This window comes from Janthinobacterium sp. GL_088 (genome assembly GCF_057837845.1).
In genome coordinates this window covers 4,390,974-4,445,988 of sequence record NZ_CM174453.1, presented here as the reverse complement: position 1 = coordinate 4,445,988, position 55,015 = coordinate 4,390,974, and the positions used below count along the sequence as shown (strand labels likewise).

The 55,015-nt window shown below is 62.7% G+C and carries 55 protein-coding genes and 2 tRNA genes (2 of these 57 only partly in view); 39 read left to right on the top strand and 18 right to left on the bottom strand.

Going from position 1 to position 55,015, the window contains the following annotated elements:
* The 6 genes from AC3IQ7_RS19820 to AC3IQ7_RS19795 form a co-directional block, all read left to right on the top strand.
* Nucleotides 1–70, top strand: the 3' portion of a protein-coding gene (locus AC3IQ7_RS19820) for a hypothetical protein (RefSeq protein ID WP_158301236.1). It extends 143 nt beyond the left edge of the window; the window shows 70 of its 213 coding nt (coding positions 144–213); its start codon lies off the left edge, out of view; it ends in the stop codon at nucleotides 68–70.
* Nucleotides 67–927, top strand: a complete 861-nt coding sequence (locus AC3IQ7_RS19815; RefSeq protein WP_099378703.1) for an alpha/beta hydrolase — start codon at nucleotides 67–69, stop codon at nucleotides 925–927. The genes AC3IQ7_RS19820 and AC3IQ7_RS19815 overlap by 4 nt, the downstream gene beginning before the upstream one ends.
* Before the next feature lie 270 nt (nucleotides 928–1,197).
* Complete coding sequence (locus tag AC3IQ7_RS19810; RefSeq protein ID WP_489207109.1) at nucleotides 1,198–2,442, top strand: efflux RND transporter periplasmic adaptor subunit; 1,245 nt, start codon at nucleotides 1,198–1,200, stop codon at nucleotides 2,440–2,442.
* 2 nt (nucleotides 2,443–2,444) lie between these two features.
* Nucleotides 2,445–5,645, top strand: a complete 3,201-nt coding sequence (locus tag AC3IQ7_RS19805) for an efflux RND transporter permease subunit (RefSeq protein WP_322427741.1) — start codon at nucleotides 2,445–2,447, stop codon at nucleotides 5,643–5,645.
* Between the two features lie 44 nt (nucleotides 5,646–5,689).
* A complete protein-coding gene (locus AC3IQ7_RS19800) occupies nucleotides 5,690–7,135 on the top strand; it encodes an efflux transporter outer membrane subunit (protein WP_489210489.1) in 1,446 nt (481 codons plus the stop codon).
* Nucleotides 7,136–7,309: 174 nt separating this feature from the next.
* Nucleotides 7,310–7,867: a fasciclin domain-containing protein gene (locus AC3IQ7_RS19795; protein WP_099400581.1), complete on the top strand. Its 558-nt coding sequence runs from the start codon at nucleotides 7,310–7,312 to the stop codon at nucleotides 7,865–7,867.
* Nucleotides 7,868–7,933: 66 nt separating this feature from the next.
* On the opposite strand, the gene AC3IQ7_RS19790 is transcribed toward AC3IQ7_RS19795, so the two are convergent.
* The 6 genes from AC3IQ7_RS19790 to AC3IQ7_RS19765 form a co-directional block, all read right to left on the bottom strand.
* The gene (locus AC3IQ7_RS19790; protein ID WP_099378707.1) at nucleotides 7,934–8,197 is read right to left on the bottom strand and encodes a hypothetical protein; all 264 of its coding nucleotides are present in this window, start codon (nucleotides 8,195–8,197) and stop codon (nucleotides 7,934–7,936) included.
* Between the two features lie 43 nt (nucleotides 8,198–8,240).
* Entirely contained in the window at nucleotides 8,241–8,585 is a 345-nt protein-coding gene (locus tag AC3IQ7_RS19785; protein ID WP_099378708.1) for a hypothetical protein, read from the bottom strand.
* Nucleotides 8,586–8,700: 115 nt separating this feature from the next.
* On the bottom strand, nucleotides 8,701–9,720 hold the full coding sequence (locus AC3IQ7_RS19780) for a serine hydrolase domain-containing protein (RefSeq protein ID WP_489207108.1): 1,020 nt from the start codon (nucleotides 9,718–9,720) through the stop codon (nucleotides 8,701–8,703).
* A gap of 207 nt (nucleotides 9,721–9,927) precedes the next feature.
* Nucleotides 9,928–10,254, bottom strand: coding sequence for a hypothetical protein (locus AC3IQ7_RS19775; RefSeq protein WP_099378710.1), 327 nt, complete (start codon nucleotides 10,252–10,254; stop codon nucleotides 9,928–9,930).
* Nucleotides 10,255–10,295: 41 nt separating this feature from the next.
* The gene (locus tag AC3IQ7_RS19770) at nucleotides 10,296–10,661 is read right to left on the bottom strand and encodes a hypothetical protein (RefSeq protein WP_489207107.1); all 366 of its coding nucleotides are present in this window, start codon (nucleotides 10,659–10,661) and stop codon (nucleotides 10,296–10,298) included.
* Between the two features lie 222 nt (nucleotides 10,662–10,883).
* Nucleotides 10,884–11,195, bottom strand: a complete 312-nt coding sequence (locus AC3IQ7_RS19765) for a hypothetical protein (protein ID WP_099378712.1) — start codon at nucleotides 11,193–11,195, stop codon at nucleotides 10,884–10,886.
* Between the two features lie 213 nt (nucleotides 11,196–11,408).
* On the opposite strand from AC3IQ7_RS19765, the gene ligD reads away from it, so the two are divergent.
* Nucleotides 11,409–13,907, top strand: a complete 2,499-nt coding sequence (gene ligD / locus AC3IQ7_RS19760) for a DNA ligase D (RefSeq protein ID WP_489207106.1) — start codon at nucleotides 11,409–11,411, stop codon at nucleotides 13,905–13,907.
* On the opposite strand, the gene AC3IQ7_RS19755 is transcribed toward ligD, so the two are convergent.
* From AC3IQ7_RS19755 to AC3IQ7_RS19745, 3 genes are all read right to left on the bottom strand, one after another.
* Nucleotides 13,891–16,215, bottom strand: coding sequence for a PAS domain S-box protein (locus tag AC3IQ7_RS19755; RefSeq protein WP_489207104.1), 2,325 nt, complete (start codon nucleotides 16,213–16,215; stop codon nucleotides 13,891–13,893). The two genes, ligD and AC3IQ7_RS19755, sit on opposite strands and share 17 nt — an antisense overlap.
* Before the next feature lie 105 nt (nucleotides 16,216–16,320).
* A complete protein-coding gene (gene ku, locus AC3IQ7_RS19750; protein ID WP_489207103.1) occupies nucleotides 16,321–17,196 on the bottom strand; it encodes a non-homologous end joining protein Ku in 876 nt (291 codons plus the stop codon).
* A 3-nt stretch (nucleotides 17,197–17,199) separates the two neighbouring features.
* Nucleotides 17,200–18,177 carry an SDR family oxidoreductase gene (locus tag AC3IQ7_RS19745; protein WP_489207102.1) on the bottom strand — a complete coding sequence of 326 codons (978 nt, stop codon included), beginning with the start codon at nucleotides 18,175–18,177 and terminating at the stop codon, nucleotides 17,200–17,202.
* 126 nt (nucleotides 18,178–18,303) lie between these two features.
* Between AC3IQ7_RS19745 and AC3IQ7_RS19740 the strand changes: the two genes are divergently transcribed.
* The 5 genes from AC3IQ7_RS19740 (at nucleotide 18,304) to AC3IQ7_RS19720 (ending at nucleotide 21,596) form a co-directional block, all read left to right on the top strand.
* Nucleotides 18,304–18,873: a TetR/AcrR family transcriptional regulator gene (locus tag AC3IQ7_RS19740; protein WP_489207101.1), complete on the top strand. Its 570-nt coding sequence runs from the start codon at nucleotides 18,304–18,306 to the stop codon at nucleotides 18,871–18,873.
* Between the two features lie 67 nt (nucleotides 18,874–18,940).
* Nucleotides 18,941–20,581, top strand: a complete 1,641-nt coding sequence (locus AC3IQ7_RS19735; RefSeq protein WP_489207100.1) for a SulP family inorganic anion transporter — start codon at nucleotides 18,941–18,943, stop codon at nucleotides 20,579–20,581.
* A gap of 2 nt (nucleotides 20,582–20,583) precedes the next feature.
* The gene (locus AC3IQ7_RS19730) at nucleotides 20,584–20,967 is read left to right on the top strand and encodes an Imm1 family immunity protein (protein WP_099378719.1); all 384 of its coding nucleotides are present in this window, start codon (nucleotides 20,584–20,586) and stop codon (nucleotides 20,965–20,967) included.
* 85 nt (nucleotides 20,968–21,052) lie between these two features.
* Nucleotides 21,053–21,430 carry a DUF2750 domain-containing protein gene (locus AC3IQ7_RS19725; RefSeq protein ID WP_489207099.1) on the top strand — a complete coding sequence of 126 codons (378 nt, stop codon included), beginning with the start codon at nucleotides 21,053–21,055 and terminating at the stop codon, nucleotides 21,428–21,430.
* Nucleotides 21,408–21,596 carry a hypothetical protein gene (locus AC3IQ7_RS19720; protein ID WP_489207098.1) on the top strand — a complete coding sequence of 63 codons (189 nt, stop codon included), beginning with the start codon at nucleotides 21,408–21,410 and terminating at the stop codon, nucleotides 21,594–21,596. The genes AC3IQ7_RS19725 and AC3IQ7_RS19720 overlap by 23 nt, the downstream gene beginning before the upstream one ends.
* 4 nt (nucleotides 21,597–21,600) lie before the next feature.
* Here AC3IQ7_RS19720 and AC3IQ7_RS19715 read toward each other — a convergent pair whose 3' ends face one another.
* A complete protein-coding gene (locus tag AC3IQ7_RS19715; protein ID WP_489207097.1) occupies nucleotides 21,601–22,077 on the bottom strand; it encodes a GNAT family N-acetyltransferase in 477 nt (158 codons plus the stop codon).
* 287 nt (nucleotides 22,078–22,364) lie between these two features.
* Between AC3IQ7_RS19715 and AC3IQ7_RS19710 the strand changes: the two genes are divergently transcribed.
* The 11 genes from AC3IQ7_RS19710 (at nucleotide 22,365) to AC3IQ7_RS19660 (ending at nucleotide 35,826) form a co-directional block, all read left to right on the top strand.
* Nucleotides 22,365–25,463: a sensor histidine kinase gene (locus AC3IQ7_RS19710; RefSeq protein WP_489207096.1), complete on the top strand. Its 3,099-nt coding sequence runs from the start codon at nucleotides 22,365–22,367 to the stop codon at nucleotides 25,461–25,463.
* Nucleotides 25,460–27,625, top strand: coding sequence for a sensor histidine kinase (locus tag AC3IQ7_RS19705; protein WP_489207095.1), 2,166 nt, complete (start codon nucleotides 25,460–25,462; stop codon nucleotides 27,623–27,625). The genes AC3IQ7_RS19710 and AC3IQ7_RS19705 overlap by 4 nt, the downstream gene beginning before the upstream one ends.
* Before the next feature lie 175 nt (nucleotides 27,626–27,800).
* Nucleotides 27,801–30,005: a two-component system response regulator gene (locus tag AC3IQ7_RS19700; RefSeq protein ID WP_489207094.1), complete on the top strand. Its 2,205-nt coding sequence runs from the start codon at nucleotides 27,801–27,803 to the stop codon at nucleotides 30,003–30,005.
* Nucleotides 30,006–30,142: 137 nt separating this feature from the next.
* Nucleotides 30,143–31,009, top strand: a complete 867-nt coding sequence (locus AC3IQ7_RS19695; RefSeq protein ID WP_099378730.1) for an urease accessory protein UreD — start codon at nucleotides 30,143–30,145, stop codon at nucleotides 31,007–31,009.
* 25 nt (nucleotides 31,010–31,034) lie between these two features.
* Nucleotides 31,035–31,337: an urease subunit gamma gene (locus AC3IQ7_RS19690; protein ID WP_034751936.1), complete on the top strand. Its 303-nt coding sequence runs from the start codon at nucleotides 31,035–31,037 to the stop codon at nucleotides 31,335–31,337.
* A gap of 21 nt (nucleotides 31,338–31,358) precedes the next feature.
* Nucleotides 31,359–31,688: an urease subunit beta gene (locus AC3IQ7_RS19685; RefSeq protein ID WP_035819980.1), complete on the top strand. Its 330-nt coding sequence runs from the start codon at nucleotides 31,359–31,361 to the stop codon at nucleotides 31,686–31,688.
* Nucleotide 31,689: 1 nt separating this feature from the next.
* Nucleotides 31,690–33,390: an urease subunit alpha gene (gene ureC, locus AC3IQ7_RS19680; RefSeq protein ID WP_489207093.1), complete on the top strand. Its 1,701-nt coding sequence runs from the start codon at nucleotides 31,690–31,692 to the stop codon at nucleotides 33,388–33,390.
* 12 nt (nucleotides 33,391–33,402) lie between these two features.
* Complete coding sequence (gene ureE / locus AC3IQ7_RS19675) at nucleotides 33,403–33,927, top strand: urease accessory protein UreE (RefSeq protein ID WP_322427761.1); 525 nt, start codon at nucleotides 33,403–33,405, stop codon at nucleotides 33,925–33,927.
* A complete protein-coding gene (locus tag AC3IQ7_RS19670; RefSeq protein ID WP_099378830.1) occupies nucleotides 33,927–34,607 on the top strand; it encodes an urease accessory protein UreF in 681 nt (226 codons plus the stop codon). The genes ureE and AC3IQ7_RS19670 overlap by 1 nt, the downstream gene beginning before the upstream one ends.
* A 23-nt stretch (nucleotides 34,608–34,630) precedes the next feature.
* Entirely contained in the window at nucleotides 34,631–35,269 is a 639-nt protein-coding gene (gene ureG, locus AC3IQ7_RS19665; RefSeq protein WP_070258073.1) for an urease accessory protein UreG, read from the top strand.
* On the top strand, nucleotides 35,266–35,826 hold the full coding sequence (locus AC3IQ7_RS19660; protein WP_233516194.1) for a HupE/UreJ family protein: 561 nt from the start codon (nucleotides 35,266–35,268) through the stop codon (nucleotides 35,824–35,826). The genes ureG and AC3IQ7_RS19660 overlap by 4 nt, the downstream gene beginning before the upstream one ends.
* A gap of 4 nt (nucleotides 35,827–35,830) precedes the next feature.
* Here the strand turns inward: AC3IQ7_RS19660 and AC3IQ7_RS19655 are convergent, their stop codons facing one another.
* A complete protein-coding gene (locus AC3IQ7_RS19655) occupies nucleotides 35,831–36,442 on the bottom strand; it encodes a 1-acyl-sn-glycerol-3-phosphate acyltransferase (RefSeq protein ID WP_099378735.1) in 612 nt (203 codons plus the stop codon).
* A 249-nt stretch (nucleotides 36,443–36,691) separates the two neighbouring features.
* Here AC3IQ7_RS19655 and AC3IQ7_RS19650 point away from each other — a divergent pair, with 249 nt between their 5' ends.
* Nucleotides 36,692–36,913 (top strand): hypothetical protein, encoded by a 222-nt coding sequence (locus AC3IQ7_RS19650; RefSeq protein WP_099378736.1) that lies wholly within the window; start codon nucleotides 36,692–36,694, stop codon nucleotides 36,911–36,913.
* Between the two features lie 169 nt (nucleotides 36,914–37,082).
* On the opposite strand, the gene AC3IQ7_RS19645 is transcribed toward AC3IQ7_RS19650, so the two are convergent.
* The 5 genes from AC3IQ7_RS19645 to AC3IQ7_RS19625 all read right to left on the bottom strand — a co-directional run bounded on the left by AC3IQ7_RS19645 (nucleotide 37,083) and on the right by AC3IQ7_RS19625 (nucleotide 40,962).
* Nucleotides 37,083–38,147, bottom strand: coding sequence for an alkene reductase (locus tag AC3IQ7_RS19645; RefSeq protein WP_489207092.1), 1,065 nt, complete (start codon nucleotides 38,145–38,147; stop codon nucleotides 37,083–37,085).
* Between the two features lie 50 nt (nucleotides 38,148–38,197).
* Nucleotides 38,198–38,494 (bottom strand): ArsR/SmtB family transcription factor, encoded by a 297-nt coding sequence (locus AC3IQ7_RS19640; protein WP_034751927.1) that lies wholly within the window; start codon nucleotides 38,492–38,494, stop codon nucleotides 38,198–38,200.
* A gap of 124 nt (nucleotides 38,495–38,618) precedes the next feature.
* On the bottom strand, nucleotides 38,619–39,791 hold the full coding sequence (locus AC3IQ7_RS19635) for a helix-turn-helix transcriptional regulator (protein ID WP_489207091.1): 1,173 nt from the start codon (nucleotides 39,789–39,791) through the stop codon (nucleotides 38,619–38,621).
* 68 nt (nucleotides 39,792–39,859) lie between these two features.
* Nucleotides 39,860–40,435 carry a hypothetical protein gene (locus AC3IQ7_RS19630; RefSeq protein WP_158301240.1) on the bottom strand — a complete coding sequence of 192 codons (576 nt, stop codon included), beginning with the start codon at nucleotides 40,433–40,435 and terminating at the stop codon, nucleotides 39,860–39,862.
* A 164-nt stretch (nucleotides 40,436–40,599) separates the two neighbouring features.
* Nucleotides 40,600–40,962: a DUF1304 domain-containing protein gene (locus tag AC3IQ7_RS19625; protein ID WP_416208752.1), complete on the bottom strand. Its 363-nt coding sequence runs from the start codon at nucleotides 40,960–40,962 to the stop codon at nucleotides 40,600–40,602.
* 208 nt (nucleotides 40,963–41,170) lie between these two features.
* Here AC3IQ7_RS19625 and sugE point away from each other — a divergent pair, with 208 nt between their 5' ends.
* Both sugE and AC3IQ7_RS19615 read left to right on the top strand, forming a co-directional pair.
* Nucleotides 41,171–41,491: a quaternary ammonium compound efflux SMR transporter SugE gene (gene sugE, locus AC3IQ7_RS19620; RefSeq protein ID WP_034783172.1), complete on the top strand. Its 321-nt coding sequence runs from the start codon at nucleotides 41,171–41,173 to the stop codon at nucleotides 41,489–41,491.
* Between the two features lie 23 nt (nucleotides 41,492–41,514).
* A complete protein-coding gene (locus AC3IQ7_RS19615; protein ID WP_070280339.1) occupies nucleotides 41,515–41,844 on the top strand; it encodes an SMR family transporter in 330 nt (109 codons plus the stop codon).
* Here AC3IQ7_RS19615 and AC3IQ7_RS19610 read toward each other — a convergent pair whose 3' ends face one another.
* The gene (locus AC3IQ7_RS19610; RefSeq protein WP_489207090.1) at nucleotides 41,845–42,807 is read right to left on the bottom strand and encodes a M14 family metallopeptidase; all 963 of its coding nucleotides are present in this window, start codon (nucleotides 42,805–42,807) and stop codon (nucleotides 41,845–41,847) included.
* A gap of 137 nt (nucleotides 42,808–42,944) precedes the next feature.
* On the opposite strand from AC3IQ7_RS19610, the gene AC3IQ7_RS19605 reads away from it, so the two are divergent.
* A complete protein-coding gene (locus AC3IQ7_RS19605) occupies nucleotides 42,945–44,057 on the top strand; it encodes an acyltransferase family protein (RefSeq protein WP_489207089.1) in 1,113 nt (370 codons plus the stop codon).
* A 1-nt stretch (nucleotide 44,058) separates the two neighbouring features.
* Here the strand turns inward: AC3IQ7_RS19605 and AC3IQ7_RS19600 are convergent, their stop codons facing one another.
* Nucleotides 44,059–44,523, bottom strand: a complete 465-nt coding sequence (locus AC3IQ7_RS19600; protein WP_489207088.1) for a hypothetical protein — start codon at nucleotides 44,521–44,523, stop codon at nucleotides 44,059–44,061.
* 137 nt (nucleotides 44,524–44,660) lie between these two features.
* Between AC3IQ7_RS19600 and AC3IQ7_RS19595 the strand changes: the two genes are divergently transcribed.
* The 12 genes from AC3IQ7_RS19595 to AC3IQ7_RS19540 all read left to right on the top strand — a co-directional run.
* A tRNA-Val gene (locus AC3IQ7_RS19595) sits at nucleotides 44,661–44,737 on the top strand.
* A 62-nt stretch (nucleotides 44,738–44,799) separates the two neighbouring features.
* A tRNA-Val gene (locus AC3IQ7_RS19590) sits at nucleotides 44,800–44,876 on the top strand.
* 211 nt (nucleotides 44,877–45,087) lie between these two features.
* Nucleotides 45,088–46,995: a threonine--tRNA ligase gene (thrS, locus tag AC3IQ7_RS19585; RefSeq protein ID WP_426055235.1), complete on the top strand. Its 1,908-nt coding sequence runs from the start codon at nucleotides 45,088–45,090 to the stop codon at nucleotides 46,993–46,995.
* 12 nt (nucleotides 46,996–47,007) lie between these two features.
* On the top strand, nucleotides 47,008–47,568 hold the full coding sequence (infC, locus tag AC3IQ7_RS19580) for a translation initiation factor IF-3 (protein WP_205711303.1): 561 nt from the start codon (nucleotides 47,008–47,010) through the stop codon (nucleotides 47,566–47,568).
* Between the two features lie 228 nt (nucleotides 47,569–47,796).
* Complete coding sequence (gene rpmI, locus AC3IQ7_RS19575; RefSeq protein WP_010399216.1) at nucleotides 47,797–47,994, top strand: 50S ribosomal protein L35; 198 nt, start codon at nucleotides 47,797–47,799, stop codon at nucleotides 47,992–47,994.
* Between the two features lie 26 nt (nucleotides 47,995–48,020).
* A complete protein-coding gene (rplT, locus tag AC3IQ7_RS19570) occupies nucleotides 48,021–48,380 on the top strand; it encodes a 50S ribosomal protein L20 (RefSeq protein ID WP_010399214.1) in 360 nt (119 codons plus the stop codon).
* Nucleotides 48,381–48,527: 147 nt separating this feature from the next.
* Nucleotides 48,528–49,544 (top strand): phenylalanine--tRNA ligase subunit alpha, encoded by a 1,017-nt coding sequence (gene pheS / locus AC3IQ7_RS19565; protein ID WP_034751917.1) that lies wholly within the window; start codon nucleotides 48,528–48,530, stop codon nucleotides 49,542–49,544.
* Nucleotides 49,545–49,622: 78 nt separating this feature from the next.
* Nucleotides 49,623–52,049 (top strand): phenylalanine--tRNA ligase subunit beta, encoded by a 2,427-nt coding sequence (gene pheT, locus AC3IQ7_RS19560; RefSeq protein WP_489207087.1) that lies wholly within the window; start codon nucleotides 49,623–49,625, stop codon nucleotides 52,047–52,049.
* A gap of 170 nt (nucleotides 52,050–52,219) precedes the next feature.
* Nucleotides 52,220–52,567 (top strand): integration host factor subunit alpha, encoded by a 348-nt coding sequence (locus AC3IQ7_RS19555; RefSeq protein ID WP_010399205.1) that lies wholly within the window; start codon nucleotides 52,220–52,222, stop codon nucleotides 52,565–52,567.
* A 10-nt stretch (nucleotides 52,568–52,577) separates the two neighbouring features.
* The gene (locus tag AC3IQ7_RS19550; protein ID WP_099378745.1) at nucleotides 52,578–52,982 is read left to right on the top strand and encodes a MerR family transcriptional regulator; all 405 of its coding nucleotides are present in this window, start codon (nucleotides 52,578–52,580) and stop codon (nucleotides 52,980–52,982) included.
* A gap of 200 nt (nucleotides 52,983–53,182) precedes the next feature.
* Entirely contained in the window at nucleotides 53,183–53,815 is a 633-nt protein-coding gene (locus AC3IQ7_RS19545) for a response regulator (RefSeq protein WP_034783185.1), read from the top strand.
* A gap of 144 nt (nucleotides 53,816–53,959) precedes the next feature.
* A protein-coding gene (locus tag AC3IQ7_RS19540; protein WP_099378746.1) for a sensor histidine kinase crosses the window boundary here: on the top strand, nucleotides 53,960–55,015 show its 5' portion. Its footprint extends 360 nt past the window's final position; 1,056 of the gene's 1,416 nt are visible here — the first part of the coding sequence; it begins with the start codon at nucleotides 53,960–53,962; the stop codon falls past the right edge of the window.

Below are 55,015 nucleotides of genomic sequence, written 5' to 3'. Positions count from 1 at the left end.
TGGCGTCGCCCTGTTGTGCCTGAACGACACGGTGCTCGATGTTGCGGTGCAGCCGGTGGTGGCGCAATGAGCTTTGCCGACACCGCGGCCGAGCTGGCTCCTGGCCAGGCGCTGAAGATACGCGACATCGAGGTGCAGGGCGCGCAGGATGCGCTCGCCGCGCGCGTCTACACGGCCGGCGTGCCGGGCGCCAGGCAATCGAGCCTGATCGTCTTCTTCCATGGCGGCGGCTTTGTCGACGGCGACCTGGACGATGCGGACGACTTCCTGCGCTGTCTCGTGCTGAGCAACCCCGACCATGTGGTGCTGGCCGCGAACTACACCTTGGCGAAGGTGCGTCCATTCCCCGCCGCCGTGGAAGACGCGCATGCCGTGCTGCTGTGGGCGAAAAAGAACAAGTCCAAGCTGGGCTGGACGGGCAAGCAGATGGTGGTGTCGGGCATCGAAGCGGGCGCCAACCTGGCCGCCGTGTGCGCCATGATGTCGCGCGACCGGGGCGGACCGCCCCTCGCGGGCCAGGTGCTGATCATGCCCATGCTCGATCCCGGCCTGTCGACCTGCTCGATGCGCCACTTGCCGAGCTGTCCCGACCTGGCGGAAGTGGCGGACCAGTGCGCCGCCGCCTACCGTGGCTATCTGCCGAATGCCGCTGACCGTACCCATCCGTACGCGTCGCCATTGCAGTCGAGCCGCCTGAAGAATCTGCCGCCAGCCTTGATATTGTCCAGCGAAGACGACCCATTGCGCGACGAGGCTGAACAATACGGCAGCAAACTGATCGCCTGCGGCATCAAGACCACCGTGCGGCGCATGGCCGCCGCGCCGCTGCAAGACGCGACCGCCCGTAATGAGTGCGCCTGCAAGGTGCAGGTATTGAGCGAAATCGCCAGCTTTGTCGCTGGACTGGGGCAGGAGCCCGAGTCATAAAGCCGCCGTGCGCGGCGCAGCAAATAAATTACACTAATCAGTTTACTTTTTGAGTTTCGGTTGCTACACTATGCAGTGTAGTTCCCATCTTGCCTGAGTTGTGCGTTCGCACAGCCAGCTTCGTCGTCCCCGTCCGCTTTTAAGCAGCTGGCGGCCTGTTTACCTTTGATCGAGCGCCGTCGGGCGCCATGGCACCACCATTCACTTTTTCAGTTGGGTTGCTTCCTGCCGCCCATACCATTAGAAATTTTCATAAAACAGGGAAATAAAATGAAAAACGTTCAACAATTTTCCACTCTGCTGAAGCCCCTGGCTGCCTCGCTCGCGCTGGCAGGACTGGTGGCCGTGAGCCTGGCGGGCTGCGATTCGGCCAACAGCAAGGTGCCCGACGCGCCAGCGGCCGGCGGCCCGCCCATTTCGGCCGCCGCCGTCGTTGAAAAACAGATCACGGAAACGCAGGAATTTTCGGGCCGCCTGGAAGCGATCGAGCGCGTGGAAATCCGCTCGCGTGTGGGTGGCTTCATCACCGCCGTCAACTTCAAGCCGGGCAGCGAAGTGAAGAAGGGCGATGTGCTGTTCGTCATCGATCCGCGCCCATTCCAGGCTGAAGTGTCGCGCGCCGAAGGCACGGCTGCCTCGGCCCGCGCCAAGGCGGAACTGGCCAAGCTGGAACTGTCGCGCGCTGAAAAGCTGCTGGCTGAAAAAGCCATCGCCCAGCGCGAATTCGACGAAAAAGCGTCGGGCTTGAAAGAGCTGGACGCGAATGCACGCTCGGCGCAAGCCGCGTATGAAGCGGCCAAACTGAACCTGTCGTACACGCAGGTGCAGGCGCCGATCAGCGGCCGCGTCAGCAAGGCGGAAATCACCGTCGGCAACCTGATTGACGCTTCCGCCATTTTGACCTCGGTGGTGTCGACGGACCGCATCTACGCCAGCTTCGACGGCGATGAAGATACCTATCTGCGCGTGGCCGGCACGGCGCAAAAGGGCACGCCCGTCACCGTCAAGGTCGGTCTGGCCAACGAAACGGGCTTCCCGCACGAAGGCAAGCTGGAATTCGTCGACAACCAGCTCGATCCGGCCACGGGCAGCGTGCGCATGCGCGCCACCTTCGCCAACGCCGAGCGCCAGCTGGTGCCGGGCCTGTTCGCGCGCATCCAGCTCGACGGCGGCAACGGCCCGCAGGCGCAAAGCACGGCGCTGCTGATCAGCGACCGCGCCGTCGGCACGGATCAGAGCCGCAAATACGTCTACGTGGTGGGCGCTGACAACAAGGCCGAATACCGCGCCGTCAAGCTGGGCCCGACCTCGGACGGCTTGCGCGTGGTGCGCGAAGGCTTGAAGGCGGGTGAGAAGATCGTCGTCAACGGCTTGCAGCGCGTGCGCCCCGGCGCGCCCGTGACGCCGCAGATGGTGGCCATGGATTTCGATCCGACCGCGCCTGTCGCCCCCGCGAAACCTGAAGTAAAAGACGCCAAGATCGCCGCGAAAGCAGCATCGACTTCCAAGGAATAAACATGAACTTTTCCCGCTTTTTCATCGACAAGCCGATTTTCGCGGCGGTGCTGTCGATCGTCATATTCGTGGCCGGGCTGCTGTCGATTTTCGGCCTGCCCATCTCCGAATATCCCGACGTCGTGCCGCCATCCGTGGTGGTGCGCGCGCAGTACCCGGGCGCCAACCCGAAAGTGATCGCCGAAACCGTGGCCGCGCCGCTCGAAGAGCAGATCAACGGCGTCGAGAACATGCTCTACATGTCCTCGCAAAACACGTCCGATGGCGCGATGATGCTGACCGTGACCTTCAAGATCGGCACCAACGTCGAGCAGGCTGAAACGCAGGTGCAGAACCGCGTGCAGCGCGCCTTGCCGCGCCTGCCCGAGGAAGTGCGCCAGATCGGCGTGACGACCGTCAAGTCCTCGCCCAACCTGACCATGGTGGTGCACCTGGTTTCGCCAAACAAGCGCTATGACGACATGTATTTGCGTAACTACGCGGTGCTGAACGTCAAGGACCAGCTGGCCCGTTTGCCCGGCATGGGCGACATCCAGATCTTCGGCGCCGGCGACTACGCCATGCGCATCTGGCTCGATCCGCAAAAGGTGGCGGCGCGCGGCATGACGGCCAATGACGTCGTCGACGCGATCCGCGAGCAGAACGTGCAGGTCGCCGCCGGTGTGATCGGCGCCTCGCCAGCGAAGAACTCGGACTTCCAGCTGACCGTCAATACCCAGGGCCGTCTGCAGACGCCCGAGGAATTCGGCGCCATCATCGTGCGCACGAATGCCGACGGCGCCGTGACGCACCTCAAAGACGTGGCGCGCGTGGAAATGGGCGCCAACAGCTACTCGCTGCGTTCGCTGCTGAACAATAATCCGGCCGTCGGCATGGGTATTTTCGAAGCGCCGAACGCCAACGCGCTGCAACTGTCTTCCGACGTGCGCTCCAAGATGGACGAACTGAAAAAAGACTTCCCGCAAGGCGTGGAATACCGCATCGAGTACGACCCCACGCAGTTCGTGCGCTCGTCCATCGAAGCCGTGATCCATACCCTGCTTGAAGCCATTGCCCTGGTGGTGCTGGTGGTGATCATCTTCCTGCAAACCTGGCGCGCCTCGATCATTCCGCTGCTGGCCGTTCCCGTCTCCATCGTCGGCACCTTTGCAGTGATGCTGGGCTTTGGCTTTTCGATCAACACCTTGTCGCTGTTCGGCCTCGTGCTGGCCATCGGTATCGTCGTCGATGACGCCATCGTGGTGGTGGAAAACGTCGAGCGCAATATCGAGGAAGGCTTGTCGCCGCGCGACGCCACCATCCAGGCCATGAAAGAGGTCAGCGGTCCTATCGTCGCCATCGCCCTGGTGCTGTGCGCCGTGTTCGTGCCGATCGCCTTCGTGCCCGGCCTGTCGGGCGAGTTCTATCGCCAGTTTGCGCTGACCATCGCCATTTCGACCGTGATCTCCGCTTTCAGCTCGCTGACCCTGGCGCCAGCCCTGTCTGCCGCGCTGTTGAAACCGCACGATGCGCCGAAAGATGCGCTGACGCGCGGCATGGACATGGTCTTCGGCCGCTTCTTTGCCTGGTTCAACCGCTTCTTCGGCCGCGCTTCGCACCGCTATGAAGCGGGTGTAAAAGGCGTGCTGGGCCGCAAGAGCGCCTCGCTGGGCGTGTATGCGCTGCTGGTCGTTGCCGCCATCTTCACCTTCAAGTCCGTGCCGGCCGGTTTCGTGCCAGCGCAGGACAAGCAATACCTGGTGGGCTTTGCGCAATTACCTGACGCCGCTTCGCTGGACCGCACGGAAGATGTCGTGCGCCGCATGTCCGACGTCATCAAGTCGGTGCCTGGCGTCGAATCGACCATCGCCTTCCCCGGCCTGTCGATCAACGATTTCACCAATGCGCCGAATGCCGGTATCGTGTTCGCCACGCTGAAGCCGTTCGACGAGCGTACCACCAAGGAATTGTCGGGCGGCGCCATCGCGGCCGAGATCAACAAGCGCCTGGGCGGTATCCAGGACGCCTTCATCATGGTCTTCCCGCCACCGCCGGTCAACGGCCTCGGTACCATCGGCGGCTTCAAGATGATGATCGAAGACCGTGGCAACCTCGGTTACGACGCGCTGTACAACGCCACCCAGGCACTGGCCGCGAAAGCGTACCAGACGCCGGAACTGGCAGGCGTGTTCTCGGGCTACCAGATCAACGTGCCGCAGCTCTTCGCCGACGTCGACCGCGTGAAAGCCAAGCAGATGGGCGTGCAGCTGCAAACGATTTACCAGACCTTGCAGATCAACCTCGGTTCGCTGTACGTGAATGACTTCAATCAGTTTGGCCGCACCTACCAGGTGCGCGTGCAGGCCGATGCGGCGTTCCGTTCGCATGCGCAGGATATCGCGCAGCTGAAAGTACGCAATGACAAGGGCGAAATGATCCCACTGTCGTCGTTGATGCGCGTCAAGGACAGCTATGGTCCTGACCGCGTGCAGCGCTACAACGCGTATGCCGCAGCCGACTTCAATGGCGGTGCCGCACCTGGCGTATCGAGCGGCCAGGCGCAAGCCGCGCTGGAACGCATCGCCAAGGAAGTGCTGCCGCAGGGGATTGCGTATGAATGGACGGAGCTGACCTACCAGGACATTTTGTCTGGCAATACGATGATCTATGTCTTCCCGCTGTGCGTGCTGCTGGTATTCCTGGTGCTGGCCGCCCAGTACGAAAGCTGGACCCTGCCGCTGGCGGTGATCCTGATCGTGCCGATGTCGATCCTGTGCGCCTTGTTGGGCGTCAAATTGACCGGTGGCGACAACAACGTGTTTACCCAGATCGCGCTGTTCGTGCTGGTGGGGCTGGCGTCGAAGAATGCGATCCTGATCGTGGAATTTGCCCGTGAACTGGAAGAGCATGGCCGCACCGTCGTGCAAGCGGCGTTGGAAGCGTGCCGTCTGCGTCTGCGTCCGATTCTGATGACGTCGATCGCCTTCATCATGGGCGTGGTGCCCCTCGTGTTCTCGCACGGCGCCGGTTCGGAAATGCGCCATGCGATGGGCGTGGCGGTCTTCGCCGGCATGCTGGGCGTGACCTTCTTCGGCCTGTTCCTGACGCCCGTGTTCTACGTACTGCTGCGCACCCTGGCGCAGCGTTTTGAGAAAAAACCAGCCGCCGCTGCCGCCAAGCCTGTCGCCGCGCCAGCGCTGGACCTGGAAGGAGATATATATTGAAAACCAAGGAAATCATCTGGCGCGTCAAGCCTGTGCTGACCGCCATGGCAGCTGCCGTGCTGCTGGCGGCCTGCGCGGCGCCGGAGTTCAAGCAGCCGCAGATCGAGACGCCTGCCGCGTTCAAGGAAGCGCAAAGCTTGCCCGCCGTGCAGACGGCAGCCGATGGCACGCGCTGGAAACAGGGCGTGCCCGCCGAGCGCCAGGCGCGCGGAGAATGGTGGCTGGCCTTCAATGATCCGGCCCTCACGAGCCTGATCAACGAAGCCACGCAAGCCAACGCCAACCTGGCCATCGCTGCCGCCCGCGTCAAGCAGGCGAGGGCGATTGCCGGCATCGCCGAAGCGGACCGCATTCCGCAAGTGGGCGTGAACGTGGGCGGCCAGCGCAACCGCGCTTCTGCCGTGTCGCTCGGCTTGCCGAATGGCGCGCCGGTGGCGGCCACCAACGTCTACCAGGCCAACCTGACGGCCAGCTATGAAGTCGATCTGTTCGGCAGAGTGGCAGCTAACGTCAGCGCCTCGCGCAGCGATGCGCTGGCCGTGGAAGCGACTTACCGCTCGGTGCTGCTGTCCTTGCAGGCGGACGTGGCGCAGACCTACTTCCAGCTGCGCGCCACGGATGCCGAATTGGCGACCCTGGAACAGACGGTGCGCCTGCGCGAGGAAAGCGTGCATGTGAACCAGCGCCGCTATGACCTGGGCGACATCGGCGAGTTCGATCTGTCCCGTGCCCGCACGGAGCTGTCGACCACGCGCGCCGAAGCCATCGGCCTGCAGCGCCAGCGCGCCACCAGCGAGCATGCGCTGGCTGTCTTGCTGGGTAAACCTGCCGCCAGCTTCACGGCGACCGTCAACCCGCTGCAGGATAGCGGTTTCCTGCCCGTGATCCCGGCCGGCATGCCGTCGTCCCTGCTGGAGCGCCGTCCCGACATCGCGTCGGCGCAGCGCACCATGGAAGCGTCGAATGCGCGCATCGGCGTGGCGAAATCGGCCATGTTCCCGGCCTTGAGCCTGAACGCTTCCGGTGGCGGCGCGTCCGATACCTTCTCGGATATTTTCAAGTGGAGCAGCCGCTCCTGGCTGCTGGGCGCCCTGATGTCGATGCCGATCATCGACGGTGGCCGCAACAAGGCAGCCGTGAGCCGCAGCGAAGCGCAGCTGGAAGAGTCGGTGGCGACGTATCGCCAGAGCGTGCTGGTGGCCTTCGCCGAGGTGGAAGACAACCTGGCCGGCCTGCGCATCCTGTCGGGCCAGACGCAGCAGATCGACGAAGCCGTCGTCTCGGCGCGCCGCTCGGCCGACCTGGCGCAAAAGCTGTACGACGCGGGCCGTTCCAGCTATCTCGATCTGCTGGACGCCCAGCGCAACCTGGCGGCCATCGAGCGCAACGCCGTGCAATTGCGCGGCAACCGTGCCGTCACCACGGTGGCGCTGGTCCGCGCCCTGGGCGGCGGCTGGGGCGAGACGGAGCCGCAGGTCGCGGCCAACTAGTTTCCGGCACCGCGGGCTGGCATTCCCGGCCCGCGGCGAGGAAAACATCGCGAAACGGCGTCGTGCGCTTGCACGGCGCCGTTTTTTTGTTTTCAGCCAGTTGAATCCGTTTGCGGCCAGGCCGCGTAAGTACTCCTGCAATCATGCAAACGCAGTCATCCAGGAGATATCATCATGCGCACCTTCGTTCCCGCAGCACTGTTCATTACGTCCATGCTGGCCGCCAGCGCCCCGTTTGCCGCCGACATGACGACCATGGTGGGTGGCCAGAGCATGTATCCGTCCAAGGATATCGTCGACAACGCCGTCAATTCGGCCGACCACACGACCCTGGTCGCTGCCGTCAAGGCGGCCGGCCTGGTCGATACGCTGAAAGGCAAGGGCCCGTTTACCGTGTTCGCACCGACGAATGCGGCGTTTGGCAAGCTGCCGGCCGGCACCGTCGAGACCCTGGTGAAGCCGGAAAACAAGGCGACCCTGACGAAAATCCTCACCTACCACGTGCTGCCCGGCAAATACGACTTCAAGGCACTGGCCAAGGAAATCAAGATGCATGACGGCAAAGCCACCCTGCCCACGGCCAGCGGAGGCAAGCTGATGTTCGCCATGAACGGCATGCACAACATCGTGGTGATGGACGAGGGCGGCAATAGCGCCAACATCAGCACCTATGATGTGTATCAATCGAATGGCGTGATCAATGTCATCGACACGGTGCTGATGCCGAAATAAATACACGAAAAAGCGGACGAACAAAAAGACAGGGAAAACCTGTCTTTTTGTTTGGCGTCGCCTCGATTACTTGGCTGGCGCTGCTGCCGGTGCGGAAGCTGCTGGTGCGGCCGGAGTTGCCGGCGTTGCCGGTGCGGCTTTCTTTGCCTTGTGATGCTTGGCTTTCTTGTGCGTTGCTGGCTTGACGGCTGCTGCCGGCGCTTCGGCCTTGGCGACAGGGGCGACGACAGGAACCGGTGCCACTGGAGCGACTGGCGCGACGGCTGGCGTCTGGGCGAAAGCGGCGGTGGCGAACAGGCTGGCGATCAGGGTGGCGATGACTTTTTTCATTTTAGTATCCTTGGTATGGTGTGGTCAGTCAGGTGTGTCTGAATTACTTGGCAGGAGCTGGTGCTGGTGCAGCGGCGGTGGCCGATGCCAGCTTTTCGTCAGCCTTGGCCTTGGTTTTCTTGGCCTTGTGGTGTGCCTTGGCTTTCGTGGTGGCCGCTTCCGCCTTGGCGCTGGCGACGTCCGTTTTGGCGGCGACGACTGCTTTCGCTTCTTTGGCATCCGCTTTGACGACGGCTTGCGCTTCCTTGGCGTCCGCTTTCACGACGGCCTTGGTGTGGGCCGCTTCCACTTTGGCGGGTACCGAAGCTGCCGCAGGTGCTGCCGGGGTTTGGGCGAAGGCTGCAGTTGCGAACAGGCCGGCGATCAGGGTAGCAATTACTTTTTTCATGGTGCAGTCCTCAGTGGTGGTTTGTCTGGTATGTCTGTTGGTGCCGGGATGATTCCCGTGTCACTGAGCATAAAACGCGCCCCCGGACGCATGCGTTGACGGTCATTACAAACGCTTACATCTGCGTTGCATCCGCCTTCAGGATGGCCTTCAGGATGTCTTCCGAACGGCGCTGTCCATAAGCCTTGCCGTACGCGCCAGATGCGATGCTGACCACCATGCGGCGCGCGGGTATCACATAGATCTTGTTGCCGCCATTGCCCGAGGCGAAATGCACGGCGATCTTTTGTCCTGCGATGTCCTGCGTCTTCGCATACCAGAAATAGCCGTAGCTGTCGGCATAGCGGTCCACGGCGCCGATGGCCACGCGCGGCGCCAGCGCGGCCTTGATCCAGGCGGCGTCGATCACCGTCTTGCCGTCAACTGCGCCGTCGTCGAGCACCAGCTGGCCAATTTTTGCCGTGTCGCGTGCGCGCAGCGACAGATTGCCCTGGCCTTTCGGGTGGTGTGCCACGTCGCGGCCCCAGCTCCAGCGCGTGATGCCCAGTGGCGCAAACAGCGCCTTGGCTGCGACATCTTCCAGGTCGGCGCCGCTGGCGTTTTCCACCACGCGCCCCGCGATGTACGAACCCAGCGAGTTGTACCGGTAGATGCTGCCCGGCGCCGCAGCGGCAGGCACGCCGCGCACGAAGGCGGCGGGGGCGGACGCTGCATCGAGCTTGTCTTCATTGCCTGGCGACTGTTCGTCTTCATCGAAGGCGGCCAGGCCCGAACGCATGGTCAGCAAGTCGTCGAGGACGACCTTGCCCGCCGGGCTGCCAGCGACTTCGGGCCAGTAGTCGCCCACTGTTTTTGTTGTCGCCAGCTGGCCGCGCGCCACGGCTGCGCCCACCAGCAGCGCGGTGATGCTCTTGCCGGCCGAGCGGATGTCGTGCAGGGTGTCGGCCGTCTCGCCGTTGTAATAGCGCTCGGCCACGACGGCCCCATCGCGCAGCACGACGACGGCGCGCAAGTCGCCATGGCTGTCGCCGTCCTGGGCTTGCAGGACTTGCGCGATGGTGGCGGGGGTGTCTTGGGCGCTGGCGGCGCAAGGCAGGCACAGGGCGGTAATCAGGAACAAGGGCAGGTGGCGCATGGGATAGGCTTCGCGGCGATGGTCGGAGTGCCAGTGTCCCTCATGTGCGTCGTTTTGTCGCGTGCAAGCTGGCCTGTTCGATGAAGTTTGCATGAAGGCGCGGTGGAAGAGCACCATGCAAAAAGGACAGCCGAAGCTGTCCCTGGTACTCGACGTGGCCACGCAAGCGCAGACCCGGCGGATGCGCTCCCGTGGCTACATTGACGCTTACTTTGCCGGTGTGGCAGCAACTGCCGCGTCTGCTTTGACTGCATCCGCTTTTACCTTGGCTTTGCTGGCCTTGTGATGGGCCTTGGCCTTGGTGGCTTTTGCGTCGGCCTTGGCGCTGGCGACATCGGCTTTTGCATCGGCGGCGACAACCGCTTCTTTCGCGTCGGCTTTCACGACGGCCTTGGTTTCCTTGGCTTCAGCCTTGGCCACGGCTTTCGTGTGGGCCGCTTCCGCCTTGGCGGGCGCTGCCGGGGCGGCAGGGGTTTGGGCGAAGGCTGCTGTAGCGAACAGGCTGGCGACGAGGGTGGCGATAACTTTTTTCATTGTAGTTTCCTGGCGAGTGGTAAGGGATGCTGTGTCGATGATTACTTGGCTGCTGCTGGCGCTGGAGCAGGTGTAGGTGCTGCAGCGGTGGCCGAAGCCAGTTTTGCATCGGCCTTGGCCTTGGTATGCTTGGCTTTGTGATGGGCCTTGGCCTTGGTGGCCGTTGCTTCCGTTTTGGCGCTGGCCACTTCCGTTTTCGCGGCGACGACAGCTTTCGCTTCTTTGGCATCCGCTTTGACGACGGCTTGCGCTTCCTTGGCATCGGCTTTCACGACAGCCTTGGTGTGGGCCGCTTCCACTTTGGCGGGAACCGAGGCTGCCGGGGTGGCTGCTGGCGCTGCAGGCGTTTGGGCAAAGGCAGCGGTAGCGAACAGGCCGGCGATCAGGGTAACAATTGCTTTTTTCATGGTGCAGTCCTCGGTGGTGGTTTGTCTGGTATGTCTGTTGGTGCAGGGATGATTCCCGTGTCACTGAGCATAAAACGCGCCCCGCAAGGTTACCGTTGACCTTGTTTACACTTTCTTACAATCGGGTGTTTTAAAGGACGTTGCTGCATGATGTGGTGGTGAAAATGAAAAAAGACAGCCGAAGCTGTCTTTTTGTCTGGCGCGGAAAACGCGCGGAACTGATTATTTGGCTGCTGCTGCGGTCGCTTCAGTTTTGGCTTCGTCAGCCTTGGCCTTGGCTTTGCTGGCTTTGTGATGGGCTTTGGCCTTGGTTGCTTTGGCGTCGGCCTTGGCGCTGGCGACATCGGCTTTGGCATCGGCGGCGACGGCGGCTTCTTTCGCATCGGCTTTCACGACGGCCTTGGTTTCCTTGGCTTCTGCTTTTGCCACTTCCTTGGTGTGCTTGGCTTCGGCCTTGGCAGGCACGGCTGGCGTTTGAGCAAAGGCTGCGGTAGCGAACAAGCCGGCGATCAGAGTAGCGATTACTTTTTTCATGGTGCAGTTCCTCGAGAAGTGGGGTTGTAGTTCAGGAGATGCATTTCCCCTGTCACTGAGCCAAAAACGCGCCGTACGGCAATAGCGTTGACAGCGATTCGATCTAATTACAAACACTTACATTTGCCGGGGCAGGCACTCTGTTAGCTGGCGTACCGCGCCAGGGACCGCAGCGGCCTAGACTCAAGGCCATCGTTACTGCATGGGTCCGCCATGAAAGCCGCCTTGAAAACCTATCAAGCCAAGCGCAATTTCGCCGTCACGCCCGAGCCTGCGGGGGGCGACGAGGAAGCGGGCGAGGCGCTCACCTTCGTCATCCAGAAGCACTGGGCCAGCCGCTTGCACTATGATTTTCGCCTGGAGCTGGACGGCACGATGAAAAGCTGGGCCGTGCCGAAAGGGCCCAGCTATGATCCGCGCGACAAGCGCATGGCGGTGCAGGTGGAAGACCATCCTGTCTCGTATGCCAGCTTTGAAGGCACGATTCCCGAAAAACAGTATGGCGCGGGCAAGGTCATCATCTGGGATAAAGGAATGTGGCAGCCCCAGCCGGCCACGCCCGATGCGCGCAAGGCGCTGGCGGCCGGCGAACTGAAATTTACCCTGTACGGCCACAAGATGCAGGGCAACTGGGTGCTGGTGCGCATGAAAGGCAAGGGAGACAAACGCAGCGAAAAGCAGCCCGCCTGGCTGCTGATCAAGGAAAAAGACGCCTATGCCCGGCCGGCACTGGAATTTTCTGTCGTGGACGAATTGCCCGACAGCGTCAAGCACAAGGCCATGCCCAAGCGCAAGAAGCGTGCGGCCCAGGCCGCTGCGCCAGCCGCCAGGCTGCCCGCCACCCTGTCGCCCCAGCTGGCCACCCTGGCCGATGCGCCGCCGCCAGATGCGCAAGACTGGCTGTTCGAAGTGAAATTTGACGGTTACCGCCTGCTTGCCCGTTGCGATGGCAAACAGGTCAGCTTGATGACGCGCAATGGCAATGACTGGACGGCGAAACTGCCGAAGTTGCGGCAGGCACTGGAGCAGCAGGGCTTGCCGCCAGGCTGGTATGACGGTGAAATCGTCGTCAACGACGCCAGCGGCCACCCGGATTTCGGCGCCTTGCAGCGCGCGTTTGATGCGGAAACGACCAGCGCCATCGTGTATTACCTGTTCGATGTGCCGTATTTCGATGGCCACGATCTGCGGGGCCAGCCCGTGGAAGCGCGCAGGGCGTTGCTGGAACAGCTGCTGCGGCGCTTGCCCGCGTCGCCCCTGGTGCGTTTCAGCGCCACGCTCGATGCTGCGCCGCAGCAGATCCTGGATCACGCCTGTCGCCTGGGGCTGGAAGGGGTGATCGGCAAGCGGCGCGGTTCGTCCTACGTCATGCGCCGCTCCGGCGACTGGATCAAGCTCAAATGCGGGCTGCGCCAGGAATTCGTCATCGGCGGCTATACGGCGCCGCAGGGCGCGCGCGAAGGGCTCGGGTCGCTGTTGCTGGGCGTGCACGATGCGCAGGGCAAGCTGCGCTATGCGGGCAATGTGGGCAGCGGCTTTGACGATGCGGCCTTGCGCGACTTGCGGCGGCGGCTCGATGCGCTGGCCATCGAAACGAGTCCGTTCGTCGGCAAGGCGGGTGGCGTGCGCCAGCCCATCTGGGTCAAGCCGCAACTGGTGGCCGAAGTCAGTTTTGCGCAATGGACCAGTGGCGGCGCCGTGCGCCATGCCGTGTTCCACGGCTTGCGCGAGGACAAACAACCGGCTGCCATCGTGCGCGAGCGGGCGCAGCACATCGACAGGGAGAAGACCATGCACAGCAAATCCATGCCGGACGGCGTCTTGCCGGCCAGTTTCAAGGTCAGCCATGCGGACAGGGTGATCGACAGGGACAGTGGCGCCAGGAAGATCGACCTGGTGCGCTATTACGCGCTGGTGGGCAAGCTGATGCTGGTGCATTTGAAGGGGCGGCCCGTTTCTCTGGTGCGCGCGCCGGCCGGCGTGGGCGGCGAGCTGTTCTTCCAGAAGCATGCGGAGACGTCGGCCATGCCCGGCGTCAAGCAGCTCGATGCGCGGCTCGATCCCGAGCATGCGCCCATGCTGGAAGTGGCCAGCCTGCAAGGTTTGTTATCGGCGGCGCAGTGGAATGTGGTGGAGTTTCACACGCAAAACGCGCTGGCCAGCGCCTACGACACGCCGAACCGGCTGGTGTTCGACCTGGACCCGGGCAAGGGCGTGGCCTGGCCCGCCATCTGCGAAGCGGCCGTGCTGCTGCGCGCTTTCCTGACGGAGCTGGGTTTGCCCGCCTGGCTGAAAACCAGCGGCGGCAAGGGCTTGCACGTGGTCGTGCCGATCCGCCCGAAACACGACTGGGATACGGTCAAGGCGTTTTCGCAAGCGATCGTGGCGCACATGGCGCAGCTTATTCCGCAGCGCTTTGTCTTGAAAAGCGGACCGGCTAACCGCGTCGGCAAGATATTCATCGATTATTTGCGCAATGGCAAGGGCGCCACCACCGTGTGTGCGTGGTCGGCCCGCACGCGGTCGGGGTTGGGCATTTCCGTGCCGCTGGCCTGGGAAGAGCTCGACAAGCTGAAGGCGGGCGATCAATGGAACGTAGGCAATGTCCACAGCCGCCTCGACGTGGGCAACGCGCCGTGGGATGGCTATGCGCGCAGCGCGAAAGGACTCGATGCGGCGATGAAAAAGCTGGCCTTTAATCCTCCGGCTTGAACGGCAGCACGGCGCGCGCCAGCTGCAGCGCTTCCTCGATGGCAGTGTTGAGCTGGGGAATCTCGACGGGTTTGGTCAGGTAGCGGAAAAAGCCCGCAGCCAGGCCGTGCCGGATGTCGCCCTTCATGGCATTGGCCGTCAGGGCGATGACGGGGATGTGCGCCGTGCGCGTATCGTTGCGCAGGATGCGCTGCGCCTGGTTGCCATTCATACCGGGCAGGTTGATATCCATCAGGATGACGTCGGGGCGGCGTTCCAGCGCCAGCGCGATACCCTGGCGGGCGTCGGTGGCCGAGATCATGCGCAGGTGGGGCAGGAAACTGACGATGTCTTCCACCAGGCGCAGGCTGGCCGGATTGTCTTCCACGTACAGCAGCAGCGCCTGGCCACCTGCATCGTCCCCGGCGTCGCCGGCGGGCTCGGGCAGGTATTCCGTTTCCGCCTGCGCGGCGGGTAGCGCAGCCATCGTATCGAGTTCGATCCAGAACACGCTGCCCACGCCGATGCAGCTGTGTACACCCATGCTGCCGCCCATCAACTCGACCAGGCACTTGGTGACGACCAGGCCGATGCCCGTGCCTTCCTCGCTGCCCGCCTCCTGCCCCAGGCGGTTAAACGGCTGGAACAGTTCCGCCAGCTGCGCCTCATCCAGGCCCTTGCCCGTGTCGCGGATGGCGATGCGCACGCGCTGCGCCCCGGGCTGCGAGATTTCCAGTTCCACCTTGCCGGCCGGGCGGTTGTACTTGATGGCGTTTGACAGCAGGTTCAGCAGCACTTGCTTGAGGCGCGTATGGTCGGCCCTCAGCGTCAGCGCCTCGCAGGCCGGGAAGACCAGGTGGATCTGGCGCTGCTGCGCCTGTTCCTCCACCATCACGCGCACTTCCTCGATCAGCGCGGGCAGCGTCACCGCTTCCATCGACAGGCTCAGGCTGCCTGATTCGATCTTCGCCAGGTCGAGGATTTCATTGATCAGGGTGAGCAGGTGGCGGCCCGAAGTGACGATGTTGTGCACGAAGGTGCGCTTTTGCAGCGCGGTCGCGGGCAGGGCTTCGTTGGCCAGCAGCTGGGCAAAGCCGAGGATGGCGTTCAGCGGCGTGCGCAATTCATGCGACATGCTGGTAAGAAAGCGGTCTTTCGCCTGGCTGGCCCGTTCGAGTTCGATTTTCTGTTCATTGAGCGTGCGCTCGATGCGCTTGCGCTCCGTGATGTCGCGGATGGCCGACGAGACCAGCACGCCTTCATCCGTTTCCAGCGGCGACAGGCTGATTTCGACGGGAAACTCGGTGCCGTCGCGGCGCAAGCCGTACAGTTCCAGGCCCGCGCCCATGGAGCGGGCGCGCGGCGCCGTGGAAAAGGACTGGCGGTGGTGCGGATGGTCAATCGCATAGCGGGCCGGGATCAGCACTTCCACATTGCGCCCAAGCAACTCCGCGCGCGAGTAGCCGAACAGGCGTTCCGCCTGCGAGTTGACGAGCACGATCTCGCCATCGCCGTTGACGATGACGATGGCGTCCGGCGCCGATTCGAGCAGGCCGCGGAACTTCTGCTCGGCCCGCCGGCGGTCGCTGACGTCGCGGATGGCGCTGATGACGAAGGTGCCGATCTCCGTCTGGATCGGCGACAGGCTGATTTCGACGGGGAATTCGACGTTGTCCTTGCGCAAGCCCAGCAATTCCAGGTCGGCGCCCATGGTGCGCGTGCGCGGCTGGTCGAAATAGCGCGCGCGGTGCCCCACATGCGCATGGCGCAGGCGTTGCGGCAGCAGGCTATCGATTTGCCTGCCGCTCAATTCGCCTTCCGCATAGCCGAACAGGCGCTGCGCCTGCTGGTTGGCCAGCACGATGGCGCCCGTGGCATTGACCATGATGACGCTGTCCGGCGTCGATTCGAACAGCACGCGGTAGCGCACATCGACGAACTGGGCGTCGCGCGCCGCCTTCAGCAAGGTCGTGTCCTTCATGGTGGAAATCAGGTAGCGGGGGCCGTCTGCCCCCGCCTGCGCGGCCTGGCATGCCACGTCGACGTAGATGAGTTCACCATCCTTGCGCCGCCGCAGCGATTCGCGGTCGTAGCTGCCGTGCAGGATCAGCTGCTCGTTGATCAGCGGGCCCGCCTCGGCCTGTCCAGGCAGCGAGATCAGTTCCCACAGCGTGTGGCCCAGCGCTTCGTCGCTGGCATAGCCGAAAATGCGCTGCGCCCCGGCCGTCCAGCGCACGACGGCATGCTCTTCGTTCGTGATGACAACGCCGCCTGGGGCGCCACTGAGGATAAGCTGATCTAACTCGGCATCCATTTTTTCCGCACGCATGACAGGGCTTGCCGGGTGGCAGGCTGTGTGCATAACGTAGCGAGAAGCCTGGTCAAAGTCAATGCATTTATCTGATGACGGAGGCTGCCGGAGCGGGTGGGTGGTTCAGGCCGCCTTACGCCTGGAAGGCGCCGGTTTGCCGGCTGTGGAAGAGGCCGCGCGCTTGCGGGCCGGCGCGGCGGGCGCTTTCTTGCCCAGGCTTTGCTGCAGCAGGGCGACCAGGTCGATGACGTTGCTGCCGTGCTCTTCTGCTGTCTCGGGCGCGGGCGGCGTGATGGTCTTGGTCTGTTTCGCCTTGATTTTTTTCTTGACCAGCGCCAGCACGTCTTCGCGGTAGCTGTCGTGGTATTGCCCGGGTTCCCATGCTTCGCTCATGCCTTCCACCAGCGACAGGGCCATCTTGAGTTCCTTGTCGGAAATGCCCGCCGCCTTCAGGCCGCTGCCGGGCAAATCGAGGTCGTCCGTGGGACGGAGCTCGTCGGCGTAGCGCAGGGTGTTGAGCACGATGGCGTCGCCCACGCACACAAGCGCGCACAAATGCTGCTTGGTGCGCATGACCACGCTGGCGATGCCCACTTTATTGGCCTTGCGCAAGGTCTCGCGCAGCAGCGCATAGACTTTCTCGCCACCCTTGGCGGGCAGCAAGTAATACGGGTGCTCGTAAAAGGTCAGCGGCACCTCGACCGCATCGACAAAGGTCAAGATGTCGATGGTTTGCGTAGCCTTCACATTGGCTTGCCTCAAATCTTCCTCGGACAGCACCACGTACTCGTCCGTCTTGTATTCATAGCCCTTGATGATGTCGTCCCACTCGACTTCCTTGCCCGTCTTCTTGTTGTAGCGCTTGTAGCCGATGGGTGCAAAGTCGCGCCGGTCCAGCATGGACAAATCCAGTTCATGGTCGAGACTGGCCGAAATCAGTTCGACAGGGATATGCACGAGGCCGAAGCTGATGGCGCCTTTCCACAGTGCGCGCGCCATCGCCTAGTCCCCCACCGTGCCGGTGACGGGCAGGACGATGCCGCTGATATAGCTGGAACAGGCGGGCGAGGCCAGGAAGACGTAGGCGGGCGACAGTTCTTCCGGCTGGGCCGGGCGGCGCATGTCCGTGTCCGCGCCGAATGTCTGGATATCCTCGGGCGACTTGTCAGCCGGGTTGAGCGGCGTCCACACGGGGCCGGGCGCGATGGCGTTGACGCGGATACCCTTGTCCAGCAGGTTGCCGGCCAGCGCCATGGTAAACGCATGGATGGCACCCTTGGTGGTGGAATAGTCGAGCAAGTGCTTCGAACCTTGCAAACCTGTCACGGAGCCCGTGTTGATGATGGACGCACCGCGCTGCAAGTGGGGCAGTACGGCCTTGGCCATATGAAAGTAGCCGTAGACATTGGTTTTCATGGTGAGGTCGAAGCGTTCCTCGCTCAGGTCGAGCAGCGATTCCGCGTGTTCCTGGAAGGCGGCGTTGTTGACTAGCACGTCGATGTGCGTGAACTTGTCCAGCACCTGGCTGACGGCTTGCTGGCAAAAGCCCTGGTCGCGGACGTCGCCTGCAATCAACAGGCAGCTCTGGCCTTCCGCTTCCACGTAGCGCCTGGTTTCGTGGGCGTCCGCGTGTTCGTTCAGGTAAATGATGGCGATATCGGCCCCTTCGCGCGCGTACAGCACGGCCACGGCGCGGCCGATGCCCGAATCGCCGCCCGTGATGATGGCCACCATGCCGGCCAGCTTGCCGCTGCCGCAATAGTCGGGCGCCAGGAAGCGGGGTTGCAATTCCATTTGCGCTTCGATGCCGGGCTTGGCCAGGTGCTGGGCAGGCAGGGGAGGAGCTGGCTGGCTGCGGCTGCCCGTCTGCACGGGGGGCTTGCTGGTCCGTTTGTCTGGCTTGGCGGCATCACGGCCATCTTGCTCCTGCTGGATGGCGCGTTGCAAGTTGCCTGCGGACTGATCCTTGTTTTCGTTCATGCTGGCCTCCCTGAAAACGAAGATCCAGTATCGGCGCGGCGCCGGCATCAAACGGTGCGCTTGCTAACAGAGTGGCGCAAACAGGCGTAAAGTTATATGATGGTTGACATAAATGTGGGAGGCAGCATGAAAGTGAGCAGGGAGCAGGCGGCGCTGAACCGCGAGCGCATCGTGGAGGTGGCGGCCAAGTTGTTCCGCGAAAAGGGCTATGACGGCATCGGCGTGGCCGACCTGATGAAGAACGCGGGCCTTACGCATGGCGGCTTCTATGGGCATTTCGCGTCCAAGGAAGACTTGATGATCGAGGCATGCCAGCATGCCCTGGAGAAATCGCTGGAAGGCTGGCGGGCGAAGGTCGCCAGCGATCCGCAGCGGGCGCTGCCGGCGATCATCGACAACTATCTGACGACCCGGCACCGCGATCAGCCCGGCGGCGGCTGCCCGGCGGCGGCCATGGGCGTCGATGCGGCGCGCATGTCGCTCGGTGCGCGTCCCGCGTTTACGAAAGCGACGCAGCAGCAGTTCTCGCTGCTGGAAGGCTTGCTGCCCGACGGTGCGCCGGAAGAACGGCGCCAGCAGGCCATTTCGACGTTTGCCGCCATGGTGGGCGCCATGGTGCTGGCCCGTTCCGTCGATGACGAAGCCTTGTCCGAGGAAATCCTCGATGCCGTGAAGGCGCAATTGTTGCAAGAGTGAGCATATCCCCCCTGTCAGCCGGTCGCGTCGCATGATAGGCTTCGGTTTTCAGATTTCGGGATCATCCATGCTGCTCTGGCTCAGGCAATACCGGCGTCCCCTGTTGGCCGGAGACATTACTGCCGGTATCGTTGTCGCCATGATGATGGTGCCGCAAGGCATGGCTTACGCGCTGGTGGCCGGCTTGCCGCCCGTGGTGGGCATCTACGCCAGCATCTTGCCGCCCGTGCTGTACGCCTTGTTCGGCAGCAGCATGACGCAATCGGTGGGCCCCATGGCCATCGTTTCCCTGATGACGGCGGCCGCCCTGGCGCCGCTGGCCGACCCCGGTTCCTCCTTATATATCGTCCTGGCCGCCCAGCTGGCCTTCATCAGCGGCCTCGTCCTGCTGCTGTGCGGCGTGCTGCGCCTGGGGTTCATGGCCAGTTTCCTGTCGCGCCCCGTGATCAGCGGTTTCAGCAATGGCGCCGCGATCCTGATCATCTGGGGCCAGATCACGCCCTTGCTGGGCGCGACGCTTCCCCACTGGCACACGCCCAGCCTCGTACTCGGATTGTCCGGCCTGCTGTTCCTGTGGCTTGCCAAGCGCTATCTGTCGCGCCTGCTGCAGCGCTGTGGCTTGAACAAGGTGGAGGCCGACGTGGGCGCGCGCCTGGCGCCGATGGCGCTGGTGCTGGCCGGCATCGCGCTCGTCGCGTATGGCGGCCTGGACGCGATGGGCGTGCAGACGACGGGCCACGTGTCCAGCGGCTTGCCGGGCCTGAACCTGGCCACGTCCGGCGCCCATTGGCGCACTTTGTTGTCGCCGGCGCTGCTGATCGCCTTCATCATCTTCCTGATGAGCATGTCCGCCGCCCAGACCCTGGCGCAAAAACGCGGCGAAAAGCTGCATACCAACCGTGAACTGCTGGGCCTGGGCGTGGCCAACGTGGCCAGCGCGCTGTCGGGCGGCTTCCCCGTCACGGGCTCGATTTCGCGCTCGGCCGTCAATTTCCAGGCGGGCGCGAATACGCCGCTGGCCAGCATCATCACGGCGGGCCTGCTGGCGCTGGCGCTGGTGGCGCCCACGGGCTGGCTGGCCCTGCTCCCGCTGCCGGTCCTGGCGGCCACCATCATCTTTGCCGTCAGCAGCCTGCTGGACTGGGATACCTTGAAACTGTCGTGGCGCTACGACCGCAGCGATGCGCTGGCCCTGCTGGCGACCACGGCCGGCGTGCTGGTGCTGGGCGTGGAAGCGGGCGTGGTGATCGGCGTGCTGCTGTCGATGGGCACCCTGATCTGGCGCGCCAGCCGCCCGCACATCGCCGTGCTGGGGCGTATCCCGAATAGCGAGCACTTCCGCAACGTGGAGCGCTACGAGGCGCAAACCTTGCCGGACGTCTTGCTGCTGCGCATCGATGCGGGCCTGTTCTTCGGCAACGTCGAAGCCGTCACGGAGAGGGTGGAAGACGAGTTGCGCGGCCACCCGACGGCGCGCCACCTGGTGCTGGTGTTGTCGGCCGTCAACCAGATCGACAGTACGGCCCTGCTGGGCTTGATCGAACTCAACAGCGCGCTGAGCAAGCGCGGTATCAGCCTGAACCTGGCCGAAGTGAAAGGGCCCGTAATGGACCGTTTGCGCCAGAGCAGCCTGCTGCAGGACCTGAGCGGCAAGCTGTACCTGAGCACGGCGCTGGCGACGGCCGATTTAAGTGGAGAAAACGCGTGAACATGGAACTGAATCTGCACGGCGAGCCGCGCGTGATTGATAGCATCAGCGTGCTGGAACAGGCGCTGCTCGAAGCGCGCGCCCTGGCGCAGTGCGAGCTGTGGCTGACCCAGGCAACCGAGGCGGAGCAGGGCCCGGCCCTGTGCATGCTGCGCAATGGCGGCAATGCCTGGCTGATGTATCTGTCGGGACAGGACGACCTGAGTTTTCACTCGCTGGGCGACGAGGAAGCGGACGGCGTCTGCAGCTATTTGCTGTCGAATGGCCAGGTGGACGAGTATCCGGAAGCATGGTGCGTGGACGTGGAACAATGTCAGCGCGCCTTCGTCGCGTTCTTCAAGACAGGCGGCGCGCGGCCGGCCGCCATCGCGTGGGAAGCGGATTGAGATGCTGCAAACCACGCAAACCATCACATGGCGACGGGCTGGTGCGGGCCGGAGTTACGGGTCTGGGACGGAGTAGGGGGAAACCGTGCATCCTGAAAAAATCAAACAGGTCATCCAGTTGCCGGCGCAGCAGCGCTACGACTATTGCGTGCGCAAGGTAGCCGATACGCAAGAAGTGTGGGGCTTGTACCATGATGGCTGGGCCACGGCGCAAGTCGGTGGCAAGGTCGCCATCCCGTTCTGGCCGGAAGCGGCATTCGCGCAGGCGTGCGCCAGCGGCGACTGGGAACATTTCCAGCCGCGCGCCATCGCGCTCGGCGATTTCCTGGCCAAGTGGCTGCCCGGTATGAACCAGAATGGCCAGCTGGCTTTCGTCTTCCCTGTACCGCAAGGCAGTGCCAGCATCGCGGCGTCGGCTGATTTACTGAGGGATTTGCAACATGAATCAGAGCAATATGAATGAGGGCAAGGAACGCCTGGACGCCTGGTACGACGGCTCGGCCATCTGCCTGATCGCCGTCGGCGCGCAAGGCGATCCGCTGGACCTGGGCGGCGACGAAGTGCGCGCCCTGATCGCGAAGCTGCAGCACTGCCTGGCCGAGTCCGAAGCTGCTGCGACGGGCGATTGATGGCTCAGGCGACCGCCAGCGCCTTTTCCATCGCCACGCTGGCCAGGCTGATGCCGCTCGGGTGCGCATACGCTTCCTCGCGCAAGGCTGTAAAGCCGGCAGCCGCGTAAAACGGCACGGCATTGAGCGATGCGGACAGGTGCAGACGCGCAATGCCGTGCCCGCGCGCCAGTTGCTCCAGCGCCGCCAGCAGGCGCTTGCCGATGCCGAGTCCCGCGCGCGCGGGATCGACGAACACGGCGTCCACTTCCTGCTTGTCCGCATCGAGCATGGCGTAACCGGCAATGATCTCGCCCTGCATCGCCACGATGCCCCCACCCGCAGCCAGCACGGCGGCATACGTGTTCGGCACGGGCGAGGCCGTCCACACAGTAATTTGCTCCGCTGCATAGTGCGTGACGCAACTGACGCGCACGGCCATTGTGCGCAGCGCCCACAGGGTGTCGATGTCGTCGGGCAGGGCGGGGCGAAGATGAATCATCGTTGAGTCCTGAGAAAAGGCGATGCTAGCGCAATACCGCCACATGCACCAGCATGCTTTGCTGTTGCTGCGCTGGCTTATCTGGATCGATATAGCAGGAACCCGGCGGCGCACCCGGCACTACTGGATGGTGGGCGCTGCGAGCGGTTGTCTTGTCAAAAGATTGCCCTAAGGAATAGACTTGCCCCTCCAGTTGACGTTATCATGTTTTTGTAAGTGTCGGTGGCTGAGCAGTCGGCGCATAGTTGAAACATGGTGACAGGCGGGAGCGAGCATGGGCATGGCGAATGATGCGTGAGGTGCCGGGCGGCTTGCGGCCTGGCGGCGGGATGGGCAGGGCAGCGGTGCGCCGCTGTGGCCGCGCATTGCTGCTGGCGTTCTGTGTTGCCGCAGCCCCTGCCGCCATGCCGGCTGCGACGTCGGCCACGGCCACGACCACGGTCACTGCGGCGCCGCATCAGGGGCAGCGCGTGCTGTTCCTCAACGCTTACGATTACGGCCGCGCCGGCGTGGAATCGTATACGCGCACCTATGTGGCCGCCATGGCCGCCGCGGGCCTGGCCAGCGAAGACATCATGGTCGAGCACCTGAACCTGAATACCCAGGGCGACCCGGCGCTGCGCAACGAGATGCGTGATTTGTTGCTTTTAAGATACACACAGATGATGGGGCGCAAGGCCGACCTGATCATCGCCATGCAGCAGCCGGCGCTCGATTTTCTGCTGTCCGACCTGGCGCCGCTGGCGCGCGGCGTGCCCGTGCTGGCGATTAATACCTCGGGCAAGGCCTTGCCGGCCGGCAGCCCGCTGGCCATCTGGCAGCAAAAGGCGAATGTCGATTTCCCCGGCACCCTGACGCAAGCCATGGCGCTGTTTCCGGAAACGAAAACCATCGTCATGGCAGTCGGCGCCAGCGAGGCCGACCAGGCCTTGAAGCGCAGCATGCAGCAGGCGGCGCAGGCGTGGCAGGGCAAGGTGGCCATGCGCTATCTCGATGACCTGACCCTGGCGCAGATGCGCGTGGCCGTGGCGCACCTGCCCGCCGCTACGCTGCTGGTGGCGGGCAATGTCAACCGCGACGTGGACGGCGCCATCGCCACGCCGGTGCAGTTTGCCGGGGAACTGGCGCGGCTGGCAAATGTGCCCGCTTTCGGCATGTACAACACGAGCGTGGGCAAGGGTATTCTGGGCGGCTCCATCCTGCACATCGAAGGGGCCGCGCAGCAGGTGGCGCAGATGTCGCTGGCCGTGTTGGCCGGCAAGGCACCTGCCGCGCCGGGCGCCTTGCTGCCGCCGGTCCGCCCGGTGCCCATGTATGACTGGGAACAGCTGCAGCGCTGGGATGCGGACTTCAGCCGGCTGCCGCCGCACACCTTGTTCTTCAACCGCCCGCCGCAGCTGTGGCACGAACACCGCGTCGCCGTGCTGTCGACTGGCGCCGTGTTTCTCGCCATGGCGTGCATGCTGAGCGCCCTGCTGCTGCAGCGCCGCCGCCTGCGCCGCGCCGAGAGCGATGCGCGCGAAAGCGAGCAGCGCTTCCGCATCCTCGTCGAGCATGCGCCCGAAGCCATCGTCGTGTATGACCTGGACCTGGACCGTTTCATCGACGCCAACAGCAGCGCGCAGCGCATGCTGGGGATGTCGCGCGAGGCGCTGCTGGCGCGTGGGCCGTTCGACCTGTACACCGGCGAGCAACCCGATGGCCTGCCGCTGGGACTGATGATGGAAGAGCATCTGCGCCGCGCCATGCTGGGTGAGCCCATCCTGGTTGAACGCAATGTGCGGCGCGCCGACGGCAGCATCTTTCCGTGTGAAGTGCGGCTGGTGCGCTTGCCGATGGAAGGGCGGCGCCTGGTGCGCAGCGGCATCGTCGACATTTCCGAGCGCAAGCACAGCGAGCAGGAGCTGCTCGGTTACCGCGACCACCTGGAAGAACTGGTGCAGCAGCGCACGGCGGCCCTGTCGGTGGCCGTCACCGAGGCCGAATCGGCGAACCGCGCAAAAAGCGTCTTCCTGGCCAACATGAGCCACGAATTGCGCACGCCCTTGAATTCCGTGATCGGCTTTTCGCAGATGATGGCCGATTCGAGCAGCATGTTCGAGGAAGAAAAGCATAACCTGGCCATCATCAACCGCGCCGGCCATCATTTGCTGACCTTGATCAACGATATCCTTGAATTGTCGAAAATCGAGGCCGGCCGCATGCAGCTGCAAGCGGGTCCCGTGGACTTGAACGGCTTGCTCGACGAGGTGCTCGAAATGGTGCGCATGCGCTCCGGCGACCAGGGTATCGCGCTGCGGCTCGAGCGTTCCGGCGTGCCGCCGCTGGTGCGTCTCGATGGCGCCAAGCTGCGTCAGGTGCTGCTCAATTTGCTGTCAAACGCGCTCAAGTTCATCGAGCAGGGCAGCGTGACCCTGTCGCTGGCCTGCCAGGCGGGCGGCGATGGGCAAGTGGCGCTGGCGTTTGCCGTGCGCGATACGGGCAGCGGTATCGCGCAAGAGGACCTGGAACGCATCTTTGAGCCGTTCGTGCAGGCCGACAGCGCCGTGGCGCAGGCCGGCACGGGACTGGGGCTGACCATTTCGCGCGAATTCGTGCGCCTGATGGGCGGCGAGCTGCGCGTCGAATCGACCCTGGGCGCCGGCTCCGTGTTCCACTTCGACTTGCGCGCGCCGGTGCTGCAGCAACCGGCCATCGCGTCGCTGGCGCCGGGCCGCGTGGCGCGCCTGCCGGCGGGCCAGCGCGGGCGCACGGTGCTGCTGGTCGACGATGATGACAACTGCCGCAAGCTGCTGGCCGGCTTGCTGGCGCCGCTGGGCTTCCAGCTGCAGGAGGCGGCGGGCGGCGTGCAGGCGCAAGCCATGCTGGCGGCGCAGCGCTACGACATGGTGCTCAGCGACTGGCGCATGCCGGACATGGACGGCCTGGCGCTGACGCGCTGGCTGCGTGCGCAGCCGGCGCTGGTGCAGCCGCGCCTGGTGATCATGACCGCCTCCGCCTTCGAGGAAGAAAAGCAGGAGGCGCTGGCGGCCGGCGCCGACGGCTTCCTGCGCAAGCCGATCGAGCAGGAACACCTGTTCGCCATGCTGGAGCAGCAACTGGGCGTGCGCTTCCAGCGCACCGCCGCCGCGCCGCCGCGCGTGCCTGCGGCGCCCTTTGACTTGCAGCAGTCGCTGGGCCAGCTGGGCGCGGCCGAGCGGCAGGCGCTGCTCGAATCCGTGCAAGCCCTCGATTTGCGGCGCAGCGCCATCGTGCTGGCCGGCGTGGCGACCAGCCTGCCGCAGCTGGCCGCGCATGTCGGCGCCATGCTGGAACAGCATCAGTACCAGCCGCTGTGCGCCTTGCTGGCGCAGCTGGCCAGCGAGCCGCAGGGCGAAGACGCATGACCAGGCACGCACCCAAAGATGCGCGCCTGGGCGGCGTGTCCATCGTGCTGGCCGTCAGCGTGACGCTGACTTTTGTCGTCACCGCGCTGCTGCTGGTGTTTGCCGTGCTGTTTTACCAGTCCGAACGCGAGCAGCGCTGGCAGCAGCTGCATCGCAGCCTGGCCGTAAGCGCCGACCAGCTGGCCGTGGCCATCGAGCTGCCCTTGTGGAATCTCGATGAAAAGCAGATGCAGGCCATCATGCGCAGCACCTTGGGCAAGCGCGACCTGGTGGCCAGCGCCCTGACGCCGGGCATCGGCAAGGAAGCGCTGGTCCTGCGCCGCACGGCGGCCAACACCATCGACAGTTTCCCCTCGCTGTCCGCGGAACCCGGCTGGCTGGTGCAGCGGCGCCCCGTGACGATGGGCGGGCAAGTCATCGGCAACGTGGCCGTGTATGCGACGCCGGCCCTGCTGCACGCGCAGCTGCGGCAGCGCGCGCTGGGCATCGGCGCCATGATCGTGGCGCTCGACGTGATTCTGGTGGCCAGCATCTGGCTGCTCATGTGGTGTCTGATGCTCAAGCCCCTGAAGGCGATCGGCCAGTATGCGGCCGGCATCCAGGCGGGGCAGGGCGAAGCGTTTGGCACGCCGCCGAAAGCGTGGTTCCTGGGCGAGCTGCGCACGTTGTACCGTTCCATCCGCGACATGGTGGCGCTGCTCGACAGCCGCTATCGCGCCTTGCAGCGCAGCGAGGAACGCGTGCAGATGGCCACCGGCGCGGCCAGCATCGGCATCTGGGACTGGAATGTCAGCAGCGATGCCTTGCAGTGGGATGAACAGATGTATGCGCAGTTCAAGGCCGACGCGGACAGCACCATGGCGCCGGCGGCGATCTGGCGCGCGGCGCTGGTGCCGGACGACGTGCCGGCCGCCAAGGAGGCCTTGCGCGCCGCACTGGGCGCCGGCCAGGCCTTCACGCACGAGTACCGCATCCTGTGGCCCGATGGCGCCATCCGCTACATCAAGGCCGACGCCGTGATCTTCCGCGACGGGCAGGGCCGGCCCATGCGCCTGGTGGGCTCGAACTACGACATCACGGCGCACCGCGAGGCGGAACTGGAACTGCTGCGCCACCGCCATCACCTGGAAGAGCTGGTGGCCGAGCGCACGAGCGCCCTGTCGGTCGCCGTCAGCCAGGCGCAGGCGGCGAACCGCGCCAAGAGCACCTTCCTGGCGAACATGAGCCATGAACTGCGCACGCCCCTCAATTCCGTGATCGGCTTTTCGCGCCTGATGGCCGCCTCGCCGAACATGCAGGACGATGAAAAGCGCAACCTGGCGATCATCCACCGCTCCGGCAATCATTTATTGACGTTGATCAATGAAATCCTCGAACTGTCGAAGGGCGAGGCCGGGCGCCTGCACGCGCAGGCGGCCGTGGTGGCGCTGGCGCCCCTGCTGCAGGAAGTGATGGACATGCTGGGCATGCGCGCCGAGCAGCAGGGGCTGGCCCTGCGCCTCGATTGCGCTGACGTGCCGGCGGCCGTGCTGCTCGATGCGACGCGCCTGCGCCAGGTGCTGCTGAACCTGATGTCGAACGCCATCAAGTTTGCCGGCGGCGGCGAAGTCACCTTGCGCGTGCGCGGCGAATGGCGCGATGGCGGGCAATGGATGCTGTCGTTCGCCGTCAGCGACACGGGCATCGGCATCGCCCCGGAGGACCAGCAGCGCATTTTCGAACCCTTCGTGCAGGCCGACAGTGCGGGACCGAAGGATGGCACGGGTCTGGGCCTGGCCATCTCGCGCGAATTCGTGCAATTGATGAAAGGCGAACTGACGCTGGAATCCATGCCGGGGCAGGGCGCGACCTTCCGCTTCAGCATTCCCGCGCAGGCGGCCGAGGCGCCCGTGCTGGTGCCCGTGCCGCAGCCCGTGGCGCCGGCGCCCGAGGCGCCGCCGGCACTGCGGGCGCAGGACTTGCTGCTGCTGGCCGGGGACGAGCGCGCGGCCTTGCTGGTGGCGTTGCGCGAATTGAACCTGGCCAGGGTGGCCCTGCTGCTGGGCGCCTTGCCGGCGGCGGCCGCGCCCGTGCTGGCGCCGCTGCAGGCGATGCTTGACCAGCATCAATACCGCCAGCTGTGCGACTTGCTGGAGAATGAGGGCGCGCTGGCGCCCGCTTGAAAAGTGTGGGCTGACAACATCGGATTCGCTGAAAAGACGGACTAAGTGGCGCCGATGGATGGTGCTAAATTGCAATAAAGATTATGATGATAGTACGTAGTTCATCGCAAAGAAATGTCTTGTCCAGCGCGGCAACCGATCGCCGCGCCTCATCCAAAGCTGAGAGAACTGCTACATGCACCGCGATTTTTCGGAAGTGAATTCGAAGGGCGAAGTACTGATCGTTGAAGATACGCCGGCTTCGCTGAAGCTGTTGAGCGATTTGCTGGGCGGCGCCGGCTATGCGGTGCGCCAGGCGCCGAACGGCGAACTGGCCCTGTGGACGGCCCAGGCGCGCCCGCCGGAGCTGATCCTGCTCGACGTGCGCATGCCGGGCCTCGACGGCTTTGAAGTGTGCCGGCGCCTGAAGGAGATACCGTCCCTGCGCCAGGTGCCGGTGATCTTCCTGTCGGCGCAGTACGATACGGACGACAAGGTGCGCGGCTTCGCGCTGGGCGCCGTCGATTTCATCGCCAAGCCCTTCCAGGCCGAGGAAATCCTGGCCCGCACGGACGCCCACGTGCGCCTGGCGCGGGCGCAGCTGCAACTGGCGCAGGAGCGCGCCAACCTTGAGCGGAGGGTGGCCGAACGCACGGCCGAACTGGAACAGGTGGCCAGCACCCTGGCGCGCGAAGTGCAGATCCGCCGCGCCAATGAAGAATTGCTGCGCCTGTCGGGCCAAGTCTTCGAAGCGACCCAGGACGCCATCCTGATCACGAATCCGGCCGGCGTCATCGTCACGGCCAATCCCGCCTTTACCCGCATCACCGGCTACGCGGCGCAGGAAGTGGTGGGCACGGACATCATGCGCCTGCATGCCGAACACACGGGCGAAGCGGTGCTGCTGGCCTTGCGCCAGGGCCTGCGCAGCAGCGGTTGCTGGTCGGGCGAGGTGCAGACGCGGCGCAAGAGCGGCGACACCTATCCCTGCCTGCTCAGCGCCTCCACCGTGCACGGGCCTGATGGCGCCGTCGTCAATTACATCGGCGTCTTCCTCGACATCAGCGAGCGCAAGGCCGAGCAGCATCTGATCGATTTCCTCTCCTACCACGACGCGCTGACGGGCTTGCCGAACCGCGTGCTGCTGCGCGAGCGCTTCGAGCAGGCGCGCGCGAATGCCCAGCGCGACAGCCAGCAAGTGGTGTTGATGTGCCTGGACCTGGACCGCTTCAAGAACATCAACGATTCGCACGGCCAGGCCGTGGGCGACAAGGCGCTGCAAGTGGTGGCGCGTTTCCTGTCCGGCTGCGTGCGCGAAGGCGACACGGTGGTGCGCCAGGGCGGTGACGAATTCCAGATACTGCTGCAGGACGATGCCCTGCTGGGGCGCACGCTTGCGCTGGCGCAAACCATCCTGGCCGGCTTGCGCGAAGAACTCAGCGTCGATGGCGAGCGCCTGGCGCTGACGACCAGTATTGGCATCGCCATGTGCCCGGCCGACGGCGACAGCCTCGACGACGTGCTGCGCCACGCCGACACGGCCCTGGTGCGCGCCAAGGAAATGGGGCGCGATCATTACGCCTTCTTCACGGAGCGCATGGGCAGCGATATCCGCGCCCGCCTGGCGATGCAGCAGCAGCTGCGCGGCGCCATCGGCCGCGATGAATTCGAAGTGCACTACCAGCCGCAGATGTGCTTGCGCACGGGCGCCTTGCTGGGCGCGGAAGCCTTGCTGCGCTGGGATAACCCGGTGCTGGGCAAGGTGCCGCCCGGCCTGTTCATCGCGTTGGCCGAGGAATATGGCTTGATCACGGCCATCGGCGAATGGGTGCTGGAAAGCGTGTGCGCGCAAATCCGCGCCTGGCACGATGCGGGCCTGGGCAGCGTCAAGGTGGCCGTCAACCTGTCCGGCAAACAGTTCGCGCAAGACCGCACGGTGCCGTTCGTCGAGACGGCCTTGCGCAAGTACGGCATCGCACCCGCCTGCCTGGGCATTGAAATCACGGAAAGCACGGTGATGGGCGACCCGGACAAGGCCGTGGCGGCCCTCACGCGCCTGAAGGATATCGGCGTGGGCATTTCGCTCGACGATTTCGGCACCGGCTATTCCAGCCTGGGCTACCTGAAACGCTTTCCCATCGACGTGCTGAAAATCGACAAATCCTTCGTCGACGACGTCACCACCAGCAGCAGCGACGCGGCCATCGCCCGCTCCGTCATCTCACTGGCGCACAACCTGGACATGCGCGTCATCGCCGAAGGCGTGGAAACGCGCGCACAGGTCGACTTCCTGACGGAACACGGCTGCGATGAAATGCAGGGCTATTACTTCAGCCGTCCCCTGGCTGCCGAAGCGTTCACGGCCTTGCTGCGCGAACGGCGCACCCTGGCCGTGGCGTAGGAGGCAAGCACTGCGGTGCGGCCAATGCACCATGCCGGTGCATCCGCTGCAGCGCGGTGCACGATTCTCACTTTTCCTTTCCCTGATGCTGGCACATATCCTGCTTAGGTAATCGCTTATTTACGCGATTGCTCCGCATGCCAGACAGTACCCGTCCAGTCACGCCGAATGAAGCCAGTGCGCACAGCGCCTGGCAGGCGCATTTGCGCCTGGGCTTTGCGCTGCACGATGGCGTCAGCCGCCTCGTCGAGCGCACGCACAGTGGCCCCCTGCGCGTGCAAAAGCCCCTGTATCCGGAAGGCGACGCCGTCTGCCACGCCATCATCATCCATCCACCGGGCGGCGTCGTGGGCGGCGACCAGCTGGCCGTCGACGCCACAGTGGGCGAGGGCGCGCGCGCCTTGCTCACGTCGCCCGGCGCCGCCAAGTGGTACCGCGCCAACGGCCATGTCTCGGGCCAGCATATCGTGCTGCGCGCCGGTGCCGGCGCCGCCATCGAGTGGCTGCCGCAGGAGAGCATTTTCTTCGACCAGGCCTGCGTGCGCCTGCGCCACGAGGTGGAGCTGGCGCCGGACGCCAGCTACATCGGCTGCGACATCGTCTGCCTGGGACGCAGCGCCTCGGGCGAAATTTTCAACACGGGCAGCATCGATCAGCAGGTGCAGATCCGCCGCGGCGGCAAGCTGCTGTGGTGGGAGCAGGGCGTGCTGGCCGCGGGCGGCGCACTGATGGCCAGCCCCCTGGGCCTGGGAGGACACACGGTGTGCGCCACCCTGATCGCCGTCGGCGCGCCCGTTTCTCCCGCCGTACTGGCAGCCGTGCGCGAGATCGCCGTGCCGGCCGGCGCCGTGTTTGGCGCCACGCACATGAAATCGCTGGTAGTGGTGCGCCTGTTGTGCGGCGACAGCGAGGCGGCGCGGCGCGTCATGCTGGCCGCCTGGCAGCTGCTGCGCCCCGCCATGCTGGGACGCGACGCCGTCGTGCCCCGCATCTGGAACACTTAATCAGGAAAGAAGCGCAAGGAAAAACATGGACCTGACTCCCCGAGAAAAAGACAAGCTGCTCATTTTTACGGCCGCGCTGCTGGCCGAACGGCGCCTGGCGCGCGGCTTGAAATTGAATTATCCGGAAGCGGTGGCCCTGATCAGCGCCGCCATCATGGAAGGCGCGCGCGATGGCAAGTCGGTGGCGCAGCTGATGTCGGACGGGACAAAAATTCTGTCGCGCGCCGACGTCATGGATGGCATCGCCGAGATGATCCCCGATATCCAGGTGGAAGCGACCTTCCCCGATGGCAGCAAGCTGGTGACCGTGCACCACCCGATACCGTAGTCTTTTGAGAAGGAGCTCCTCATGACCCCAGGCGAATACCAATTGGAAGAAGGCGAAATCAGCTTGAATGCCGGGCGCGCCACGGCCACCGTGGTGGTGGCCAACCGGGGCGACCGGCCGATCCAGGTAGGCTCGCACTTCCACTTTTTTGAAGTCAACCCGGCGCTGGCCTTCGAGCGCTGGCGCGCCTACGGCATGCGCCTGAACATCACGGCCGGCACGGCCGTGCGCTTCGAGCCGGGCCAGCAGCGCACGGTGGAACTGGTGGCGCTGGCGGGCGAGCGCAAGGTCTACGGCTTCAATGGCGCAGTGATGGGCGAACTGCAAGACACACCACCGGGAAAGGATTGAGATGGCCAGCATTCCCCGCAGCGCGTATGCCGAAATGTTCGGCCCCACCAGGGGCGACCGCATCCGCCTGGCCGACACGGAACTGTTCATCGAGATCGAGCATGACTACGCGATCTATGGCGAAGAAGTGAAATTCGGCGGCGGCAAGGTGATCCGCGACGGCATGGGCCAGTCGCAGCGTTGCGCGGCCGAGGTGATGGACACCGTCATCACGAATGCCGTCATCCTCGACCACTGGGGCATCGTCAAAGCCGACATCGGCTTGAAAAATGGGTTGATCTTCGGCATTGGCAAGGCGGGCAATCCGGATATCCAGCCCGGCGTGACCCTGGCCATCGGCGGCGCCACGGAGATCATCGCCGGCGAAGGCCTGATCGTCACGGCCGGCGGCGTCGACACCCACATTCACTTCATCTGCCCGCAGCAGATCGAGGAAGCCCTGATGAGCGGCGTGACCACCATGCTGGGCGGCGGCACGGGGCCGGCTGTGGGCACGGCCGCCACCACCTGCACGCCGGGACCGTGGCACTTGCACGCCATGCTGGCGGCGGCCGACGCCTTTCCGATGAACCTGGGCTTCATGGGCAAGGGTAATGTGAGCCTGCCGCTGCCGCTGGAAGAGCAGGTGCGCGCGGGCGCCATCGGCCTGAAACTGCACGAAGACTGGGGCAGCACGCCAGCCGCCATCGACAATTGCCTGTCGGTGGCCGACCGCATGGATATCCAGGTGGCGCTGCACAGCGATACCCTCAACGAGGGCGGCTTCCTTGAGCACACCCTGGCCGCGTTCAAGGACCGCACCATCCACACGTTTCACACGGAAGGGGCGGGCGGCGGCCATGCGCCCGACATCATCGCCGCCGCGGGCCAGGCCAACGTGCTGCCCTCGTCGACGAATCCCACACGGCCCTTCACCGTCAACACGCTCGACGAACACCTGGACATGCTGATGGTGTGCCACCACCTGGATCCGGCGATTGCCGAAGATGTGGCCTTTGCCGAGTCGCGCATCCGCCGCGAAACCATCGCCGCGGAAGATATCCTGCACGACATCGGCGCCATCTCGATGATGTCGTCCGACTCGCAGGCGATGGGGAGAGTCGGCGAAGTGATCATGCGCACCTGGCAGACGGCGCACAAGATGAAGGTGCAGCGGGGACCGCTGGCGCCCGACACGGCGCGCAGCGACAATTTCCGCGCCAAGCGCTACATCGCCAAGTACACGATCAACCCGGCCATCACGCATGGCATTTCGCACGTGGTGGGCTCCATCGAGGCGGGCAAGATCGCCGACCTTGTGCTGTGGAAGCCGGCCTTCTTCGGCGTCAAGCCGTCGATGATTCTGAAAGGCGGCATGATCGCGGCCGCGCAGATGGGCGACCCGAACGCCTCGATTCCTACGCCGCAGCCCGTGCACTACCGCATGATGTTCGGCGCCTTCGGCGGCGGCCTGAAAAAGTCGTTCACATTTGTGTCGCAGGCGGCTTACGACCTCGATATCGGCCGCCAGTTGAAACTGAATAAATCCGTCATCGCCGTGAAGAACATGCGCGGCTTGCGCAAGCACGACATGATCCACAACAGCGCCACGCCGCGCATGGAAGTGGACCCGGAAACCTACGCCGTGCGCGCCGACGGCCAGCTGCTCGTGTGCGAGGCGGCCGCCGTGCTGCCGATGGCGCAGCGCTATTTTCTATTTTAGGCAGGAGACATCATGCTCACATTGCATACCAAACTGGGAGCGGACGATGACCGCATCCCGTTCGCCCAACTCGTGCTGCCCTACGACCAGCGCGAAAAATGCCGGCTGCGCGCCGTGCTGTCGAATGGCGACGACGTGGCCGTGTTCACCGTGCGCGGCACGGTGCTGCGCGATGGCGAGCGCATGACGGGGCCGGAAGGACAGGTGGTGCAGATCGTCGCCGCGCGCGAACCGACCTACCTGGTGCGCTGCCTTGATGCGCATACCCTGCTGCGCTGCGCTTTTCATCTGGGGAACCGCCACACGCAGGCGCAAGTGGGCGACGGCTTTTTGCGCATCCGCAAGGACGTGGTATTGAAGGAGATGCTGGAAGGCTTGCAGGCGAGCGTGACGGAAGAAAGCGCGCCGTTCGAGCCGGAGGCGGGCGCGTATGGCGGCGGCCATGGCCACCACGATGGCCACGGCCAGCACTTGCTGGCGCCCGTGCCGCTGCGGCAGAAAATCCACCGTCCCGGCGATGTGCCAGGCGCTGCATGATGCAGGCGTCGGCCCTGCTGCACCTGCTGCAGTTCGCCAGTCCGGCCCTGCCGATCGGCGCCTACAGTTATTCGCAGGGTCTGGAAGCGGCGCTCGAATCCGGCCTGGTGCACGACGCGGCCACGGCGCGCGCGTGGATCGCCCAGCATCTGGCCCAGGTGGTGGCGCGCTGGGAAGCGCCCTTGTGCTGGCGCTTGATGCAGGCCTTTGAAGAACAGGATTTGTGCGCCGTGCAGCGCTGGAGCGAGCGCTTCATCGCTTCGCGCGACACGGCGGAGTTTCGCGCCGAAACCATCCAGATGGGCTATTCGCTGACCAAATTGCTGGCCGAGCTGGGCGTGGCCGACGGCGTCCTGATCGACATGCTGCAGAGCCAGCCGGAAGTGGCCTTGCCCACGGCCTATGCCTGCGCCGTGGCGGCGCTGGCCATTCCGCGTGAAGAGGCGCTGCTGGCCATGCTGTTTGCCTGGGCGGAAAACCAGGTGCTCGTCTGTGTGAAATCCGTGCCGCTGGGGCAGGTGGCGGGGCAGCGTTTGCTGCTGTCGCTGCGGCCGGAGCTGGAAGCGGCGGCCCTGACGGCGCAAACCTTACTAGATGACGAGATGGGCAACTGGGCGCCCGGCCTGTCGCTGCTGTCGATGCGGCACGAAGTGCAGTACAGCCGCCTGTACCGCTCCTGAACACTACCACGAGAGACTACAACATGACATCGATTACCTCAAACCCCCTGCGCGTAGGCATCGGCGGCCCCGTCGGCTCGGGCAAGACGGCCCTGTGCGAAATGCTGTGCAAGGGCATGCGCGAACGCTACGACATGGCCGTCATCACGAATGACATCTATACCAAGGAAGACATGGAAATCCTGCTGCGCGCGGATGCCTTGCCGGCCGAGCGCCTGATGGGCGTGGAAACGGGCGGCTGTCCGCACACGGCGATCCGCGAAGACGCGTCGATCAACCTGGAAGCCATCGCGCGCATGCAGGCAGATTTTCCCAACCTTGATTTGATCCTCGTCGAATCGGGCGGAGATAATTTGGCCGCCACCTTCAGTCCGGAATTGTCGGATCTGACGATTTACGTGATCGACGTGGCCGGTGGCGAAAAAATTCCGCGCAAGGGCGGGCCCGGCATCACGCGCTCCGACTTGTTGATCATTAACAAGACGGACCTGGCGCCGTATGTGGGCGCCAACCTGGACATCATGGCGCAGGACGCCAAGCGCATGCGCGGCGAGCGCCCGTTCGTATTTACCAACCTGCGCAGCGGCGACGGCGTGCAGATCGTCATCGATTTTATCCGCGAGCAAGGTTTGCTCGATCAACCAGGCAAGGAGCTGCAATGAGCGCAAGACTGATGAAGAAAACAGCCGCCGTGGCGGTGCTGTGCCTGCTGGCTTTACCGGCCATGGCCCACCCCGGCCATGGCGAGAGCGCCGGCTTCCTGGCCGGTTTCGCCCATCCGTTCACGGGTATCGACCATTTGCTGGCCATGCTGGGCGTGGGCATCTGGGGCGGCCAGCAGCGCCACAGTCTGGCTCAGCCCGCCACGTTTCTCGGCATGATGCTGCTTGGCGCGCTGGCCGGCATGGTCGGATTGACGCTGCCCGGGCTGGAAACGGGCATCGCCGCCACGGTGGCGCTGGTGGGACTGGCCATCGCGCTGGCGCTGGCCTTGCCGAACTGGCTCGGCATGGGACTGGTGGGCGTGTTCGCCTTGGCGCATGGCAATGCGCATGGCCAGGAATTGCCGGCCGCCTCGGCCGCCTGCGGCTTCATGCTGGCCTCGGCTGTTCTGCTGGGTGCGGGACGTTTCACGGGCCAGGTGCTGGCCGAGCGCATGTTGCGCGTGGCCGGCGTGGCCTTGACGGCCGCCGGCGTGGTGTTGATGGGACTTGCTTAATCGTTTAAGCGCCGGGGCGCTTGTCGGACAGCACGATGGGCGCCGCCTTTTCCGGGTGCAAGCCCTGGTGGCCCGCATACACGGCGGCAATGGCGGCCATGTCGGCGTCCTTGTCGCCCGTCAAGTACAAATGGTCGACGACGCCCAGTACCTTGTTCGGGTAGTCGATGTAGACCAGTAGCAAGGGCACCTTGGCAGCCACGGCCAGGTGATAAAAGCCGCTTTTCCAGTTCGGACGGTAGCTGCGCGTCGCTTCCGGCGTGATGGCCAGCCAGTACCAGTCGGCGGCCAGCATGCGTTCGGCCTGGCGCTGGATCGTGCCGCTGGTGGTGCTGCGGTCGACGGGCTCGCCACCGAGGTAGCGCAGCACCTTGCCCATCGGGCCGCGGAACAGGGAATCCTTGGCCAGCCAGCGGAACGGCAGCGACAGCGCCCATTTGCCGAACAGGCCCACCATGAAATCCCAGTTGGACGTGTGCGGGTAGACGACGGCGATGCCGCGCGGCCCTGGCAGGGGACGGAAGCGCATGCGCCAGCCAAACAGGTGCAGCACACGCAGCGCGCTACGCTGGTGCCAGGTCGGCAAGTCGCCCGCTTGTACAAATAAATCGTCCATTGATACCCTTCAGTGACACTGTTCTTAATGGGATGGCGCTGGTGGCCATTTTCCTTGAAGCAAAATTCTGCGCAGGCATTCTATACGGGGCTGGCGATGGCGACAAGCAGCCGAGGCCGCTATTCATGCGGTGTCGGGGCGGTTGCTACCGCTATTTTAACGATGCTTGACCTCTGTGTCGGGCACTAAATGCGCACAATATGGTCAAAACTTGATGCAGTCTTGATCCACCCGACAGGGAGCCATGGCATGAAAAACAGTATCGACGAGGTCAATGGGGAGAAGGTGCGAACGGACAAAGTGATGGCCGAGCTCGTCGAGCGGGGCGTTGCTTTCCATCACGCCCTGGGACGGACGGTGGCGACAGCCTATTTGCGCGAGCATGCGGTACCGGTCGAGGTGATACGCCGTGTCTTCAGCAGCGTGCAGGCGCGTCGTCCGGCACGGCCGGCACGGCGCCGATGGCGCTGACGGTGGGGAACGGCGGCGTATATAAGGCCAGATAAAGTAAGGCGGCGGTCGCTGTGATCGTCACGCAGTCAGTGCGTTGGTATCGTTGCGTCCGCCGCCAGGGGATGAGCAGTGCGGTGCTGCTCAGGAGGCTTTCAGGGTGCCGCTCAGCTTGCCGTTCAGGCTGCTGTTAAGCCTGTGCCGCCAGTGCGGGGTAGTCCGTGTAGCCGGTAGCGTCCGGTGCGTACAGCGTTTCCGGATTCAGCGGATTCAAGGGCGCGTCGCTGTGCAGGCGGGTGGGCAGGTCGGGATTGGCGATGAACCACAGGCCAAAGGCCACGGCGTCGGCTTCCCCCTTGGCTAGCAGGGTTGCGGCCGCTGCCTTGTCCATTTTCTCGTTGGCAATGTAGACGCCGCCAAATTCCTGCTTCAGGTACGGGCCCAGACGATCTTCGCCCAGCGCTTCGCGTGCGCAGATGAAAGCGATGCCGCGCTTGCCCAGCTCGCGGGCCACGTAGCCGAAGGTGGCGCGCGGGTCGGAGTCGCCCATGTCGTGCGCATCGCGGCGCGGCGCCAGGTGCATGCCGACCTTGTCCGCGCCCCACACGGCGATGCACGCGTCCGTCACTTCCAGCATCAAACGGGCGCGGTTTTCAATCGAGCCGCCGTAGTTGTCGGTGCGCAAGTTGGTGCTGTCTTGCAGGAACTGGTCGAGCAAATAGCCATTCGCGCCATGGATTTCCACGCCGTCGAAGCCCGCTTTTTTCGCATTTTCGGCGCCCAGGCGGTAGGCTGCCACGATGCCGGGAATTTCTTCCGTGTCCAGCGCGCGCGGCGTGACGAATTCCTGTTTCGGGCGCACCAGGCTCACATGGCCGGCCGGCTTGACGGCGCTGGGCGCCACGGGCAAGTCGCCATCGAGGAAGACGGGGGCGGAAATGCGGCCCACATGCCACAGTTGCAGCACGATCAGACCGCCCGCGTCATGCACGGCCTCGGTGATGTGTTTCCAGCCTTCCACCTGTTCCTCGGACCAGATGCCCGGCGTGTCGGCATAGCCCACGCCTTGGGGCGTAACGGCCGTCGCTTCCGAGATGATCATGCCGGCCGAAGCGCGTTGCGTGTAGTACTCGGCCATCAGGGAGTTGGGCACGCGGCCCGGATTGCCGGCGCGCGAACGCGTCAGCGGCGCCATGATGATGCGGTTTTTCAGTTGCAGACTGCCAATGGTGATGGGGTCGAATAAAGTTGCCATGATTGTTGTCTTTCCTGTCGAGAGTGCCGCGCGCGGCGATGTGGATGCGGTTACAAACCTTGCTGCATGTGGTCGAGAAAGGCCTGAATGGTGGCTTCATTGCGGCTGAAGAAACTCCATTGGCCCACCTTGGTCGCGGAAATCAGGCCCGCCTTCTGCAGGCTGGCCAGGTGCGCTGAGACTGTCGATTGCGACAGGTTCAGGCGGCGGTCGATCAGGCCGGCGCACACGCCCAGGTGCAGCGGGTGGTCCTGTTCCTGGAAATACTGTTCCGGCTCCTTCAGCCATTGCAAAATCTGCCGGCGCACCGGATTGGCCAGCGCCTTGTGGATGGCGTCGATATCCATGTTGTTTCTCCTCAATACACAATTCGCTTTTCAGCGATGTATATATCGTGTTTTCCAAATTCTCATATCGTCATATTACGATATAAATGAAAAGCGTGCTGGCGGAGCGCGTTTTTGGAGAGATTCAGGCGGGAAGGGGATTGCGCTGCAGCACGGCCGGGCCCGTCAACACGATGCGCACCAGGTCCACCTGGCGCTGGGCGCCGGCCTTGGCGGTGGCGCTCTTGATCTGCGTGCGCGCCGTGTGGATGGAAATGCGCTGGCGTTCGGCATATTCCTGCAAGGAATAGCCGTTGACGAGCGCTTCCGTCAGGCGCGCCTCGGCCACCGTCATGCCATAGAAATTGCGCAGGGTGGCGGCCAGGGAGGTGATCAGGTCGCTGCTGTCGCTGAGAAAGACGGCGATGGCGCTGGCCGAACCGAACGGGCTGTGCCAGGAGGGCAGGGGCGTGACGCGCAGGCGCAGCTGTTCGCCCGTCAAGCCGTTCAGGTTGAGCACGCCGCCGGGACCGCCTGCCGCCGTCGTACCCGTTTGGGCCGCCTCGTGCAGCATGCGCCGCAGCGCGCCGTTGTCCGCTTCGCGCGGGCAATACAGGGGCGCGCCTTCGCGCAGTTGCAGCAACCGCGTCGAAGCCGTCATGGCCAGCGCCCGCTCGTTGGCGTACAGCAATTGCGACGTGGCGTCGAGCAACAGCACGCCAAACGGCAGCAATTCCAGCACCTGGGTGGAACTCTGGGACAGCACTTCCAGCCGGCGCAGCTTGCGCTGCAGGGCAAAGGCCGTCTGCAGGTGCGGCATCAGGCTGCGGATCAGCGCCAGCTCGCCCGCCTCGTAGGCGCCCGCCTGCTCGCGGCGCACCACGGTGACATTGGTGGAGCGCTCGGCGCGCAATTCGACGATGGCTGCCGCCGTATAAAAGATGTCTTGCGGGCGCAGCCAGTCCGCCCAGTACTCGGTTTTCTTCAGGCAATGGTCGGGAAACAGCATGGAACCGGTGACGACGGCGCCTTCGCGGTGCAGGGTGGCGTCTTCCAGCCACACATTGCGCGCGCCGTAATAGCTGGCAAAGCTGGCCATGGCGTCCGATTCGAAGCCATACGTGGCGGACAGGCCGCTGCCCGGCAGCTGGACGTCGACCGAGCGGTTGCTGAAATCATTGGCCCAGATCAAACCCGCGTGCGATTTCAGTTGTTGCGCGAAGGCGGCGAGGAATTGCGACCAGGCGCCATGCCGCGTGGCCGCTTCATAGATCAGGGTAATCAGTGCCTGGCTGGCGACGGCGAGCGATGGCGTCATGGGCGATCCTCATGCGGCAAGCGGTGGACAAGATCGCGGGCGGCGTTTGCTGCGGCCGCCCGGCTTCCTTAACGCGATTCCAGCCAGCTTTTGCCACCGGAGGTGCACGTGCTGAGGCTGGCGTACTGGCTGATATAGTTATAACCGCTGCCGCAGCCGCCTTCGCCGGATTTGACGGGGCCGTAGCAAGCGCCTTCATAGCTGAGCTTACCATTGACGCTGGTGCTTTTGACACAGAAATTGTAATTGCTGGCCGTGGTGTTGTTGGGCAAGGTGGGGCCGTTGTTTTGCCCGCAGCCGAGTTCCTTGCTCACGGAGCGCGCGTAGTCGACCATTTTCTGGTAAGTGCCGCTGTAGTAGGCATCGGCCTTGGCTTTTTCTCCCTGCTTGCAGGCGGCGACCACGCTGTCATAGCCGGAATCGGCCTGGGCGTAGTTGCCCGAGACCTGGATGCCGCAGGCGCTGGCCTGCTTGCGTTCCGTATCGCTGATCAGATTGCTGTACTGGCAGGTGGACGAAGTGCCGCCGCTGGCACTGGTGGAGCCGCTGCCCGAGCCACTGTCGCCGCTGCCGCCCCCACCGCAGGCGGACAGCATGAGGCAGCCGAGCAAAGTGACGGCAAAGGTGGTTGGATGTGCTTGCATGATTTCCCCTGTGGACTGTGACTTGCCACCATGTGTCTGGTGGTATCTTTTTTATTGCTACAAGGAATTGTATCGGGCATGTTTTTTGGAAACATCACCCATTTGGGGTATGCGCAGGCAGCACGGAATGGGGTAGGGCGGCCGGCTGGCCGCCCTGGCAGGGATCAGGCGAAGTGGAACAGCAGCAAGGCGATGACGGCAGGGAGGGTTTGCAGGTAGAGGATGCGCGTCATGACGGTGGCAGCGCCCCACACGCCGGCCACGGCGATGCACGCCAGGCCGAACACGGTAAATGCATGGGCGATGGCCGCGTCCGGATGGAAAAAGCCCAGCGCCAGCGCGGCGACGAGAAAGCCGTTGTAGCAACCCTGGTTCGACATGGCGGGACGCACGATCTCCGCCTTTTCCTTGGACAGGCCAAACACCTTGCGTCCGCGCACATCGAACAGCACGGTTTCCAGCAACACGATGTAGACGTGCAGCAGCAGGATGAGGGCGGTAAGAATCTGGGCCAGAAGTAGCATCATTATTCCCGAGAGTGAATGGATGCAGCAATTATGCTGCCATCAGCATGTTTTTTGGCAACTTTCGATTGGAGCGGCCCCGCTGGTAAAATGTGCTGACGGCAAGAGTTTTCACCCAATGGTATACTTTTCCCTTTGCTCCTGTGGGGACGACCCCGCTCGATGTGGGGGCTGCATGGTGGGGACGACCCTGCCGCCTCGGGAGAAAAGTATGGCGTGGATCATTCTGGTATTGGCGGGCTTGCTGGAAATCGGCTGGGCCATCGGCCTTAAATACAGTGCCGGTTTTACGCGTCTCGTGCCATCCGTACTGACCGCCATTTCCATGCTGGGCAGCGTGGTGATGCTGGGCCTGGCCTTGCGCACCTTGCCACTGGGCACGGCCTACGCCATCTGGACGGGCATCGGTACCGTCGGCACGGCCATCTTCGGCATCATGGTGCTGGGTGAACCGGCCAGCGCCGCGCGCATCGCCTGCATCGCGCTGATCGTGTCAGGCATCCTGGGCTTGAAACTGCTCAGCCCACAATAAAGGATGCCCGCATGAGTCTCGCCATGACGTATTTTTACCTGGCCATCGCCATCATCGCCGAAGTGATCGCCACCAGCGCCTTGAAGGCGTCCGAGGGCTTCAGCCGCTTGTGGCCCAGTGTCATCACCGTGATTGGCTACAGCATCGCTTTCTGGTGCTTGTCGCTGACCTTGAAGGTCATTCCTACCGGCATCGTCTACGCCATCTGGTCGGGCGTGGGCATCGTGCTCATTTCCGCCGTCGGCTGGTTCTGGTTCAAGCAAAGCCTCGACACGCCGGCCCTGATCGGCCTGGGGCTGATCATTGCCGGCGTGCTCGTCATCAACCTGTTTTCCAAGTCGGTCGGTCACTGATCAAAAGCTGGCGGCGACCCTTGCCAGGTAATACCACTCGGCATTCGGCGCCGCATTCACGTCCGGGAACAGGATGTAGGCGTCGAATTCGGCCGTCACGGGCGTGCCGTCCGCGCGCACGCCGATCTGGTCGCCCTGTTGCACCTTGTCAAAGCTGGACCAGGTCTTGATGAAGCGGTCGCCCGCATCGAGCTTGTCATGCACGACAACCATGTTCAGCGCTTCCATGTCGGCGTCGGCGATCGGATTCGGTTGCGGCGCGTCAATGAAACCCAGGAAAGCCAGGGTGTTCATGATGGCGCGGTAGGCCACATCTGGCGCGGCCGGGTCCGCGTGCTGGCCGCATTCCAGGGTCAGTGCATAGCCGCCCGTCGAGCGCATGTATTCCGTCGTGCCCACGCCATAGCGCAACACCATGCCTACCTGGTCACTGCTGCCCAGGCGGCGCTGCACGCCGGCGCCATACGTTTGCAGCCAGCCATCGACGAAGCGGCGCACGCCCAGGCGGCGCGCCAGTGCGCGTTCCTTGTCTTCGTGCTTGAACGGTTGTAGCGGGCCATCGTTGTTGCGTGGCCCCACCATGACGAAAGGCTGACTGTCCGCATTGAACGAGTGCAAGTCCAGCAGCACGTCATGCTGTCCCAGCAGCGGGCACAGCCAGTTGGCGATGCGATCTTCGAAATCTTGCGGATTGTCGTTTGGGAACAGGTTGCGGTTCAGGTTGCGGTCGCCGCTGCGCACGCCCTTGGCGTAAGCGAGCGGGTTGGTGATGGGCACGAACGTGACGCTGCCGGCCACGATGGAGAGGGCGCCGCTGTCGAGTTCAGCCATCACGCGATGAATACCCTTGGTGCCGCAGGTTTCATTGCCGTGCACGGCGCCGGTGACGATCAGGCGCGGGCCGCTGCCCTGGCCCGTGTAGTTGATGGACTTGAAGTGGAGTGCGCTGCTCATGCTGGACATATCCTATGCTGTTGCGGGAAGGGAAAGCGGGGTCGGCATATTTTAGCGGGATTCGCCGTGGACACCTGTAAAAATGTGGCCATGGCAGCGTGTGGCATGGCATGATCGGCGCCACCGTTGTTTTCCCTTGCGATTCCATGCCGTCTTCTTCATCTTCTTTCCGCCTGTATGGCCTCGACACCTTGCGCGCGCTGGCCATCGTGCTCGTCTTCATGAATCATTATTTGCTGTTCGTCAGCGACGGCGGGGCGTTTGGTTTCTGGGGCGAAATCGGCTGGGTGGGCGTGGACCTGTTCTTTGCCCTCAGCGGCTATCTGATCGGCAACCAGATATTCGCGGCCTTGCGCAGCGAGCATGGCTTTTCCTTGCCACGTTTCTATGCGCGGCGCTTCCTGCGCACCTTGCCCAGTTTTTATGCCGTGCTGGCCCTGTACTACCTGTGGCCCGCATTTCGCGGCGATAGCGCGCTGCTTCCCCTGTGGAAATTCCTGACCTTTACGCAAAACATCAACCTGACGCCGGGTACGGCGTTTTCCCATGCGTGGTCGCTGTGCGTGGAAGAGCAGTTCTACGTGCTGCTGCCGGCCGTGGCGCTGGTCATTGCCGCTTGCCGCAAGTCGCTACTGTGGGCGTGGCTGGCCGTGGCCGCCAGCTTTATCGTCGGCATGCTGGTGCGCGCGTATCTGTGGGAGGAATATGTGCAAGTGCCGCGCGGCGGCCTCGGTTATTACAAGTATATTTATTACGCGTCGTGGTGCCGCTTCGACGAGCTGGTGGCGGGCGTGGCGCTGGCGCTGCTGAAAAACCACCATCCGGCAGCCTGGTCGCGCCTGACCTCCTACGGCAACCGCAGCTTGCTGGCGGGAATCGTTGCTACGGCGCTGATGTTTTATGTGTTTCTCACCGATCACTATGGCTATTGGGTGACGGTGTTCGGCTATCCGGCCCTGGCGGCCAGTTTTACCTTGTTGCTGATCGCGGCGCTCAGTCCCGCCAGTGCCTTGTATCAACTGCGCGTGCCGGGCGCGGCCAGCCTGGCCCTGTGGTCGTATGCGATTTATTTGCTGCACAAGCAGTTGTGCATCCTGCTGCGTCCGATCTTGCTGGATATCGGTTACGGACCGGACAGCCTGAGTGCCATGCTGGTGATGATCATGTTGAGCATCGCCACGGGCTGGCTCCTATATAGATTGGTGGAAACGCCATTCATGCGCCTGCGGGCGCGCTACGTTCCCGCCAATCACGTTTGATCTACATATCGATGACGTCGAGTCCACGCGGCGTGCCGACCAGTAACTCCAGGATGGCATGCACGCGTAGATTCGTCTCTTCATGTTCCGTGTTGTAGATCAGGGTGCGCAGGCCGGGCACGACTTCCGTGATGTGGTCGCTGGCGTAGGCATTGATCAATAACAAGACCAGATCCGTGGCGCCCGCGCCGGGCTGGCGCCGCAGACGGTCATGGATCACGTTCAGCAGCGCGCGCTGCATGCGCGGCGTGGGATTGGTGATGTAGGCGAAGACGCTCGGCGTGTTGGCGATGGCCGCGCAGATGCGCCGTTCGATCTCGTCGGGCTTCACGTCGGACGCGATATCGAAATATGCGGCTTCCCAGCGCGTGCGCGCATACGGGTGGCTGGGCGGGAAGGAGTCGGCTGTTTCAAAACCGCAGATGCGGCTCAGGGTTTTCAGCCAGGCTAATAGGGTGGAGTTCATGCCGCGATTCTAGCGGCATTCCGCGTGCACCGGGCCGTGTCTATATAAAGGGTGCTGACGCCCGGAGAAATGATTAAAGTTTCCTGTAAAACAGCCCTTGTCATTCTGGGAAAGCCTCTCTATAATGCTGGTCTTCGGGGCGGTTAGTTCAGCTGGTTAGAATACTTGGTCGACATCCAAGGGGTCGGGGATTCGAATTCCTCACCGCCCACCAGAATTTAGCAGTAGATGGTTTTCAAGACGATTGCTGATGCAGTAATCGATAAAAAGTTTTACGGGCGGTTAGTTCAGCTGGTTAGAATACTTGGTCGACATCCAAGGGGTCGGGGATTCGAATTCCTCACCGCCCACCAGAATGCAGTTAGAGAGAAAGGGTAAACCGGTTATGACACCGCGAACTACTACCAAGCTTTGGGAGTGACGCTAGTCGAACGGGTTTCCTTTTTCTCAAGAAAGTGAAAAACGCGGCTAGTCCGCGTTTTTTTGCGTCTGCGTTTTCCTTTCAGTTATTTTACCCATCACATCGCAGTTTTACCTGGCGCCAGCGCCGATATGGAGATCAATATGCTTACAATCCGACTTCCCGATGGTTCCGCCCGTCAATTTGACGGCCCGGTCACCGTGGCCCAGGTTGCGGCCAATATTGGTACCGGCCTGGCCAAGGCTGCCCTGGCCGGCAAGGTCGACGGCAAACTGGTCGACACCTCCTATCTGATCGAGCAAGACGCGGAACTGGCGATTGTGACGGACAAGGACGCCGATGGCCTGGAAGTGATCCGCCACTCGACGGCTCACTTGCTGGCATATGCCGTCAAGGAATTGTTCCCGGATGCGCAGGTGACCATCGGTCCCGTGATCGACAACGGCTTTTACTATGATTTCGCCTACAAGCGTCCGTTCACGCCCGAAGATTTGACGGCGATCGAAAAGAAGATGGCGGAACTGGCCAAGAAGGATGAGCAAGTCACGCGCAAGGTTGTCGCGCGCGACGAAGCCATCGAATACTTCAAGGGCATTGGCGAGGCGTACAAGGCGGAGCTGATCGGCTCGATCCCGGCCGACCAGGAAGTGTCGCTGTATTCCGAAGGCAAGTTCACGGACCTGTGCCGCGGCCCCCACGTGCCATCGACGGGCAAGCTGAAAGTCTTCAAGCTGATGAAGCTGGCCGGCGCCTACTGGCGCGGCGACTCGAAAAACGAGATGCTGCAGCGTATCTATGGCACGGCCTGGGCCAAGAAGGAAGACCAGGAGCTGTACTTGCACAATCTGGAAGAGGCGGAAAAGCGCGATCACCGCAAATTGGGCAAGCAGCTCGATTTCTTCCATTTCCAGGAAGAAGCGCCAGGCCTGATCTTCTGGCATCCGAAAGGCTGGTCGATCTGGCAGCAGGTCGAGCAATACATGCGTAATGTGTACCAGGTCAACGGCTACCAGGAAGTCAAGGCGCCGCAAATTCTCGATCGTGGCCTGTGGGAAAAAACCGGTCACTGGGACAATTACCGTGAAAACATGTTCATCACGGAATCGGAAAACCGTGCCTATGCGCTGAAGCCGATGAATTGCCCTGGCCATATCCAGATTTTCAACAATGGCATGCGCAGCTACCGTGACTTGCCACTGCGCTACGGCGAGTTCGGCCAATGCCACCGCAATGAGCCGTCGGGCGCCTTGCACGGCATGATGCGCGTGCGCGGCTTTACGCAGGATGATGGCCACATTTTCTGCCTGGAAGAGCAGATTGCCGGCGAAGTGACGGCCTTCCACCAGCAGGCGATGGATGTGTACACGGCTTTCGGCTTCACGAATATCGATGTGAAACTGGCCTTGCGCCCGGATAACCGCATCGGCACGGAAGAGTCGTGGGATTTCGCCGAGGAATCCCTGCGTTCGGCCTTGCGCGCTTGTGGCGTGGAATGGACGGAATTGCCGGGCGAGGGTGCGTTCTACGGTCCGAAGATCGAGTATCACCTGAAAGACAGCCTGGGCCGCGCATGGCAAGTGGGTACCGTGCAGATCGACCCGTCGATGCCGGGTCGCCTGGGTGCCGAATACGTAGCCGTGGACAACACGCGCCAGGTGCCGATCATGCTGCACCGCGCGATCGTCGGTTCGCTGGAACGTTTCATTGGCATCCTGATCGAACACTATGCGGGTGCCATGCCCTTGTGGTTGTCGCCGGTGCAAGTGTCGGTGTTGAATATTTCCGACGCTCAAGCCGACTATGTACAGGAAGTTACAACAAAACTGCGCAAAGCGGGGCTGCGCGTGCAGGCTGATTTGCGTAACGAGAAGATTACCTATAAAATACGTGAACATTCCGTACAAAAATTGCCTTACATCTTAGTAATTGGCGACAAAGAGCGGGATGCGAATACAGTGGCCGTGCGGGCGCGGGGCAATATCGATCTGGGCGTCATGTCCGTCGATGCCCTGATTGAGCGACTCAAACATGAAGTCGACACCAAGGCCTGACGAGGAAACTCGCTGCACGACCGTCTTACAAGATTTTTAAAGGAAATTACAATAGCTACTGACAAGTCACATCGCATCAATGGCGAAATCACTGCCCCTGAAATGCGTTTAAGCGGGGTCGATAACGAGCCACTCGGTATCGTAAGTTTGGCTGAAGCCTTCCGCCTGGCGGAAGAGGCAAACGTCGACCTGGTGGAAATTGCGCCTACCGCGCAGCCACCGGTGTGCCGTTTGATGGACTACGGCAAATTTAAGTATTCGGAGCAAAAGAAAGCTCACGAAGCCAAATTGAAGCAAAAGATCATCCTCGTGAAGGAAGTCAAATTCCGTCCGGGGACTGATGATGGTGACTACAATATCAAGTTGCGTAATCTCATCAAGTTCCTCGAAGATGGCGATAAAACCAAGATCACCTTGCGTTTCCGCGGTCGTGAGATGGCGCATCAGGATATTGGCTTCCGTATGCTGGAACGTCTGAAAGCCGATCTGGAGCCGTATGGCCAGGTCGAGCAGTTCCCGAAGATGGAAGGCCGCCAAATGATCATGGTTCTTTCGCCTAAGAAGAAGAAGTAAGATACAATAGCGTTTTACTGTGGGTGGAAACTGCGCGTGCCAGCATTGGCGCGGCGTCAAACCCCAGGCAGAATTTTGCGCGGCCCGGTCAGCAATGCCCGGGCCGCGTGAACTGTAGTGGACTCGCATCCGCTGCACAACATGTGAAAGCAGGCATCTAAGCGCAGCGTCGTGTTGCCACCTGCAATCCTGTTATAAATGGAGCTGTCCGTAAGAGGACAGATTGCTATGCCTAAAATGAAGACCAAAAGCTCTGCGAAAAAACGTTTTCGCGTGCGTCCGGGTGGTACTGTTAAATGTGGTCATGCGTTCAAACGCCACATCTTGACCAAGAAAACCACCAAGCTGAAACGCGCTCTGCGCGGTACCACCAATGTCGCTGCGTCTGACGTGAAATCCGTCTACCGCATGATGCCGACTGCTTAATCTCACACTCAATTTAAGGAGTTACTATGCCTAGAGTAAAACGTGGGGTTACAGCTCGTGCCCGTCATAAAAAGATTCTTGTTCAAGCTAAAGGCTACCGTGGTCGCCGCAGCCGTGTATACCGTGTTGCCAAGCAAGCAGTTATGCGCGCTGGCCAATACGCTTACCGCGATCGCCGCAACAAGAAACGCGTTTTCCGCCGCCTATGGATCGCTCGTATCAACGCCGCTTCCCGTGAGCATGGCGTAACGTACAGCGTATTCATGAACGGCTTGAAAAAAGCAAATATCGAACTGGACCGTAAAGTCCTGGCCGATATGGCTGTGATGGACAAGCCAGCATTCGCTGCGATTGTCAACGCAGTTAAAGCAAAAATCGCTGCGTAAGCATCGGTCATTGCACAACGTCATCCGTAGGGTGACGTTATAAAGAGCGGGGCAGGGGTTTTAACACCTTATGCCCCGTTTCCGTTTTTGATTGTTGGGTTCTAGATTACTAAATCCAGGATTGATTTCCAAAACAGGAAAAGCCGCATGAACTCCCTAGAAGAACTCGTCGTCTCGGCCCAGGCTGATTTTATCGCCGCCGCAGACGCTGCCGCACTTGAAAACGCCAAAGCCCGCTACCTGGGCAAGACTGGCCAGATTACTGAAATGATGAAGGGCCTGGGCAAACTGGATCCGGACGCGCGCAAGGCGCAAGGCGCCCTGATCAACGCCGTCAAAGTGCAGATCGAGGACGCGCTGACAGCGCGCCGTGATGCACTGGCCGATGCTCAGATGCAAGGTCGTCTGAACGCCGAAGCGATCGACGTGACCCTGCCAGGCCGTGGCCGCATGCCCGGCGGCATCCATCCCGTGATGCGCACGTGGGAACGTGTCGAGGAAATCTTCCGCTCCATCGGTTTCGACGTGGCCGATGGCCCCGAAATCGAGAATGACTGGACCAACTTCACGGCGCTCAACAGCCCGGAAAACCACCCAGCCCGTTCCATGCAAGACACGTTCTACATCGATGGCAACGACACCGATGGCAAGCCCTTGCTGCTGCGCACGCACACGAGCCCGATGCAGGTGCGCTATGCGCGCACGCACACGCCGCCGATCAAGGTCATCGCGCCGGGCCGCACCTACCGCGTCGACAGCGACGCCACCCATTCGCCGATGTTCCACCAGGTCGAAGGCCTGTGGATCGCCGAAGACATCAGCTTTGCCGACCTGAAGGGCGTGTACCTGAATTTCGTCAAGGCCTTCTTCGAGACGGACGATTTGCAGGTGCGCTTCCGCCCGTCGTACTTCCCGTTCACGGAACCGTCGGCCGAGATCGACATCGCCTTTGGCTCCGGTCCGTTGAAAGGCCGCTGGCTGGAAGTGTCGGGCGCAGGCCAGGTGCATCCGACCGTGGTGAAGAACTTCGGCCTCGATCCCGAGAAATTCATCGGTTTTGCTTTCGGCTCCGGCCTGGAACGCTTGACGATGCTGCGCTACGGCATCAACGACCTGCGTCTGTTTTATGAAGGCGACTTGCGTTTCCTGAAGCAGTTCAACTAAGCATTGTTCCGTTTGATTCATGGCGCTTGAGCGCCTGTGCGCTCGCGCTGTGAGCTTTGACCCTTTGAAGGCTTGATTATGCAATTTTCCGAAAACTGGCTCCGTACCATGGTCGATCCGAAGATGACTTCGGACGAACTGGCCCATCTGCTGACCATGTCCGGTCTCGAAGTCGAGGACGTCGATCCTGTCGCCCCGCCGTTCTCGAACGTGGTGGTGGGCCTGGTCCTGGAGATGGAAAAACATCCGAATGCGGACCGCCTGAACGTGTGCCAGGTCGATGTCGGCACGGGCACCATGCTTAACATCGTTTGCGGCGCACCGAACGTGCGCCCGGGCTTGAAAGTCGTCTGCGCGATGGCGGGCGCCGTGCTGCCGCCTGGCGCCGATGGCAAGCCGTTTGAAATCAAGGTGGGCCAGCTGCGCGGCGTCGAGTCGCAAGGCATGCTCTGCTCCGCGCGCGAATTGAAATTGTCGGAAGAAAACGCCGGCCTGATGGAATTGCCGGACGACGCGCCGATCGGCCAGAATTTCCGCGATTACTTTGCGCTCAACGACTTGAAATTCACCATCAAGTTGACGCCGAACAAGGCGGACTGCCTGTCCGTGCTGGGTGTCGCGCGCGAAGTGTCGGCCTTGACGGGCGTGCCCCTGAATGTGCCGCAATTCCGTACCGTGCCGGTTTCCAGCGATGAAATCCTGCCCGTGAAAGTCAGCGCGCCGGACCTGTGCGGCCGTTTCACGGGCCGTGTCATCCGCGGCTTGAACGCCAAGGCAGCCACGCCGGACTGGATGAAGCAGCGCCTCGAGCGCAGCGGCCAGCGTCCGCTGTCGGCCCTGGTCGATATTTCCAACTATGTCATGCTGGAACTGGGCCGTCCTAGCCACGTGTTTGACCTGGCAAAGATCCACGGCAGCCTCGACGTGCGTTGGGGCAAGGCTGGCGAATCCGTCAAGCTGTTGAATGGCAACACCATCGCCGTCGACGAGTGGATCGGCGTCATTGCCGACGAGCAGGAAATCGAATCGCTGGCCGGTATCATGGGCGGCGACGCCAGCTCGGTGTCGGACGATACGGACAGCATCTACCTGGAAGCGGCCTTCTGGTGGCCGAACGCGATTCAAGGCCGCGCGCGCCGCTTGAATTTCTCGACCGATGCGGCGCACCGCTTCGAGCGCGGCGTCGATTTCGCCACCAACGTCGAGCACATCGAGCGCATCACGGCCCTGATCGTGGAAATCTGCGGCACGCCAGCGACCATCGTCGGCCCCGTCGACGACCACGTGGTGAACCTGCCGCAACGCCAGCCCGTGTCGATGCGCACGGCGCGCGCGCAGAAAGTCATCGGCGTGCCGCTCAATGATGAGCTGATCGCCGATATCTTCACGCGCCTGGCCCTGCCATTCACTTTGCTTGATGGCGTGTTTTCCGTGACGTCGCCCAGCTACCGTTTCGACATCGAGATCGAGGAAGACTTGATCGAGGAAGTGGCGCGCGTGTACGGTTTTGAAAACATCCCGACCTTGCCGCCCGTGGCAGCGAACGTGATGCAGATTGCACCAGAAAATACCCGCTCTTTGTTTGCGGTACGTCATGAGCTGGCCGACCTGGGCTTCCAGGAAGTGGTTAACATGAGCTTTGTCGATACGGCATGGGAGCGTGATTTCTCGGGCAACGCGAATCCGATCAAATTGCAGAACCCGATCGCCAGCCAGATGAGCGTGATGCGTTCCTCGCTGATCGGCAGCCTGATCGCCAATGTGCGCTATAACCTGAACCGCAAGACGAATCGCGTGCGTATCTTCGAAGTGGGCGCCATCTACCAGCGCGACGACAGCGTGGAAAACGGCCCCCTGTCGGTGGCTGGCTACGCCCAGCCGAAGCGCGTGGCCGCGATGGCCTACGGCGCGGTGGCCGACGAGCAGTGGGGCCAGCCTGCACGCACGGTCGACTTCTTCGACGTGAAGGCGGACCTGGAAGCGCTGTTCGCGCCGCTGGTCTTGCGTTTCACCAAGGCGGAACATCCGGCCCTGCATCCGGGCCGTTCGGCCAACGTGGAGCTTGATGGCAAGGTCATCGGTTTCATCGGCGAATTGCACCCGCGCTGGATGCAAAAGTACGACTTGCCGCTGGCGCCCGTGCTGTTCGAAGTCGACGCCGCTGCCCTGACGCAACGAGTCCTGCCGGTGTACCAGGAAATCTCGAAATTCCCTGGCGCCAGCCGCGATCTGGCCGTCGTCGTCAAGCAATCGGTAGCCGTGCAGGATCTGCTCGACAGCTTCCACGCCGCGGCCAAGTCGAGCCCGGCAGCGCGTATCGTGCAAGCCATTGTTTTATTTGATGAATATCGTGGAAAAGGGCTGGAAGCGGATGAAAAAAGCCTTGCTTTCCGGATTAGCTTGCAAGATACTCAAAACACCCTGCAAGACGATGTCGTCGATGGCCTGATGGCTGTCCTGATCGATGCCGCCAAGCAGGGCCACGACGCGAAACTGCGTTCGTAATTACCGGACTGGCCGTCGCCTAGCGTGACGGCCTTTCCGTCGTCAACCGTAGACGAGCCTGCCATGTGGCGGGTTCGGGCGCACAGAAAAGGCAGGGCAGGAAAATTAATAACAGCGACGTTGATTCCGCCGTACTGCAATCCGCACTGGCTGCCGATCTGCATCGGGCCATGCTGGTTGCCAAGGTGCGCCAGGAAGCGGAAAAAGATTTACCCACCTTGACCAAGGCAGAGCTGGCCGAACTGTTGTTCGAGCAAGTGGGCCTGAACAAGCGCGAAGCGAAGGATATGGTCGAGACCTTTTTCGACGAGATCCGCAACGCGCTCGAACGGGGCGAGGCCGTCAAGCTGTCCGGTTTCGGCAACTTCCAGTTGCGCGACAAGCCGCAACGGCCGGGCCGCAATCCGAAGACGGGCGAAGAGATCCCCATCACGGCACGCCGTGTCGTGACCTTTCATGCGAGCCAGAAGCTGAAAAGCATGGTCGAAGAGACCAGTCCGCTGGCACGTGCTGCCTGAGTGAGTGGCGATGAACGAGCGCATCAGTAAAACCGAGTTGATCGCCTTGCCGCCCATTCCGGCGAAACGCTATTTCACGATCGGCGAGGTGAGCGAGTTGTGCGGCGTCAAACCGCATGTATTGCGCTACTGGGAGCAGGAGTTTTCCCAGCTCAAGCCGGTCAAACGACGTGGTAACCGCCGCTATTATCAGCACCACGAGGTGCTGCTGATACGCCGCATCCGCGAATTGCTGTACGAGCAGGGCTTTACCATCAGCGGCGCGCGCAACAAGCTCGACAGCCGTGGCGCCTCGCATGCCATCGTTGACGAGCTGCCTGTGCTGCCGGCCATGCCTGTCGTGCCGCAGGAAGCGCCGCTGGACCGCGCGTGGATACGCAATGAATTAATTGCGATTTTAAACTTGCTAAAATAAGATTTGTACCAATATAGGTGGGGTTGTCCGGTACCGGTGACTATACTGCATGGGCTTGCTGCCTTGACGCAGCCGGTAACGTACGGCGCGCCATATTTTGAATATAATGTTAATGTTGCGTTTTTGTTAGTGACGCTGAACCGGAGCAGCGTTCAGGTTCCGGTAGTCTTTCCCAGGCCAGGAAAATTTAAGGGGAAACAATGATACGCGTTGCCATTTGTGATGATCACCAAATAGTAAGAGCTGGATTCAAACAGATTTTTTCGTCGTCAAGCGACTTCAGTGTGGTGGCGGAAGCCGGTACCGGGCGCGAAGCCCTCGATATCGCCCGCCGCGAAATATGTGACGTGTTGCTGCTCGATATCGCCATGCCCGATCAGAGCGGCATCGATACCTTGCGCACGATCCGCCAGGGCCAGCCGGAATTGCCCGTGCTGATCCTCAGCGGCTATCCTGCGCAGCAATACGCGCTGAACCTGTTCAAGATGGGCGCGAATGGCTATCTGAACAAGGAATGCGAAGCCGATGAGCTGATGACGGCCGTGCGCACCGTATTCCAGGGGCGCCGCTATGTCAGTTCCACCGTCGGTGAATTGCTGGCGCAATCGTTCGACCGCGATACGAATGCCGCCTTGCATACGGAATTGTCGGACCGCGAGTTCCAGGTCTTCCTGCGCCTGGCGCGCGGTGCCACCGTGTCCGATATCGGTGTCGCCTTGTCGCTGAGCATCAAGACGGTGAGTACTTACCGTACGCGCATCATGGAAAAAATGGGCTTGCAATCCAACAGCGACTTGACCTATTACGCAATGAAAAACAATTTGCTTGACTAGCGCTGCGGTGCGATCATGGAAACATGATCGCTCAGCCAGCCAGCCAGCACGACTTGTGCAGTGCAGCAGTTTGTGGCGAGGACTATAATTGGCCGGCGCCGGCGTTTTCTCCCGCGCCGAACCTTGCTAAGGATGCACATCAGGATGTATTTCACCGCTGAACCGGCCCCGAATCACCGCCTGCCCCTCTACAAGACGATCCTGTGCGTGACTTGCGCCTTGCTGCTTGTACTCAATGGTTTCAGTCTCTATCACAACCTGCAGTCGCTGAAGGGCACGAACGCCTTGCTCAGCCAGAGCGCCCGCGTGGCGGACCGCCTGCAGTATTTGAACGTGCTCGTGCTCGATGCGGAAAGCAGCTTGCGCGGCTATTTCATTTCCGGCTCCGAAACCTATCTGGGGCCGTCGAAGACGGCCACCACCGAAATTGAAAACGAATTCAACGAGCTGCAAACCTTGCTCGCGGGCAGCCCAACCCAGCTGAAAAACCTGGGCCAGCTGAAAAGCTTGATCCGCCGCAAGATGTCGATGTTGCAACAGTCGATCGACGTCTACAAGCAGGGCGGGCTGGCCGAGATCGTCAACATTTCCCGCGTGACCGATGACCGCGCCACCATGGACGAAATCCGCCTGCAGGTGGTGATCATGACGCGCGAGCAGAATGAAGCGCTGTCGTCCGGCAGCGCCGCCTTTTATCATGAATACCAGAAAGCCGTGCTGCTCGGCATCGGCATCAATGCCCTGGCCATCCTCGTGCTGATCATGTTTTACCAGCTGGTGCGGCGCAGCTTCCAGAACCGCGCGGCCGTCGAGTATGCATTGCAAAATGCCAATGACAACCTGGAATCGACGGTCAGCAAGCGCACGGAGCAGTTATCCGTGCTGTCGCGCCATTTGATCAGCGTCAATGAAGTGGAAAAGGCGCGCCTGGCGCGTGAACTGCACGATGAGCTGGGCGCCAACCTGACTTCGATCAGCATGGATCTGGGCGCCGTCACGCAGCAACTGGCGCACACGCAGCCGGAACTGGCTGCGCAATTGCGCCGCGCCAAGGCCACCTTGCTGGAAACGGTGGAACTGAAGCGCCGCATCGTCGAAGACCTGCGCCCGAGCCTGCTGGACAATCTGGGCCTGTGCGCCGCCATCGAAAGCTATTGCGAGGATTTTGCGCGCATGAGTTCCGTGCGCTGCGAAACGGAC

Bases quoted from the DNA above. Each gene is read 5' to 3' on its own strand.
- rpmI (WP_010399216.1), top strand. From the start codon at position 47,797: ATGCCTAAAATGAAGACCAAAAGCTCTGCGAAAAAACGTTTTCGCGTG.
- ku (WP_489207103.1), bottom strand. From the start codon at position 17,196: ATGGCGCGCGCACTGTGGAAAGGCGCCATCAGCTTCGGCCTCGTGCAT.
- AC3IQ7_RS19715 (WP_489207097.1), bottom strand. From the start codon at position 22,077: ATGATTCATCTTCGCCCCGCCCTGCCCGACGACATCGACACCCTGTGG.
- AC3IQ7_RS19785 (WP_099378708.1), bottom strand. From the start codon at position 8,585: ATGAAAAAAGTAATTGCTACCCTGATCGCCGGCCTGTTCGCAACTGCA.
- ureG (WP_070258073.1), top strand. From the start codon at position 34,631: ATGACATCGATTACCTCAAACCCCCTGCGCGTAGGCATCGGCGGCCCC.
- AC3IQ7_RS19625 (WP_416208752.1), bottom strand. From the start codon at position 40,962: ATGATGCTACTTCTGGCCCAGATTCTTACCGCCCTCATCCTGCTGCTG.
- ligD (WP_489207106.1), top strand. From the start codon at position 11,409: ATGAAAGCCGCCTTGAAAACCTATCAAGCCAAGCGCAATTTCGCCGTC.
- AC3IQ7_RS19550 (WP_099378745.1), top strand. From the start codon at position 52,578: ATGAACGAGCGCATCAGTAAAACCGAGTTGATCGCCTTGCCGCCCATT.
- AC3IQ7_RS19605 (WP_489207089.1), top strand. From the start codon at position 42,945: ATGCCGTCTTCTTCATCTTCTTTCCGCCTGTATGGCCTCGACACCTTG.
- AC3IQ7_RS19770 (WP_489207107.1), bottom strand. From the start codon at position 10,661: ATGAAAAAAGCAATTGTTACCCTGATCGCCGGCCTGTTCGCTACCGCT.
- AC3IQ7_RS19635 (WP_489207091.1), bottom strand. From the start codon at position 39,791: ATGACGCCATCGCTCGCCGTCGCCAGCCAGGCACTGATTACCCTGATC.
- AC3IQ7_RS19775 (WP_099378710.1), bottom strand. From the start codon at position 10,254: ATGAAAAAAGTTATCGCCACCCTCGTCGCCAGCCTGTTCGCTACAGCA.
- AC3IQ7_RS19815 (WP_099378703.1), top strand. From the start codon at position 67: ATGAGCTTTGCCGACACCGCGGCCGAGCTGGCTCCTGGCCAGGCGCTG.
- AC3IQ7_RS19710 (WP_489207096.1), top strand. From the start codon at position 22,365: ATGATGCGTGAGGTGCCGGGCGGCTTGCGGCCTGGCGGCGGGATGGGC.
- AC3IQ7_RS19650 (WP_099378736.1), top strand. From the start codon at position 36,692: ATGAAAAACAGTATCGACGAGGTCAATGGGGAGAAGGTGCGAACGGAC.
- AC3IQ7_RS19555 (WP_010399205.1), top strand. From the start codon at position 52,220: ATGCTGGTTGCCAAGGTGCGCCAGGAAGCGGAAAAAGATTTACCCACC.
- rplT (WP_010399214.1), top strand. From the start codon at position 48,021: ATGCCTAGAGTAAAACGTGGGGTTACAGCTCGTGCCCGTCATAAAAAG.
- AC3IQ7_RS19800 (WP_489210489.1), top strand. From the start codon at position 5,690: ATGGCAGCTGCCGTGCTGCTGGCGGCCTGCGCGGCGCCGGAGTTCAAG.
- AC3IQ7_RS19655 (WP_099378735.1), bottom strand. From the start codon at position 36,442: ATGGACGATTTATTTGTACAAGCGGGCGACTTGCCGACCTGGCACCAG.
- AC3IQ7_RS19730 (WP_099378719.1), top strand. From the start codon at position 20,584: ATGGAACTGAATCTGCACGGCGAGCCGCGCGTGATTGATAGCATCAGC.
- AC3IQ7_RS19780 (WP_489207108.1), bottom strand. From the start codon at position 9,720: ATGCGCCACCTGCCCTTGTTCCTGATTACCGCCCTGTGCCTGCCTTGC.
- sugE (WP_034783172.1), top strand. From the start codon at position 41,171: ATGGCGTGGATCATTCTGGTATTGGCGGGCTTGCTGGAAATCGGCTGG.
- thrS (WP_426055235.1), top strand. From the start codon at position 45,088: ATGCTTACAATCCGACTTCCCGATGGTTCCGCCCGTCAATTTGACGGC.
- ureE (WP_322427761.1), top strand. From the start codon at position 33,403: ATGCTCACATTGCATACCAAACTGGGAGCGGACGATGACCGCATCCCG.
- AC3IQ7_RS19795 (WP_099400581.1), top strand. From the start codon at position 7,310: ATGCGCACCTTCGTTCCCGCAGCACTGTTCATTACGTCCATGCTGGCC.
- AC3IQ7_RS19790 (WP_099378707.1), bottom strand. From the start codon at position 8,197: ATGAAAAAAGTCATCGCCACCCTGATCGCCAGCCTGTTCGCCACCGCC.
- AC3IQ7_RS19755 (WP_489207104.1), bottom strand. From the start codon at position 16,215: ATGCGTGCGGAAAAAATGGATGCCGAGTTAGATCAGCTTATCCTCAGT.
- pheT (WP_489207087.1), top strand. From the start codon at position 49,623: ATGCAATTTTCCGAAAACTGGCTCCGTACCATGGTCGATCCGAAGATG.
- AC3IQ7_RS19765 (WP_099378712.1), bottom strand. From the start codon at position 11,195: ATGAAAAAAGTAATCGCTACTCTGATCGCCGGCTTGTTCGCTACCGCA.
- AC3IQ7_RS19805 (WP_322427741.1), top strand. From the start codon at position 2,445: ATGAACTTTTCCCGCTTTTTCATCGACAAGCCGATTTTCGCGGCGGTG.
- AC3IQ7_RS19685 (WP_035819980.1), top strand. From the start codon at position 31,359: ATGACCCCAGGCGAATACCAATTGGAAGAAGGCGAAATCAGCTTGAAT.
- AC3IQ7_RS19745 (WP_489207102.1), bottom strand. From the start codon at position 18,177: ATGAACGAAAACAAGGATCAGTCCGCAGGCAACTTGCAACGCGCCATC.
- AC3IQ7_RS19720 (WP_489207098.1), top strand. From the start codon at position 21,408: ATGAATCAGAGCAATATGAATGAGGGCAAGGAACGCCTGGACGCCTGG.
- AC3IQ7_RS19670 (WP_099378830.1), top strand. From the start codon at position 33,927: ATGCAGGCGTCGGCCCTGCTGCACCTGCTGCAGTTCGCCAGTCCGGCC.
- AC3IQ7_RS19600 (WP_489207088.1), bottom strand. From the start codon at position 44,523: ATGAACTCCACCCTATTAGCCTGGCTGAAAACCCTGAGCCGCATCTGC.
- AC3IQ7_RS19690 (WP_034751936.1), top strand. From the start codon at position 31,035: ATGGACCTGACTCCCCGAGAAAAAGACAAGCTGCTCATTTTTACGGCC.
- AC3IQ7_RS19735 (WP_489207100.1), top strand. From the start codon at position 18,941: ATGCTGCTCTGGCTCAGGCAATACCGGCGTCCCCTGTTGGCCGGAGAC.
- AC3IQ7_RS19545 (WP_034783185.1), top strand. From the start codon at position 53,183: ATGATACGCGTTGCCATTTGTGATGATCACCAAATAGTAAGAGCTGGA.
- AC3IQ7_RS19695 (WP_099378730.1), top strand. From the start codon at position 30,143: ATGCCAGACAGTACCCGTCCAGTCACGCCGAATGAAGCCAGTGCGCAC.
- AC3IQ7_RS19700 (WP_489207094.1), top strand. From the start codon at position 27,801: ATGCACCGCGATTTTTCGGAAGTGAATTCGAAGGGCGAAGTACTGATC.
- AC3IQ7_RS19645 (WP_489207092.1), bottom strand. From the start codon at position 38,147: ATGGCAACTTTATTCGACCCCATCACCATTGGCAGTCTGCAACTGAAA.
- AC3IQ7_RS19810 (WP_489207109.1), top strand. From the start codon at position 1,198: ATGAAAAACGTTCAACAATTTTCCACTCTGCTGAAGCCCCTGGCTGCC.
- AC3IQ7_RS19660 (WP_233516194.1), top strand. From the start codon at position 35,266: ATGAGCGCAAGACTGATGAAGAAAACAGCCGCCGTGGCGGTGCTGTGC.
- AC3IQ7_RS19615 (WP_070280339.1), top strand. From the start codon at position 41,515: ATGACGTATTTTTACCTGGCCATCGCCATCATCGCCGAAGTGATCGCC.
- AC3IQ7_RS19705 (WP_489207095.1), top strand. From the start codon at position 25,460: ATGACCAGGCACGCACCCAAAGATGCGCGCCTGGGCGGCGTGTCCATC.
- AC3IQ7_RS19630 (WP_158301240.1), bottom strand. From the start codon at position 40,435: ATGCAAGCACATCCAACCACCTTTGCCGTCACTTTGCTCGGCTGCCTC.
- AC3IQ7_RS19740 (WP_489207101.1), top strand. From the start codon at position 18,304: ATGAAAGTGAGCAGGGAGCAGGCGGCGCTGAACCGCGAGCGCATCGTG.
- pheS (WP_034751917.1), top strand. From the start codon at position 48,528: ATGAACTCCCTAGAAGAACTCGTCGTCTCGGCCCAGGCTGATTTTATC.
- AC3IQ7_RS19610 (WP_489207090.1), bottom strand. From the start codon at position 42,807: ATGTCCAGCATGAGCAGCGCACTCCACTTCAAGTCCATCAACTACACG.
- AC3IQ7_RS19640 (WP_034751927.1), bottom strand. From the start codon at position 38,494: ATGGATATCGACGCCATCCACAAGGCGCTGGCCAATCCGGTGCGCCGG.
- ureC (WP_489207093.1), top strand. From the start codon at position 31,690: ATGGCCAGCATTCCCCGCAGCGCGTATGCCGAAATGTTCGGCCCCACC.